The 53880-nt window shown below is 70.1% G+C and carries 39 protein-coding genes and 5 pseudogenes; 25 read left to right on the top strand and 19 right to left on the bottom strand.

Annotation, left to right across the window (positions count from 1 at the left end):
- Nucleotides 1-404: 404 nt before the first annotated feature.
- Nucleotides 405-769: pseudogene (locus tag ACWCPM_RS29240) on the bottom strand (FUSC family protein); the annotation flags it as partial.
- Nucleotides 770-1030: 261 nt separating this feature from the next.
- On the opposite strand from ACWCPM_RS29240, the gene ACWCPM_RS29235 reads away from it, so the two are divergent.
- Together ACWCPM_RS29235 and ACWCPM_RS29230 are read left to right on the top strand one after the other, a co-directional pair.
- Nucleotides 1031-1522, top strand: coding sequence for an Lrp/AsnC family transcriptional regulator (locus ACWCPM_RS29235; protein ID WP_450979256.1), 492 nt, complete (start codon nt 1031-1033; stop codon nt 1520-1522).
- 4 nt (nt 1523-1526) lie between these two features.
- Nucleotides 1527-2218: pseudogene (locus ACWCPM_RS29230) on the top strand (HAD family hydrolase).
- A 16-nt stretch (nt 2219-2234) separates the two neighbouring features.
- Here the strand turns inward: ACWCPM_RS29230 and ACWCPM_RS29225 are convergent.
- A complete protein-coding gene (locus ACWCPM_RS29225) occupies nt 2235-3026 on the bottom strand; it encodes a LysR family substrate-binding domain-containing protein (protein WP_450979255.1) in 792 nt (263 codons plus the stop codon).
- Nucleotides 3027-3084: 58 nt separating this feature from the next.
- On the opposite strand from ACWCPM_RS29225, the gene ACWCPM_RS29220 reads away from it, so the two are divergent.
- Complete coding sequence (locus tag ACWCPM_RS29220; protein ID WP_450979254.1) at nt 3085-3471, top strand: DUF5997 family protein; 387 nt, start codon at nt 3085-3087, stop codon at nt 3469-3471.
- Between the two features lie 68 nt (nt 3472-3539).
- Here ACWCPM_RS29220 and ACWCPM_RS29215 read toward each other — a convergent pair whose 3' ends face one another.
- Genes ACWCPM_RS29215 through ACWCPM_RS29200 form a run of 4 tightly spaced genes read right to left on the bottom strand, consistent with a single transcriptional unit; the run spans nt 3540 to nt 8335 of the window.
- Nucleotides 3540-4664, bottom strand: a complete 1125-nt coding sequence (locus ACWCPM_RS29215) for an XdhC family protein (protein WP_450979253.1) — start codon at nt 4662-4664, stop codon at nt 3540-3542.
- Entirely contained in the window at nt 4657-6774 is a 2118-nt protein-coding gene (locus tag ACWCPM_RS29210) for a xanthine dehydrogenase family protein molybdopterin-binding subunit (RefSeq protein WP_450979252.1), read from the bottom strand. The genes ACWCPM_RS29215 and ACWCPM_RS29210 overlap by 8 nt, the downstream gene beginning before the upstream one ends.
- The gene (locus ACWCPM_RS29205; RefSeq protein WP_450979251.1) at nt 6771-7766 is read right to left on the bottom strand and encodes an FAD binding domain-containing protein; all 996 of its coding nucleotides are present in this window, start codon (nt 7764-7766) and stop codon (nt 6771-6773) included. The genes ACWCPM_RS29210 and ACWCPM_RS29205 overlap by 4 nt, the downstream gene beginning before the upstream one ends.
- Nucleotides 7763-8335: a (2Fe-2S)-binding protein gene (locus ACWCPM_RS29200; RefSeq protein ID WP_450979250.1), complete on the bottom strand. Its 573-nt coding sequence runs from the start codon at nt 8333-8335 to the stop codon at nt 7763-7765. The genes ACWCPM_RS29205 and ACWCPM_RS29200 overlap by 4 nt, the downstream gene beginning before the upstream one ends.
- Nucleotides 8336-8587: 252 nt before the next feature.
- On the opposite strand from ACWCPM_RS29200, the gene ACWCPM_RS29195 reads away from it, so the two are divergent.
- Entirely contained in the window at nt 8588-9220 is a 633-nt protein-coding gene (locus ACWCPM_RS29195; RefSeq protein ID WP_450979249.1) for a TetR/AcrR family transcriptional regulator, read from the top strand.
- A 232-nt stretch (nt 9221-9452) separates the two neighbouring features.
- The gene (locus ACWCPM_RS29190) at nt 9453-10337 is read left to right on the top strand and encodes a hypothetical protein (RefSeq protein WP_450979248.1); all 885 of its coding nucleotides are present in this window, start codon (nt 9453-9455) and stop codon (nt 10335-10337) included.
- Between the two features lie 52 nt (nt 10338-10389).
- Here the strand turns inward: ACWCPM_RS29190 and ACWCPM_RS29185 are convergent, their stop codons facing one another.
- Together ACWCPM_RS29185 and ACWCPM_RS29180 are read right to left on the bottom strand one after the other, a co-directional pair.
- Nucleotides 10390-11928 (bottom strand): serine/threonine-protein kinase, encoded by a 1539-nt coding sequence (locus ACWCPM_RS29185; protein WP_450979247.1) that lies wholly within the window; start codon nt 11926-11928, stop codon nt 10390-10392.
- Between the two features lie 254 nt (nt 11929-12182).
- Nucleotides 12183-13172: a pirin family protein gene (locus ACWCPM_RS29180; RefSeq protein WP_450979246.1), complete on the bottom strand. Its 990-nt coding sequence runs from the start codon at nt 13170-13172 to the stop codon at nt 12183-12185.
- A 738-nt stretch (nt 13173-13910) separates the two neighbouring features.
- On the opposite strand from ACWCPM_RS29180, the gene ACWCPM_RS29175 reads away from it, so the two are divergent.
- From ACWCPM_RS29175 to ACWCPM_RS29150, 6 genes are all read left to right on the top strand, one after another.
- Entirely contained in the window at nt 13911-14522 is a 612-nt protein-coding gene (locus ACWCPM_RS29175; protein ID WP_450979245.1) for an ATP-binding protein, read from the top strand.
- A gap of 378 nt (nt 14523-14900) precedes the next feature.
- On the top strand, nt 14901-15959 hold the full coding sequence (locus tag ACWCPM_RS29170) for a helix-turn-helix domain-containing protein (protein WP_450979244.1): 1059 nt from the start codon (nt 14901-14903) through the stop codon (nt 15957-15959).
- Nucleotides 15946-16131: a DUF397 domain-containing protein gene (locus tag ACWCPM_RS29165; protein WP_450979243.1), complete on the top strand. Its 186-nt coding sequence runs from the start codon at nt 15946-15948 to the stop codon at nt 16129-16131. The genes ACWCPM_RS29170 and ACWCPM_RS29165 overlap by 14 nt, the downstream gene beginning before the upstream one ends.
- 277 nt (nt 16132-16408) lie before the next feature.
- Nucleotides 16409-19246, top strand: a complete 2838-nt coding sequence (locus tag ACWCPM_RS29160) for a BTAD domain-containing putative transcriptional regulator (protein WP_450979242.1) — start codon at nt 16409-16411, stop codon at nt 19244-19246.
- Nucleotides 19247-19470: 224 nt separating this feature from the next.
- A complete protein-coding gene (locus ACWCPM_RS29155) occupies nt 19471-19818 on the top strand; it encodes an STAS domain-containing protein (RefSeq protein WP_450979241.1) in 348 nt (115 codons plus the stop codon).
- Nucleotides 19815-20780: an anti-sigma factor RsbA family regulatory protein gene (locus ACWCPM_RS29150; protein WP_450979240.1), complete on the top strand. Its 966-nt coding sequence runs from the start codon at nt 19815-19817 to the stop codon at nt 20778-20780. The genes ACWCPM_RS29155 and ACWCPM_RS29150 overlap by 4 nt, the downstream gene beginning before the upstream one ends.
- A 212-nt stretch (nt 20781-20992) precedes the next feature.
- Here ACWCPM_RS29150 and ACWCPM_RS29145 read toward each other — a convergent pair whose 3' ends face one another.
- The 4 genes from ACWCPM_RS29145 to ACWCPM_RS29130 form a co-directional block, all read right to left on the bottom strand.
- A complete protein-coding gene (locus ACWCPM_RS29145; RefSeq protein ID WP_450979239.1) occupies nt 20993-21187 on the bottom strand; it encodes a hypothetical protein in 195 nt (64 codons plus the stop codon).
- 221 nt (nt 21188-21408) lie between these two features.
- Nucleotides 21409-21996 (bottom strand): potassium-transporting ATPase subunit KdpC, encoded by a 588-nt coding sequence (gene kdpC / locus ACWCPM_RS29140; RefSeq protein ID WP_450979258.1) that lies wholly within the window; start codon nt 21994-21996, stop codon nt 21409-21411.
- A 259-nt stretch (nt 21997-22255) separates the two neighbouring features.
- Nucleotides 22256-23743: a DEAD/DEAH box helicase gene (locus tag ACWCPM_RS29135; RefSeq protein WP_450979238.1), complete on the bottom strand. Its 1488-nt coding sequence runs from the start codon at nt 23741-23743 to the stop codon at nt 22256-22258.
- A gap of 175 nt (nt 23744-23918) precedes the next feature.
- A complete protein-coding gene (locus ACWCPM_RS29130; RefSeq protein ID WP_126388790.1) occupies nt 23919-24122 on the bottom strand; it encodes a cold-shock protein in 204 nt (67 codons plus the stop codon).
- An 858-nt stretch (nt 24123-24980) separates the two neighbouring features.
- On the opposite strand from ACWCPM_RS29130, the gene ACWCPM_RS29125 reads away from it, so the two are divergent.
- Nucleotides 24981-25541 (top strand): dihydrofolate reductase family protein, encoded by a 561-nt coding sequence (locus ACWCPM_RS29125; RefSeq protein ID WP_450979237.1) that lies wholly within the window; start codon nt 24981-24983, stop codon nt 25539-25541.
- 46 nt (nt 25542-25587) lie between these two features.
- Here ACWCPM_RS29125 and ACWCPM_RS29120 read toward each other — a convergent pair whose 3' ends face one another.
- Nucleotides 25588-25737, bottom strand: a complete 150-nt coding sequence (locus tag ACWCPM_RS29120; protein ID WP_450979236.1) for a hypothetical protein — start codon at nt 25735-25737, stop codon at nt 25588-25590.
- 213 nt (nt 25738-25950) lie between these two features.
- On the opposite strand from ACWCPM_RS29120, the gene ACWCPM_RS29115 reads away from it, so the two are divergent.
- Nucleotides 25951-30039: an nSTAND1 domain-containing NTPase gene (locus ACWCPM_RS29115; RefSeq protein ID WP_450979235.1), complete on the top strand. Its 4089-nt coding sequence runs from the start codon at nt 25951-25953 to the stop codon at nt 30037-30039.
- Nucleotides 30040-30373: 334 nt separating this feature from the next.
- The gene (locus ACWCPM_RS29110) at nt 30374-31438 is read left to right on the top strand and encodes a peptidoglycan-binding protein (protein WP_450979234.1); all 1065 of its coding nucleotides are present in this window, start codon (nt 30374-30376) and stop codon (nt 31436-31438) included.
- Nucleotides 31439-31850: 412 nt separating this feature from the next.
- On the opposite strand, the gene ACWCPM_RS29105 is transcribed toward ACWCPM_RS29110, so the two are convergent.
- The 3 genes from ACWCPM_RS29105 to ACWCPM_RS29095 form a co-directional block, all read right to left on the bottom strand.
- Nucleotides 31851-32084, bottom strand: a complete 234-nt coding sequence (locus ACWCPM_RS29105; RefSeq protein WP_450979233.1) for a hypothetical protein — start codon at nt 32082-32084, stop codon at nt 31851-31853.
- A 147-nt stretch (nt 32085-32231) separates the two neighbouring features.
- A complete protein-coding gene (locus tag ACWCPM_RS29100) occupies nt 32232-32492 on the bottom strand; it encodes a hypothetical protein (protein WP_450979232.1) in 261 nt (86 codons plus the stop codon).
- A gap of 63 nt (nt 32493-32555) precedes the next feature.
- Entirely contained in the window at nt 32556-32753 is a 198-nt protein-coding gene (locus tag ACWCPM_RS29095; protein WP_450979231.1) for a hypothetical protein, read from the bottom strand.
- Between the two features lie 306 nt (nt 32754-33059).
- Between ACWCPM_RS29095 and ACWCPM_RS29090 the strand changes: the two genes are divergently transcribed.
- Together ACWCPM_RS29090 and ACWCPM_RS29085 are read left to right on the top strand one after the other, a co-directional pair.
- Nucleotides 33060-33836 carry a GNAT family N-acetyltransferase gene (locus ACWCPM_RS29090; RefSeq protein ID WP_450979230.1) on the top strand — a complete coding sequence of 259 codons (777 nt, stop codon included), beginning with the start codon at nt 33060-33062 and terminating at the stop codon, nt 33834-33836.
- 497 nt (nt 33837-34333) lie between these two features.
- Nucleotides 34334-34660, top strand: a complete 327-nt coding sequence (locus ACWCPM_RS29085) for a Fic family protein (RefSeq protein WP_450979257.1) — start codon at nt 34334-34336, stop codon at nt 34658-34660.
- 385 nt (nt 34661-35045) lie between these two features.
- Here ACWCPM_RS29085 and ACWCPM_RS29080 read toward each other — a convergent pair whose 3' ends face one another.
- Both ACWCPM_RS29080 and ACWCPM_RS29075 read right to left on the bottom strand, forming a co-directional pair.
- Nucleotides 35046-35990, bottom strand: coding sequence for an ISAs1 family transposase (locus ACWCPM_RS29080; RefSeq protein WP_450979229.1), 945 nt, complete (start codon nt 35988-35990; stop codon nt 35046-35048).
- A gap of 41 nt (nt 35991-36031) precedes the next feature.
- A pseudogene (locus tag ACWCPM_RS29075) lies at nt 36032-36190 on the bottom strand (hypothetical protein); the annotation flags it as partial.
- Nucleotides 36191-37528: 1338 nt separating this feature from the next.
- Between ACWCPM_RS29075 and ACWCPM_RS29070 the strand changes: the two are divergent.
- The 4 genes and pseudogenes from ACWCPM_RS29070 to ACWCPM_RS29055 all read left to right on the top strand — a co-directional run.
- Nucleotides 37529-38398: a HalD/BesD family halogenase gene (locus ACWCPM_RS29070; protein ID WP_450979228.1), complete on the top strand. Its 870-nt coding sequence runs from the start codon at nt 37529-37531 to the stop codon at nt 38396-38398.
- Nucleotides 38399-38467: 69 nt separating this feature from the next.
- A complete protein-coding gene (locus ACWCPM_RS29065) occupies nt 38468-39313 on the top strand; it encodes a class I SAM-dependent methyltransferase (RefSeq protein WP_450979227.1) in 846 nt (281 codons plus the stop codon).
- 26 nt (nt 39314-39339) lie between these two features.
- On the top strand, nt 39340-41133 hold the full coding sequence (locus ACWCPM_RS29060) for a choline/carnitine O-acyltransferase (RefSeq protein ID WP_450979226.1): 1794 nt from the start codon (nt 39340-39342) through the stop codon (nt 41131-41133).
- A 351-nt stretch (nt 41134-41484) separates the two neighbouring features.
- Nucleotides 41485-41660: pseudogene (locus tag ACWCPM_RS29055) on the top strand (phosphorothioated DNA-binding restriction endonuclease); the annotation flags it as partial.
- A gap of 601 nt (nt 41661-42261) precedes the next feature.
- Here the strand turns inward: ACWCPM_RS29055 and ACWCPM_RS29050 are convergent.
- Complete coding sequence (locus ACWCPM_RS29050) at nt 42262-45276, bottom strand: DEAD/DEAH box helicase (RefSeq protein WP_450979225.1); 3015 nt, start codon at nt 45274-45276, stop codon at nt 42262-42264.
- Between the two features lie 100 nt (nt 45277-45376).
- Between ACWCPM_RS29050 and ACWCPM_RS29045 the strand changes: the two genes are divergently transcribed.
- The 5 genes and pseudogenes from ACWCPM_RS29045 to ACWCPM_RS29025 all read left to right on the top strand — a co-directional run.
- Nucleotides 45377-47995, top strand: a complete 2619-nt coding sequence (locus tag ACWCPM_RS29045; protein ID WP_450979224.1) for a DEAD/DEAH box helicase — start codon at nt 45377-45379, stop codon at nt 47993-47995.
- 1443 nt (nt 47996-49438) lie between these two features.
- A complete protein-coding gene (locus ACWCPM_RS29040; RefSeq protein ID WP_148837671.1) occupies nt 49439-49738 on the top strand; it encodes a transposase in 300 nt (99 codons plus the stop codon).
- Nucleotides 49735-50622, top strand: a complete 888-nt coding sequence (locus ACWCPM_RS29035) for an IS3 family transposase (RefSeq protein WP_450979223.1) — start codon at nt 49735-49737, stop codon at nt 50620-50622. The genes ACWCPM_RS29040 and ACWCPM_RS29035 overlap by 4 nt, the downstream gene beginning before the upstream one ends.
- Before the next feature lie 27 nt (nt 50623-50649).
- Nucleotides 50650-52626: pseudogene (locus ACWCPM_RS29030) on the top strand (Tn3 family transposase); the annotation flags it as partial.
- Nucleotides 52627-52709: 83 nt separating this feature from the next.
- The coding region (locus ACWCPM_RS29025; RefSeq protein WP_450979222.1) for a tyrosine-type recombinase/integrase at nt 52710-53880 on the top strand (1171 nt) is incomplete at its 3' end.

Genomic DNA, 53880 nt, shown 5'->3' with positions numbered 1-53880 from the left:
AAGGCGAAGACGAAGGCGAGGACGAGGAGCGGGACGAGGAGCGGGACGAGGAGCGGGACGAGGACGAAGAGGAGGAATACGAAGAAGACGAAGAGAACGGAGAGGAGACGGACAGAAGGAAGAGCCGGTGATCGCCGCCCCGCGTCACGACGGTGTCGGCAGCACGTCGTGGTGGCGACCGCGGCAAGGCGAGGCGCTCCGGTGTGGGCCGGCGCACGTCAGGCACCCGGCCGAGGCGTTCAAGGAGGCGGCTCACGGCGGCCGACCAACAGCGTCGACGCACCTGAATCCCAAGGACCTGACCTGCGAAACGCCTCTGATCTAGACCACTTGGGCGACACGGGACTCTTCGGGCAAACTGGGTTAAATGGGACCATGACTGGCCGTGGCGGATGCGCCACGCGGGTCATGAACGCGAACACGCCGAGGCTGTACCCGCGCGCTCCCACTGGCGGGCGTGGCCGCCCAGGTCACATCGGCGAGGAAGATGAGATCACAGGCGAGCGGATGGTCGTGCAGAACGGCCGCGGCGGTCAGGACCGGCAGCCCGACGGCCGGAAGCAGCGCGGTGTTGACCGCCTGCCCGCGCACGGTGGCGCCCGTGACGGTGAACAGGGCGAGCAACGCGGCCAGGCCCCCGTGACGGCCCCGACGAGGGAGTGACCGGCGAGCCTGCGGACGACGACCGCGAGCCGATCCCGAGTACGGCCCGCGCGGCGAAGCGCAGCCGCGTCTGTCCCGGGTCCGGCCACGAACACCCCTTCAGCACTGCTGCCGCCCGCCCCCCATGCTTCGCAACGGCATTGAAAAGGGCGCCGCGGGAATCCGCAGCACCATCGACTCCCCCATGGCCGCATCACTGCCACCACTGGCCCAATTTGCTTCCCCTTCACTGGTCCATCGGCCCAGTCGCGAGCACAGGTGGCGAGCCACCGGGGGCCAACGAGCCACGTCCGGGCGAAACGGCCGCACGGCCCATGTTGGGGCCATTGGTACAGTCGGCCGTGATCGACGGGAGGAGGCCGGCGCCATGGCCGTGGACGAGCTGGACACCCGCATCCTGCGCCTGCTGCTGCAGCAGCCGCGCACGAGCGTGCGCGAGTACGCCCGCGTCCTCGGAATCGCCCGGGGCACCCTCCAGGCCCGGCTGGACCGGCTGGAGCGGGCCGGCGTGATCACCGGCACCGGACCGGCGCTCTCCGCCGCCGCCCTCGGCCACCCGGTGCTGGCCTTCGTGCACATCGAGGTCACGCAGGGCCATCTGGACGAGGTGGGCGACGCGCTGGCCGCCGTACCGGAGATCGTCGAGGCGTTCTCGATCACGGGCGGCGGCGATCTGCTCACGCGGGTCGTGGCCCGCGACAACGAGCACCTCGAAGACGTGATCCAGAAGCTGATCAGCATGCCCGGTGTGGTCCGGACCCGCACCGAGGTGGTGCTGCGCGAGCGGGTCCCGCACCGGCTGCTGCCGCTGGTGGAGTCGATCGGGCGGACGGCGCGCCACCAGTCGTCGACTTCATGACCCCATGAGCGATCCGGCCGACCTCGCGGTCATCTTCGATCTCGACGGAACACTCGTGGACAGCGAGCCGAACTACTACGAGGCAGGCCGGCTGACCCTCGCCAAGTGCGGCGTGCCGGAGTGCACCTGGGCCGAGCACGAGCGGCACATCGGCATCAGCACGCTGGACACGATCGTCGACTGGCACGAGCGCTACGGTCTGCGCGCCCCGGCGGCCGAGCTGCTCGCGGCCAAGAACCGGCACCATCTCGAACTCGCCCGGACCTCCACGCGCGCCTACCCGGAGATGCGAGGGTTCGTGGACTTGCTGGCCGCCGAGGGCGTCCCGATGGCCGTGGCGTCGGGGTCGTCACCCGAGGCCATCGCGGCGGTCCTCGCCGGTACGGGCCTGGACGCCCGGCTGCGCGCCCTCGTCTCGGCCGACGAGGTCGCCCACAGCAAGTCCGCTCCCGGTTCCTGGAGGCCGCCCGCCGCCTCGGGGCGAACCCGGCGGACTGCGTGGTGGTCGAGGACGCCGCGCCGGGCGCTGCCGCCGCCCACGCGGCCGGGATGCGCTGCATCGCCCTCCCCTACGTCGCCGCCCAGGCGGACGACCCCGCGTTCGCGAGCGCCGATCTGCTGGTGCGGGGCGGTCAGTCGGAGTTCACAGCGCGGGCGGCGTGCGCCTGGCTGACGCACTCGGCCCGTACCTCCTGACGCGGCTCCGGCTCAGCTAGGAGCGGCGGCGGGGCTTACCGCGGCGGGCGCCCTTGGGCGTGCCTCTGCCGGCGCCTTGGGAGGTGCCCCTGGACGTGCCTTTGGCGGCGCCGGAGCGTGAGGACTGCTGCGCCGCGGGTTTACGGCGCGCGGTGGCCTCGGTGCCGCGCTGTTCCTTCGGCTGCGCGTCCTGCTGGGCCCGGCCGCGGGTGCTGTTCACGGTCCGGCCGCGCACGATGCCGATGAAGTCCTCGACCAGGTCGGTGTGCGCGTCCTCGGGCCAGGACAGGGCCACACCCGACTGGGGCGCGTCCACCAGGGGCCGGTAGGTGAGGTCCTTGCGGTGGTGCAGGCGGGCCAGGGACTGGGGGACGGCCAGGACGCCGATGCCCGCGGCGACCAGGTCGATCGCGTCGGCGGTGGTGGCGGGGCGCTCGAAGGCGGCCTCCCCCGGCGGCCGCTCCCAGCCGAGGACGTCGTCGAGGGGGTGCAGGACGACCTCGTCGGCGAGGTCGTCGACGGTCACCTCGTCCGCTGCCGTGATGACGTGGTCCTTGGGGACCACGACGACCGTCGTCTCGGTGTAGAGCGGGATCGCGCTGAAGACCGTACGGTCCACGGGCAGCCGAACGATCCCCGCGTCGGCGCCACCGTCGCGCAACAGATCGGATGCCTCGGCGGCCGTCACGGGGAGGAGCGAGAGGGAGACGTCCGGCCGGCGCTCGTTCCAGATCCGCACCCACTTGCCGGGTGTCGCCCCAGGGACGTACGCGAGCCGGAACGTGGAGGGTGCTTCCGAGCCTGTCACGCCGCCAGGTTACCGGCTGTGGTCGGATGTCTCGTATCCGGCGGATAGTCTGGACTGCATGAAGTCGCACCAGACCACCCAGACGATGAAGCCCGCGACCGCGGCGAAGAAGCTGGGTGTCTACCTCCCCGCCACCCCCGCCGAGTTCCAGGAGGGCATGGTCTCGCGCGCCGAGCTGAACGAGCTGCAGGCCGACCCGCCCGAGTGGCTGCGGGACCTGCGGCGCGACGGCCCGCACCCGCGGCCGGTGGTCGCGGCGAGGCTGGGCGTCTCCATCGCGGGCCTCGCGCGCGGCGGAGTGACCGAGCCGCTCACCACGGAGCAGATCGAGACGCTGAGGCAGGAACGGCCCGAGTGGCTGGACAAGGAGCGGGCCACCCAGGCCGAGGTGCGCAAGGAAGCGGCTCGGCTGCAGGAGAAGCAGGCGGAGGCCGAGGGCGCCTGAGCGCGCTCCCGGCCCTCCCGGCGTGGCAAGGCCGTGGGGACGACGGCCCGAACCCGTCACTCGTCCCGTCACGCCGCCACCGCTGCCTCCCTCCGGTGGATCGGTGTGCCCGTCCCGGTGAGCGGGAGGCCCGTGCCGCCCCGCCGGGCCGCGATGATCTCGGCGGCGATCGAGACGGCGGTCTCCTCGGGCGTACGGGCGCCGAGGTCCAGGCCGATCGGTGAGCGCAGCCTGGCCAGCTCCCGCTCCCCGAGCCCGGCCTCCCGCAGCCGCCGTTCGCGCTCCTCGTGGGTGCGGCGGGACCCCATCGCGCCGACGTACGCGACTGGCAGCCGAAGGGCCTCCGTGAGCAGGGGTACGTCGAACTTGGCGTCGTGCGTGAGGACGCACAGGACCGTGCGCGCGTCGGTCCGGGTCCGCCGGAGGTAGCGGTGCGGCCAGTCGACGACGATCTCGTCGGCCTCGGGCAGCCGGGCGCGGGTGGCGAAGACCGGGCGGGCGTCGCAGACCGTGACGTGGTGGCCGAGGAGCTTGCCGACGCGGACCAGGGCCGCGGCGAAGTCGATCGCACCGAAGACGATCATGCGGGGTGCGGGCACCGCCGACTCCACGAAGAGGGTGAGCCCCGGAAGTTCGAGCGAGCCGGTGCGGCCCTCGGTGAGCATGGTGTGCGCCGCGGCCGCGAGGCGGGCGCGTGGGCGCGGTGACGGGTCGTGCGATGCGCCGTGCCCGTCCCCGGGCGCTTGCGTCTCGTACGTCCCGTCCTCGTGGACGAGCAACGGGGCGCCCAGCAGCTCCTCCGGGCCGCTCGTCACCCGTGCCAGAGCCACCGGCCCGCCCGTGGCCGCGGCCCTCAGCGCGTCCCGGACGAGTGCGGTCGCGCGGGTGACCGGCGTGATCAGGACCTCGATCGCACCGCCGCACGTCAGGCCCACGGCGAAGGCGTCCTCGTCGCTGTAGCCGAAGCGTTCGACGACCGTCACGCCGTCCTGGAGGGACTGGACGCACAGGTCGTACACCGCTCCTTCGACGCAGCCGCCGGAGACCGAGCCGATGACCGTGCCCTCGGTGTCGACGGCCAGGGCAGCGCCGGGCGCGCGGGGAGCGCTGCCGCTCACCGAGATGACGGTGGCCACGGCGAAGTCGCGGCCCTCCGCCGCCCAGCGGTCGAGTTCCTCCGCGATGTCAAGCATCCGTCGCCGCCGGCAGGACGCGGTCGGGCCGGATCGGCAGGTCACGGTGGCGCACGCCCGTCGCGTGCCACACGGCGTTGGCGACGGCGGCCGCCGCGCCCACGATGCCGATCTCGCCGATGCCCTTGATGCCGACAGGGTCGTCCGGGTCGGGGTCGTCCACCCAGTCCGCCTCGACGTGGGGCACGTCCGCGTGGGCGGCGACGTGGTAGCCCGCGAGGTCGGCGCCGACGTTGCTGCCGGAAGCCCGGTCGCGGAAGGCTTCCTCGTGCAGTGCCATGGAGATGCCCCAGATCATGCCGCCGACGAGCTGGTTGCGTGCGGTCAGCGGGTTGACGATCCGGCCCGCGGCGAAGATGCCGAGCATGCGCCGGACACGCACCTCGCCGGTGGCGGGGTCCACGGCGACCTCGGCGAACTGCGCCCCGAAGGAATGCCGTTCCCGCTGGGGCAGGGCGCCCAGGGCCGCGGCGGTGTCCGACCGTACGGTGACGCCCTCCGGCGGGATGTCCGCGCCCGGGGCCAGCCGCTCGCGCAGCTCGGCCGCGGCCAGCTTGATCGACCAGGCCCAGGAGCGGGTGCCCATGGAACCTCCGGCGATCATCGCCGGCCCGAAGTCGCTGTCCCCGATCCGTACCCGGACCCGGTCCGGCGGCACGTCGAGCGCGTCGGCCGCGATCAGGGTGAGCGCGGTACGGGCTCCGGTGCCAATGTCCGCGGCGGCGGTGCGCACGGTGAAGGTGCCGTCCGCCTCCGCCGTGATCGCCGCCGACGAGGGCGCGGCCCCGGCGAAGAAGGAGGCCGCCGCCGTGCCGGTGCCGATCAGCCACCGTCCGTCCCGGCGCACTCCCGGGCGTGGGTCACGGTCCGCCCAGCCGAAGCGGCGGGCGCCCTCCTCGAAGCAGACGAGCAGGTTGCGGCTGCTGAAGGGCAGTCCGGAGACCGGGCCCGCCGCGGGTTCGTTGCGGGCGCGCAGGGCGATGGGGTCGAGGCCGCACTTCTCGGCGAGTTCGTCCAGCGCCGACTCCAGAGCGAAGGACCCCGGCGCCTCGCCCGGGGCGCGCATCCAGGTCGGGGTCGGCACATCGAGGCGGACGACCTCGTTCGCGGTGCGGTGTGCGTCGGCGTCGTACATCACCCGGGCGACCCCGGCACTGGGCTCGACGTAGTCGAACACCGTCGAGGTGTGGTTGAGGGAGCGGTGCTCCAGGGCCCGCAGCCGTCCGTCGGCGTCCGCGCCGAGCCGGACCCGCTGGGTGGTGGGGCTGCGGTGGCCGGCCAGGGTGAACATCTGGCGGCGGGTCAGCACCACCCTGACCGGGCGCTGGAGGGCGGTGGCGGCCATCACCGCGGCCACCTGGTGGGCGCGCACGCCCTTGCTGCCGAATCCGCCGCCCACGTGATCGGAACGGACGCGGACGGCGCCCGGGTCGAGGGAGAAGATCTTCGCGAGGCTGTCCTGGACCCAGGTGGCGCCCTGGTTGGAGTCGAAGACGTCGAGCCGTCCGCCGTCCCAGCGGGCGGTCGCCGCGTGCGGCTCCATCGGGCTGTGGTGCTCCTCCGGCGTGGTGTACTCGGCGTCCACGACGACGGCGGACGCGGCGAGTTCCGGCTCCAGTTCGCCCTTGGTGGTCACGGCCGGCATGTGGCCCTCCAACGGGTGGGCGCCGGGGTGGTCCGCGGAGAAGGCGACCTCGTGCGGCTCCTGCTCGTAGTGCACGACCAGTGCCTCGGCGGCCTCCCGGGCCTGCTCCGACGTCTCGGCGACGACCAAGGCCACCGGCCAGCCGACGTGCGGCACCCGGTCGTTCTGGAAGAGCGCGGCCGACGGGTCGGGCGGGACGCCCAGCAGGCCGATGTGGTCGGTGTCGAGGCGTGGCGCGTTGCCGTGGTGCAGGACGGTGACGACGCCGGGCATGGCGAGGACGGGGTCGGCCTCCAGCGCACGGATGCGCCCGCGCGCGACGGTGGACAACGCCAGCCAGCCGTGGGCGAGTTCGGGGAAAGGAATCTCCCCGGCGTAGCGGGCGGCACCGGTGACCTTGTCCCGGCCCTCGACACGGGTGTGGGGTGTGCCGACGGAGGACGTCCGGCGGGTGACGGTGGTCATCGGGCGTCGGCCTCCTCGGCGAGTCCGGTCAGCACGGCCACCACGAGGTTGCGCATCAGGGTGACCTTGTATCGGTTGTGCGGAAGGGGCCGGGCCGCGGCCAGTTCGGCGTCCGCCGCGGCGGCGAAGGTCTCGGCGTCGGCCGGGGCTCCGGTCAGCAGCCGCTCGGCCTTCCGCGCCCGCCACGGCCGGGAGGCGACCGCGCCGAACGCCAGGCGCGCCTCGCGCACGGTCCCGTCCTCGACGTCCAGCGCCGCGGCGACCGAGCCGATCGCGAAGGCGTACGAGGCGCGCTCGCGCACCTTGCGGTAGCGGGAGCGTGCGGCGACCGGGGCGGGCGGCAGGGTCACGGCCGTGATCAGCGCGCCCGGCGGCAGAGCGGTCTCCAGATGCGGGGTGTCACCCACGGGCCGGTACAGCTCGGCGAGCGGCAACTCCCCCTGTCCCGCGGTCGTCTCGTACGAGACGACGGCGTCCAGGGCGACCAGCGCGACCGCCATGTCCGAGGGGTGGGTGGCCACGCACGCCTCGGAGGCGCCGAGGACGGCGTGGTTGTGGTGCTCGCCGTCGATGGCGGGGCAGCCGCTTCCGGGGACACGCTTGTTGCAGGGCTGGGTCACGTCGGCGAAGTAGCCGCAGCGCGTGCGCTGGAGCAGGTTGCCGCCGACGGTCGCCATGTTGCGCAGCTGGCCCGAGGCGCCGGCCAGCACCGCCTGTGTCAGCACCGGGTAGCGGCGGCGGACCTCGGGGTGGGCGGCGAGGTCGCTGTTGGTGACGGTCGCGCCGATGCGCAGCCCGCCGTCCTCGGCCGGCTCGACGCGGTCGAGGGGCAGCTCACGGATGTCGACGAGCCGGGCGGGCCGCTCGATGCCGGTCTTCATCAGGTCGACGAGGTTGGTGCCGCCGCCGAGGAAGCGGGCATCCGGGTCGTCGCCGAGCAGCGCGACCGCCCCGGAGACGTCGTAGGCGCGCTCGTAGCCGAACTCCCTCATACCGCCGCCTCCTCGGTCCGGTGGGTCCCGCGCGACTCGCGGGTCTCGTCGGCCGCGCGGCCGACGGCCTGGACGATCGACACATAGGCGGCGCAGCGGCAGAGGTTGCCGCTCATCCGCTCCCGGATCTCCTCCGGCGTCAGGGGTGGCGGTCCCGCCTCGGGCCGTACGTCGTCGGTGACGGCGCTCGGCCAGCCGGCCGCGTGCTCCTCGATGACGGCGATCGCCGAGCAGATCTGTCCCGGTGTGCAGTAGCCGCACTGGAAGCCGTCGAGGTCGAGGAACGCCTGCTGCACCGGGTGCAGCAGGTCACCGTCGGCCACGCCCTCGATGGTGGTGACCTCCCGCCCGTCGGCCGCGACCGCGAGTTGCAGACAGGAGACCGCCCGGCGGCCGTCGACGAGGACGGTGCAGGCACCGCATTGCCCCTGGTCACAGCCCTTCTTGGTACCGGTCAGATCGAGGCGTTCACGCAGGGCGTCGAGCAGGGTGGTGCGATGGTCGATGGACAGCGGATATTTCTCGCCGTTGATGTGCAAGGTGATGGCGCTGGACGTCGAAGGTGTCATGATCAGCCTTCTTTCGCGTATCCGATCCACACGGACGAGGAAGAACAACAAAGGCGAGTGCGGGGAAATCGGTCGAGAACCGGAGTCGGGGACCCGCGGGGAGGGCGCCGGGATGGCGCTGTACATGGCGAAAACCGCTCGCTCGCCGCTATGGTGGAGCTAACCGGACAACTGTCCACTAGCACCCAACGTACCGGACAGCTGTCCGCTTAGCAAGGAACGGGTTCGGGACGCCGCCCGCGGGGAGGACGAGTGCAGGAGAAGAAGGCAGGGCCCCAGCGCTCGGACGCCCAGCGGAACCGCGAACGGATCCTGGAGGTCGCGGTGGCCGAGCTGACGCGTTGCGCGGACGCTCCACTGAGCACGATCGCGAAGAAGGCGGGCGTGGGGCAAGGCACGTTCTACCGGAACTTCCCCCATCGCGAGGCGCTGGTGCTGGAGGTCTACCGGCACGAGATGCAGCAGGTCGCCGACAGCGCGACCGAGCTGCTGGAGAGCCGGGAGCCGGACGAGGCGCTGCGGGCGTGGATGGACCGCCTCGCGCGGTTCGCCATGACCAAGGCGGGACTGGCGGAGGCGATCCGGCAGGCCACCAGCGCGCCGGGAGCGCAGAAGCCCGGGCCCACCCCGGTCGTCGCCGCCGCCGAACTGCTGCTGCGGGCGAGCGAGGAGGCCGGCACCATCCGCCCCGGCGTGACCGGGGACGACTTCACCCTCGCGATCTCCGGTCTCTGGCAGCTCGACCCCCACACCGACTGGCAACCGCGCGCGACCCGACTGCTGGATCTCGTGATGGACGGGCTGCGCGCGGGGGCTCGGGGGCGCCGGGACTCCACCGAGCGGGCCACACCGCCTTCCGCGGAAGTCAACGGTCGTTTCGCATAGGCGCCTTCACCTTCCTTTCGCCGACGCCTTTCTGTGCTCCCGTGCGCCCCTGGGAAAAGGACATTCGAGGGGCTGTACCCGGGTCGCACCGGGCAGAACAAGGAGACAAAGGCGGGGCCGGTGAGCAGTCGCCGGCAGTGACTCTGGGCCCGAGGGCCCTGACGATGCTCTGCGAGCCACGCCGTCACAGCCGCGACAACGGAACGGCTCGCCGAGGCGGAGGACCTCGTCCGTGACGGACTGCGCGTCGCCGGGAAGGCCGAAGGCGCCGTACCGGCCCGGAGGTTCGCCGTCGGTATCCTCATCCAGATCCTGCTGGCCCGGGGGCGCGCGTGCGCTCGCCGACGAACACCGCTACGGGGACGCGGCACCGAACGCCGTCATCTACCCGGACCCTCGCGCGGTCCACTCCGAGCTGCTCCTCGCCGAGGGCCGGCACACCGACGCCGAGCGTGAGCCGACCGCTCTCGGGCAGCGGTTGGAGGCCCGGGCCTGGCGCAATCCCGCCTGGTGCCCCTGGCAGCTGGATCTCGCCTACGCCGCCGCGCCGACGGCACCCGACCGGGCGGTCCGGCTCGCCCGGGACGCCGTCAAGCGTGCCCGCGACTTCGGCGCGGCCTCCGCGATCGGCCAGGCACTGCACACCGAGGCCGAGGTGACCGGCGGGACGGCCGCCCTGGACCTGCACGCCGAGGCCGTGGACCAGCTGCAGCAATCGCCCGCGGCGTACCAACTGGCCCGTGCGCTGGTCGGTCACGGCGCGGCGCTGTCGCGCGGCGACCGGGTGCAGGAAGCCGCGGACCGGCTCTACCAGGGCCTGGAATGCGCGGTGCACTGTGGTGCGGAGGCCCTGGCGACGCGAGCGCGGGACGAGCTCTCGGCGGCGGGGCTGCGGCCGTTGCCGCTCCGCTACGCCCAGACGGACACCCTCACGGCCCCCGAGCGCCGGGCCGCCGAGATGACCGCGCTCGGCAACCCGGTGGCGGTCGTGGCCAAGGAGCTGCGGCTCACCGAGCAGGGGGTGAGGCAGCTGCTGTCCCTGGTGTACCGCAAAGTCGGCACGGAGGCGGCGGGGCCGGCGCGTGCGCTGGAGACGTTTCCCCGGCAGCGGTCCTGACGTCGGCGGCCGCCCGGGTTCGGTGTCCTGACCTCGGCAGGAGTGCGCACGGCTACGTCTCGCGCGTGCAGCTCCCCGTCGGGCTCGTGGCCGGTGGCCGGCACTGGAGGGCGTAGTCGGCCGCGCTGGTGCTCAGGTAGCGGCCCAGGCAGTCGTTGGGCGTCGTACGCCCCCGCTCGGCACAGAAGGTCAGCGCCGCGCGGCCGTCCGCGAACGGGCCCGGAGCATAGATCAGCCAGTAGCCCGGTCGCAAGGACGCGTAGTCGTCGCTGCGGACGAAGACGGCCTCGGGCACGGTCTCGCGTACCCGTGCGAGGCGCTGGTCACGGACCGCGGTACCCGTGGAGACCGGCTCGGAGTGCAGCTGCGCGATCCAGCGGCCCGCCCCGTCGGGGGCGGAGGGCGAGGGTGCGGGCGGCTCGGGCGCGGTCGGGGTCGGGGTCGGGGTGGGTGTCGGGGTGGGTGTCGCGCTGGGCGTCGGGGTCGGGGTGGCGTCGGCCGGCGCCGAGGAGGAGACGGTGGCCGAGGAGCCTCCCTGCGACCCGACGGTCCGCTTGTCGTCCCCGCCGCCCTCCTTGTCGTCGCCGGGCATGAGCAGGGTCAGGGCGAGTGCGGTGACCGCGCCCACCGCCACGACGGCCGACACCGCGGCGAGCAGGAGCGGCCTGCGGCCACGGGACGGGCTGCTCGGACGAGGCGTGTCCAGACGCGTGGGCGTGGGCGTGGGCAGCGGTGGAGGCGGCGGAGCGTGAGTCACCGTCTGCGTCGGCTCGGCCCAGTGCGGTGTGGCGCCGGACTCGACCTGCTCCAGCAGCGCGTCCAGTTGCTCGGCGCCGGGCCGTGCCGCCGGGTCGCGGACGAGGAGGGACTGCAGGACGGGAGCGAGGGGGCCGGAGCGGACGGGCGGGGGCACCGGGTCGTCGAGGACCGCGGCGAGTGTGGCGAGGGTCGTCTCGCGGCGCAGCGGGCTGACACCCTCCACACAGACGTAGAGGACCAGCCCCAGGGACCACAGGTCGGCCGCCGGCTCGTCGCCGCGGCCGCGGACGCGCTCGGGCGCCATGTACTCGGGGGAGCCGACGAGTTCACCGGTGACCGTCAGGGCGCTCGTGCCCTGGAGCGCGGCGATGCCGAAGTCGGTGAGGACGGCGGTGCCGTCGGGGCGGAGCAGTACGTTGGCGGGCTTCACGTCCCGGTGCTGGATGCCGGCGGCGTGGGCGGCACGCAGCCCGGAGAGCAGCTGACGGCCGATGCGTGCCGCCTCCACCGGCCCCAACGGGCCCTGAGTGAGACGCTGCTGGAGCGAGACACCCGGCACCAGCTCCATCACGATCCACGGATGGGGGTCCGCCTCGACGATCTGATGGATCGTCACCACATAGGGGTTGCTGAGCCGGGCCAGCGCCCTGGCCTCGCGCATGACCCGCTCGCGTACCGCCTCGGACGCCTCGGCGTCCGCGCGTACGGCTTTCAGAGCGACGTAGCGATCGAGCACGGTGTCCCGCGCCCGCCAGACCGTGCCCATACCCCCGCTGCCCAGCCGCTCGATCAGCTCGAAGCGTCCGTCGACGATGTCCCCCGGTGCGTTCACCCGCCATAGGTTAGGGCAGCGGGCGGCACGTTCGCGGGGCAGCGTCGCGATCGACTCCCGGGCGCGGGGTGAAGGCCGGCCGGGCCACGCCCGATCGGGGGCCGCCGGCCTTGGAGCTCACCGCCGAGGGCCCCGCGGCCGGCACGGCCGGACCCGCCTCCGGTACGGACGGCAGCCGTACGCCGGTACGGCCGGACCCGCCTCGGGTACGGACGGCAGCCGTGCGCCGGTACGGCCGGACCGGCGCACGGCGCTCAGTCGCGCGGAGGATTCCTGCGGGGGGCGATGACGGCGTTGGGCAGGCTCGGGGCGGGAAGGCGGTCGCCCGGGTAGCCCTCGACCACACCGAAGCGGTCGGAGGACGCCTCCCAGTCCTCGCGTGCGCGCACGATGTCCTCGTGGCTGCGGCCGACGAAGTTCCACCACATGACGATCTCCTCGTCGAACGGCGTACCGCCCAGCAGCACCGCCCGCGCGTGCCCGTCGGACTCGTTCACCAGCGTCAGGCAGTCCACGCCGGGGTGCACGTAGCCCAGCTCCGCCGGCGCCAGCACGGTGCCGGCCAAGCGGATGTCCCCGCTGTCGACGAGGAGACCGTGCTCGAAGGCGGGGTCCACGGCGAGCGCGATCTCCGTGTGCGGCGCGAGGACGATCTCGGCACCGAGCAGCGGCGAGAAGGTCCGCACCGGCGAGGTGTCACCGGCGAGAGACCCCAGGAAGACCCTGATCCCGGCGCCGTCGCGTTCTACCGTCCCGGGCACGTAGTGCTGGAAGTCGCGTGCGGCGTTCCGGTGCTCCTCGGGCAGCGCCACCCACAGCTGGACGCCGTGCAGCACGGTCGTGCCGGGGGTGGAGACCTCGGTGTGCGCGATGCCGGAGCCGCCGGTCATCAGGTTCATCTCGCCGGGCCGGACGAAGGCGTGGCTGCCGAGGGTGTCGCGGTGCTCGATCTCCCCGCTGAAGAGCCAGCTCACCGTCTGCAGCCCGATGTGGGGATGGGGGGCGACATCCATGCCGCCGGTCAGGGACACGTCGTCCGGACCGTAGTGGTCCGCGAAGCACCAGGCCCCGATCAGCGTGCGGGCCCGCTGCGGGAGCGTGCGCCTCACGGGCATCGCACGCGGCCCGCCCAGGGGAACCTCCCGCGCGGAGAGCACCTCGACGCGCGGCACCACCGCACGCTGCCGGTCGTCGACCAGCGCCCCGCACCGCACCTCCGAGGGTTCCGCTTCCAGGTTGCTCATCGGGACCACCTTCTCCACACTCCCGCGGCCGGTGACCGCACCTCGCTCACAAGCACGAAGTGTAATCGGTTGATGATTCAACGACTCCGACGGCTCGCCGCGGCGGGCGGGAAGGGCAGGCAACGGCAGGGCAGGGCAGGGAGATCCTGGGCGAGCCGGTATCCACGGGGAGTCGGTCGGCCCAGGAAACCCCAGCGCGCCCGCGCGGTCACCAGCACCCCCACCCGCGTCATCGGCGGTCCAGGTGACGGGCGTGAGGCAGCCGGTGTTCGTGAAGCGACCCGCGGGGCACGGGCGGGCAACCGCGCCCTGGGCCAGTGGGCCTCACGCGGGTCCGTCGCCCCGGAAACGGGCGGAAGCGGCGTCGAGCCGTTGGCCGCCTACTGCCGATATACCACCGCTCTCCCCTCGTCCTGCAAGGTGCGCGGATACAACTGTCGGTGAGCGGCACCTCGATGGGGAGGGCCATCCATGCCCGGAAACGCACGAAGTGACCCGCACCGCTCCTGCCGGCGACGCCGGAAGTCTCCCTGGCGCCCTCCGGACCACACGCGCCGGGCGGCCGACGCTCTCCTGCGCCGATCGCTTACCCGCACGGAACGCCTGGGCGGCCGGCGGCCACCCCGCTCGCATGAGGCCGTCGCTCCGTCGTCGCCTCCGGCCCACCGAGGGCAGACGGCCGACCACTTCGGACGCCCCATCGGCCGCACCCCATCCACTCCGGCACATGGACTCGACATGACAGATATCGACCCGCGCCCCCGGGCGGCCCGCCACCCCTGCCCCTCCCCCTTCGGCCGACAGCGCCTTGAGCACGGTGCGACCGCACCCCTCGTCAACGGTGATCACGACGGCGCGCGGCCACGGAGAACCACCGGCGCCGATGCAGGCGCGGCGACCGGTCGGAGCCTCGCCTGCTCGGACTGCAACCTCGCCTTCGGCCGGCATCTGCACCTCCACGTGGACCCGGTGGCGGCGAAGGTGGGCGGAGTCCGCGGGTCCGTGCGTGCGGCCCTCTCCTCGTGGGGCTGTCCGCCCCAGGTCATCGACGACAGCGTGCTGCTCACCAGTGAACTGGTCGGCAACGCCGTCATGCACGGGCCGCGCACGTCGATAACGGTGAACCTCCTGCAAGTCGGCGACAGGCTGCTCCTGGAGGTCACCGACGCCTCCTCGGCACGCCCAGCGGTCCGGCAGTCGGGGCCCGAGGACGAGCAGGGGCGCGGGATGTACCTGGTTCAGGCCATCGCTTCGGCCTGGGGTTCGCGACGGGAGTCTCACGGCGGGAAGACGACGTGGTGCACCGTCGCTCTCGACGGTGGCGGGGACCCGCCACGACCGCCTCGATGATCTTTGTGGCAGGGCGCGCGCGGGAAGCGGGAGCGCAGGCGGGCGGGCGCGTCCCGCACCGGGCGCGCCGGACAGGGGCCGGAGCCCGGTCGAGCTGTGACTCCGGAGCGCGGTGTCGCCTCCGGTACACCGCCGCTCCCGGCGGGCCCTGGCTCCGGAGCGCCGGTGTTACCGCCGGTATACCGCTGCTCTCCCCCTCGCAGGCATGGTGAACGCGCAATCACCGTCTTCGCAGGCGATCTCCAGGGAGGGCCAGTGACCGGCGCGACGAATGACAGGGACCAGGGTGCGTTCGACCCTCGGCACGGAAATCTCTACCGGTGGGACATCCACCACGTGTCCAGCAGCCGGCACCAGCACGGACCGTGCGGTACGTGCGTGAGCGAGGACAGCGCACGCGCCTGCATCGAGGCGGCGCTGTCCGCCGCCGCCGGCCCCGATGTGTACGCCTGGGGTCTGCTGAGCCTCATGCCCGCCGGAACGACGGCGACGTCGCCGCCGTGGCGCCGTACGCCCCTGGCGTGGGCCGCACCTGGGCCGGACGGAACCGTCGCCTGGCTGCCGCACGGTGGTCGGCCGCTCATCACGGAGGCAGGGAGCGGGACGCCGGCGACGCCCACGGAGAGCCTCTCGTCACTGCTGTCCCGGTTCGGCCGTGAAGTCCACCGGTACCGGATCACCGCGGGAATCACTCAGACGGAATTCGCCGAGCGGGCGGACTGCGCGGAGACGAGGGTCGGGCGCATCGAGAACGCTCAGGAGATGCCCTCGTACGACTTCGCTCAACGAGCGGACCGGGTCCTCGGCACCGACGGTGCGATGGTGAAGCTCTGGCCGTCGCTCATCCGGTCGGCATATCCGGACTGGTTCTGGCATGTCATCGAGCTGGAGCAGCGAGCCGGCTTCATCCAGGAGTTCGAGTCCGTCGCCATCCCCGGCCTGTTGCAGACAGAGGCGTATGCGCGCGCCATCTTCACCGCCGCCCACCCGGTCTCCCCGGAAATGCAGATCGAACAGTTCGTGGCCGCCCGCATCGACCGGCAGCGCATCCTCACCAGGCGCGATCCGCCCCAGTTCATGGTGACGCTCGACGAAGGCGTCCTTCGCCGCGGTATCGGCGGGAATCGCGTCATGAGCGAGCAGCTCGGGCATCTGCTGGATCGCTCCGACCTGCCCAAGGTCCACCTCCAGGTGATCCCGTTCAACGTCCGGGAACACCCCGGCGGCATGACGCCGTTCCGGCTCATGGGATTCCGGGAGGGCCCGGACGTGCTCTACGGGGAGACGTTCATAGGCGGACAGACGACCGTCGACCCCGCACAGCTCCAGCAGCACAAGCTGGCCTTCAATCTGATCCAGTCCAAAGCACTCTCCCGAGACGACTCACGCGTTCTCATACGCGACCTGAAAGAGGAACTGGACCGTGGATCCGACTGAACCGCCCTGGCGCAAGAGCAGCTACAGCATGGGAAACGGCGGCAATTGTGTCGAGGTGGCGGACGGCGCGCACACCGTCCATGTGCGCGACAGCAAGAATCCCGACGGTCCGGAGCTCAGGTGCGGTCGGGAACAGTGGCAGGTCTTCGTCACCGCCCTCGCGAACCCCTGACAGCGCCGTTCCGCAAGCCGCCCGGCCGGATGCGCCCGCCGGCGGCACCGCCGGCCCCTCTGCCACCGTCGCGCACACACGGATACGCAGGCACCTTGCCAACAACAGGAGTTCGAACCGAGAATTCGTGATCCACGATATTCTGCGCCCCCGTTGCCCCGGGGAGGGACACAGGATGGTCGGCCATGTCCGGTCAGCCGGCCGACGCACAAGTCCCCACCGGGCGAGGAGCGTGCGCCGGCCCTGCCGGTCCGGGTGACGGCTCATGGAGCGTGACATGCGGTATCGGATACTCGGGCCGCTCGGGCTCCGGCGCGACGGCGAAGAGATTCCGCTCGCGCCCGCCAAGTGGCGGATGCTGCTGGCAGTGCTCCTGTGCGACGCCAACCAGGTCGTCTCCACCGACCGGCTGGTCGCGGAACTCTGGGGCGCCCGGCCTCCGCAGAGCGTGAACAAGCTTCTGCAGGGCTATGTCTCGCGCGTGCGGCGGGCGCTGGGCGATGAGTCGGGTGAACTGCTGGTGACCCATGTGCACGGTTACCGGGCCCACGGTTACAGGCTGGTCGTGGAAGCGGACGAGGTCGATTCCCACCGGTTCCTCGAACTCATCAAGCGGGGCACTCAGGAGCTGGACCGGGGTTCGGCCGAGGCCGCCGCCGCCCGGCTCGGCGAAGCGCTGGACCTGTGGCGCGACGCCCCGTTCGCCGACGTGCCGCCGACACCCGCCGTGGAGGCCGAGGCCGCGCGTCTGACAGCGAGTCACACGCAGGCGCGGGAACTCCGTATCGAAGCGCGCCTGCGGCTCGGCCGCCACGAGGCGGTGCTGGACGAGCTCGAGGCACTGGTGGCCGAGCATCCGCTCCGGGAAACCCTGCGCAGCCAGCTCATGCTGGCGCTCTACCGGTCGGGCCGGCAGGCCGACGCCCTGGCCGCATACCGGGAATTGCGTCACCGGCTGGCCGAGGAACTGGGCATCGAGCCGGGCCCACCGCTCCAGCAGCTCCACCAGCGGATCCTCACCGCCGACACGTCGTTGCTCCTCGAACCCGGGCCCGTCGCCGACCGTGGACCGGCTGACCGCGGCCCCGCCGAACGCGCTCGCGCCGACCGTACGACGACCACGGCGGGCGTACCCGCGCTGGTCCCGAGGGAACTTCCCCACAGCGGCACCGCCTTCCTCGGCCGCACCGGCGAGAGCTCCGTGCTGCAGAAGGTGCTGGGTCCCGCCGGCGAGGGACATGTGGCGATCGCCGCGATCGACGGGACCGGCGGCGTGGGCAAGTCGGCACTGGCGATCCACACGGCCCACCAGCTCGCCGACCGCTTCCCGGACGGCCAGTTCTACGTCGATCTGCACGGAGCCACCGCCGGACTGACGCCCCTGGAACCGGGCGAGGTGCTCGGCCGGTTCCTGAGCACGCTCGGTCTGCCCCAAGTGGCCATACCCACCAATACCGACGAGGCGGCCGCGACGTTCCGGTCCATGGTCGCCGACCGCCGCGTCCTCCTGGTGCTCGACAACGCCGCCGGTGTGGATCAGATCCGCCCGCTGCTCCCCGCCGGGCCGGGGTGTGCGGTACTGATCACCAGCCGGGAGATGCTCACCGCCCTCGAGGGTGCCACGCACCTCCACCTCGGCGTCCTGTTCCACGACCAGGCCACGGCCCTGCTGGAGCGCCTCCTCGGCCCGGAGCGGGTGGCCGCCGAGCCCGACGCGGCAGACACGATCATCAGAATGTGCGGGGGTCTTCCCCTGGCGCTGAGAATCGTCGGCGCCAGGCTGGCGGCCCGGCCCGGTTGGCCGTTGAGCGCCTTCGTCGACCGGCTGACCGACGCCCAGGGCCGCCTCGACGAGATCCGCGTCGGGGACGTTTCGGTACGTGCCAGCTTCCAGGCGAGCTATCACGCCATCTGTGACGGTGACAATCCCACCGACCAGGCCGCGGCGCGCGCCTTTCGGCTCCTCGGAGTGGTGCCGGGATCGAGCATGAGTCTGCCGGCGGCGGCCGCGCTGTTCGGCGTGTCCACCGGTCGGGCCGAGGACGCGCTCGAACGGCTGGTGGACGCGCACCTGCTGCACAGTCCTGCCCCGGCCCGCTACCAGATGCACGACCTGCTCCGCCTGTTCGCACGCGAGCAGGTGTGGGCGGAGGAACCCGAGGCCGAGCGGGAACAGGCCCTGGAACGCGTACTGCGCTTCTATCTCGCCACCGCACAACAGGCTGTGGCGTTCCTGGAGGTGCCGCCGTACGTCGCCCGCCGCGCCCACGATCTCTCGTCCGCGGGCACGGCCACCACGCCGGGTCTCCCGGCGGCGCGCATCAAGGACCTGGGGGAGGCCGAGACGTGGCTGGTCACCGAGCGCGCGAACCTGATGGCCATCGTCACGCACGCCCATACGCAGTCCGACTCCACGGCGCGTCTCGCGGTGCGGCTGACGGAGGTGCTGCAGTGGTACCTCTACCCGTACGGCCGGGCAAGGGAGTTGTGGACCCTGGGAGAGCTGGCCGTCCATACCGCCCGGCGTCTCGGCGACCGTGAGAGCGAGGCCTGGGGGCTGCACAACCTGTCAGCCGTGTACTGGCTGCACCGCCGGTTCGACGGGATGCGGCAGTGCCTGGAGTCGGCCCTGGCCATCTGGCGTGAGATCGGCGACCTCGAAGGCGAACGGCGCTCGCTGTACAACCTCGCGGACGCGCTGGCGGAAATGGAGCTGTACGAGGAGTCCGTGGCCCTGCAGTCCCGGCACCTCGACCTCGCGCGTGCGGCCGACGACCGCCTGGCCCTGGTCACCGGCCTGGGCAACCTCGGGCGTGCGTACCAGGGTCTGGGCCGCGCGGAGGACGCCCTGACATGCCTCGAGGAGAGTTGCCGGCACGCGCGGGAGCTCGGTGACAGGAGCCTGCAGAGCTTCGCCCTCCATGAGGTCGGCGCCGTCTGTTTCGATCAGGGCAGGAACCAGGAGGCACAGAAGCACCTGGAACATGCCGCGGCCCTGGGAGGGGGAAGCCTCACGGCGTACGTGAGCTGGCGGGGGCACGCGTGGAGTGCGTTCTTCCCCGCCTGCCTGAGTCTGCGGATCGGCCCGGAGACCCTCGGTCCGCCTCCGCTGTGAGGCGATGCCGGACGCCGGAACCGGCTCGGGGCACACACCGTGCGACCGGTCTACCGCCGCTATACCGGTCGCGTACAGGGTGGGGGAGGATCACGTCGGCCGCGAACCGCACAAGGAGCCTCGACGCACACTTCGGCTCTGGGACTTCTCGGAATCCCTCAGCCTCCTCTACGGTCAGGCGGGACTCTCTCCAGGATCAATCATCCCAGGACTCGGCAGGTCTCATGGAAGTCATTGCACCAAGCGAAGAGCGCATTCTGCGGATCGCCCGGACCGACGATCCCCCCGGCCTTCGCCTCGAGGGTGAACTCGACGTGACGCGGCACGGAGATGTCTTCGAGGCGCTGTCCTCGCTCGCGGCCGACGGCGGTGAAGTCCGGCTCGACCTGGCCGGGTTGACCTTCATCGACCTCGGTGCGCTCAGCATGCTGACGAGCTTCGTGGAGAGTCGGGGCGGCGGCCTGCGGCTCATCCTCGACGACATGTCGTCCGAGGTGGGGCACCTCATAGAGACAGTGGGTTGGGAACGCCTGCCCGGGCTCGTCCAGGGGCGGAAGGGGACGACGTCATGACGACCGGGACACATGCCGACCAGCAGCCCGTGGCGGACAGCGGGAAGAGCGACCACGCGGTCCGGCACCACGCGCTTCTCTACAGCGACGAGCGGGAGTTCCTCGCGGGTACCCTTCCCCACCTGCGTGAGGGCATCGAGGCCGGCGCCCCGAGCTTTGTGGTGACCCCGCAAAGCGAGGCCGAGGCACTGCGCGACTCGCTCGGGCAGGACGCTCACGCCGTGCAGTTCATCGACCCGGCGGACGTCTACACCAATCCCGTTCGGGCCATGGCCGCCATGACCGCCGTCGCCAAGACACTGGGCCCCCGTCCGGCGTGGGTCGTGGCGTCGGACGACTGGACGAGATATCGGGACGCGATCGAGTGGGTGCGTTATGACTCGATCTTCAACCTGAGCTTTGCCGACGTGCCGTTCCGGAGCTATTGCTGCTACAACACGGCGGTCCTGTCCTCCGACGCCATCGCACTCGTGCGCCAGACCCACCCGAAGATCCTCGAGGGCGACGTACTGCGGGACAACCCGCGGTACCGGGAACCCGAGGCCTTCGTCGGCGACATCGACCGGCAGCCCCTTCCCTCCTCCCCGCAGTCCGCAGCGTCGATGCAGATCCTTCCCACGGAACTGCACGCCGTCCGGACGTTCGTCGCCGATCAGGCGAAGCGCTGTGGGGTGACAGCCGACGCGCTGCACAACCTGCTCGTCGCCGTGACCGAGGTGGCCACCAACGCCATCCGCCACGGAGACGCACCGGTGACGCTGCGCACCTGGCCCGACGACGGACTGATCTGCGAGATCACCGACTCCGGCAACTGGCAGCCCGAGGAGTTCATCAGCTGGAGGCCGCCGGAGTCCGCGGTGGACTCCGGATTCGGACTCTGGGGAGTCGGGATGCTCTGCGACACCGTGCAAGTGCGGACGGGAGCGAACGGCACCACCGTACGCCTGCGGACATGTGCCTGAACCGAGCCTGACGCGCTCAGCCGGGACACGGCCCGGGGTGCGGCCCGCTCCGGATCCCGCCGGGTGAAGCGACTGCTCGAGCGGGTCGTCGGTAACCCGGCGTGCGGTCCACCGGTTCACCGCGTCCCGGCTCACACACCCCTCCGCCACAGCAGCGAACGGTGCCTGATGCGGCACCGGTCATCCCGCCGCCGGTCGCCGCCGGTCGCTGTTCACTGCCCCCGGTCGCCCAGTGCGCGGCGGCCGGGGACCGGTCCGCCGGCGCTTCGTGCGTGGGGGTCGGCATGCTCCTGTTCGTCGTCGACGGCGGCCCGCTCGATCGGCAGCAGCCGGGGGCTCGAGTCGGCCGCCGGCGTGGTGCCGGTGGTGCTCGGGCCAGTGCCCAACGGGCGTCGTGGGGCGCTCATTCCGGCAGTCTCGCGCCATGCCGCCTGAACGTTGTCCACGGGCGACCCTCCAAGGTGGCTCTGGTCATGAGTTTCGTTTCGACAGAGGTTGTCCCTCGACCCGGAAGGCACTCGGACCGGGGCGAGGTCGATGTCATGGTGGAGCCTAGCGGTGCGATCCCCCACGGGCACTTCCGTGCTGCCGGCCGACGTGATCCGCTCGCAGCGATCGGGTCATGGTGTCACTTGAGTTCGGAGAGCGCGAGGTTGAGTTCCACGATGTTGACCCGCTCGTGGCCGAGGAAGCCGAGGGTCCGGCCCTGCGTCCGGTCGTCCACCAGCTGGCGCACGGTGGCGGCGTCCACGCCGCGGGCTTGGGCGACCCGGTTGACCTGCTGGTAGGCGTAGTCGGGCGAGACGTGCGGGTCGATACCCGAGCCGGAGGCCGTGAGGGCGTCGACCGGGACGTCCTCGGGCGCGACGCCGTCGAACTCGGCGACCGCGGCGCGGCGCTCCTTGATGGTCTCCAGCAGCCCCGCGTCGTTCGGTCCGAGGTTGGAGGCGCCGGTGACCAGGGGGTCGTAGCCGCCGGGACGCGGCTGGAACCACTTGGGGTCGGGTTCGGCCACCTCCTCGGAGTCGTCCGGGTTCTTCTTGGGCAGATTGAAGCTCTGGCCGATCAGGCTGGAGCCGACGGTCTTGTCGTGGTGGGTGACTGTGGAGCCGTTGGCCTGGTCGGAGAAGACCGCCTGGGCGACGCCGGTCACGGCCAGCGGGTAGACGATGCCGGTGATCACGGTGAACACCAGCAGCATCCGCAGCGAGGCCAGATGGTTCCGGACGAGCCCTGTCGGGCGTGGGAAACACGCAGGCCAGGAGCGGTGCCGGTGGACCGGCTGGGACAGTGAAACGCCGAACCAGCGCTCACGGACAGGGCGTAAGCGCCTTCCTGGCACGCCGGCCGATCGACCTGATGCCGTCTTGACGGTCCGTAACCGCAGCGACATTCACCGCTACTCGGTGCTAGCGCACGCGGTGGAGGGGCAGGCAGGCCCGGGATGCAGTGGGATGTTGTCAGCCCGGCACGGCCTACGCGCCACGACGGACCCGGGCCGCCTTGCGGGCCTCGGCGATCTGGCGGGCCTCAGCAGACCGGCGCGACTCGCCACCGCCGCGGCCGGACGGCCCCGGGCGGGTGCCCAGACCGCGGAAGGGGACACCGCCGCGCTTCGGGCGCTCCGTGACCGGCCCGCTACCGTTGACGGGGACGCCGGAGGGAGCCTGGGCGCCGGTGATGCGGCTCAACTCGGCTTCGCCGGAGCTGACCTGCGTGATCTGCGGCCTGATGCCCGCGTCGGACAGGAGACGGGCCATGTCCCGGCGCTGGTTGGGCAGGACCAGCGTGACGACACTGCCGGACTCGCCGGCGCGGGCGGTACGGCCGCCACGGTGCAGGTAGTCCTTGTGGTCGCTGGGCGGGTCGAAATTGACCACGAGGTCGAGGTCGTCGATGTGGATGCCGCGGGCCGCGACGTTGGTGGCCACCAGGACCGTGACGTGACCGTCCCTGAACTGAGCCAGGGTGCGGGTGCGCAGGGGCTGCGACTTGCCGCCGTGCAGCGCTGCGGCCTTCACGCCGCTGCTGCGCAGGTGCTTGGTGAACTGGTCGACGGCGTGCTTGGTGTCCAGGAACATGATCACACGCCCGTCGCGGGCGGCGATCTCGGTGGCGGTGGCGTACTTGTCGGCGCCGTGCACGTGCAGAACGTGATGCTCCATCGTGGTGACCGCGCCCGCCGAGGGGTCGACCGAGTGGACTACCGGGTCATGGAGGTAACGACGGACCAGGAGGTCGATATTGCGGTCCAGCGTGGCCGAGAACAGCATGCGCTGGCCGTCGGGGCGTACCTGGTCCAGCAGTTCGCTGACCTGGGGCATGAAGCCCATGTCGGTCATCTGGTCGGCCTCGTCGAGGACGGTGATGTTGACCCGGTCCAGGCGGCAGTCCTTACGCTCGACGAGATCCGCGAGGCGGCCCGGAGTCGCGACGACCACCTCGGCCCCGGCACGCAGTGCGCGGGCCTGCCCGCCGATCGACATCCCGCCGACCACAGTGGCCAGCCGCAGCTTCAGCAACCGGGCGTACGGGGCGAGCGCATCGGTGACCTGCTGAGCCAGCTCGCGTGTGGGGACGAGGATCAGGGCCAGCGGCTTCCGCGAATCGGCGCGCTGCCCGGCCGTGCGCACCAGGAGCGCCAGGCCGAAGGCGAGCGTCTTGCCCGATCCGGTACGCCCGCGGCCCAGGACGTCGCGCCCTGTGAGGGAGTTCGGCAGTGTGGCGGCCTGGATCGGAAACGGCTCGTTCAGGCCAAGATCGGTGAGCATCTGCAACACCTCGGCGGGCATGTCGAGTTCACCGAAGGTCGCGACCGCGGGGAGGGCAGGGGTGACGGTGACCGGCACCGCGAACTCCCCCTGTGGTGCGGAGGGGCGACGCCCGTCGCCGCCCGAACTGACGCCGGGACGCCCCTGACCCTCTGGCCGGAAACGGTCATTCGTGCGAGCTGAACGGCTCATGGAGAACCTTCCTCGATGGGGCGCGCATCGAGGAATTCCCGACAGAAATGAGCCGGATGAATTGCAAGAACGAGCCGAAAGTAAGACTGAAAGAATTCCACCGGAATGTAAATACAAGTAAGCTGGGGCCCCACCACAAGGTGTGGGCCCCAGCTACCTCATTTACGCTTCGACGTCAGGCAGGAGTGATGTTCTCCGCCTGCGGGCCCTTCTGTCCCTGCGTGATGTCGAAGTTCACCTTCTGGCCTTCCTGGAGCTCACGGAAGCCCTGAGCGGCAATGTTCGAGTAGTGGGCGAAGACGTCGGGGCCGCCGCCGTCCTGCTCGATGAAGCCGAAGCCCTTTTCCGCGTTGAACCACTTGACGGTGCCGGTAGCCATGTCACATCTCCTTCGGGGCAGTGCCCAGGGGTCCACACCGTGTGAACCCTTGCGTTGCCACAATGAACCCCGTCCGGATGAGCACCGGAGACGTAAAAGCGCCCGGCGATCCACAACCGCCGCGACACTTGAAGTTTCGGGAACCACAACTGCAACTACCGTCAATCTTATCACGACACACGCGTCCGCATTATCTTTCGCGCACCGCTCCGGATCAGCCGCAGCCTGCGCGCACTCGAATGCACACGAAAGATTGATTTTCAGGTTACACAAGGGGCGATCACGGAGAACTCCTCCTATTACCTTCCTGATGGCCCCGCAAGGGGGCGCACGGCCTCCGGAGCCGACATGTGATCCCCGCCTTCGGAGGCGTCGGCGTCTCCCTCGAACTCCGGACCGAGCACGGGAGCACGCCTGTGATGGCAGAGGCCGGTTTCGATGACGCCGCCGCCGGCAGCGCGTGGCAGGGGACGTGACCTCAGGCCGCTGTCGGTGTCGAGTTGTTCCCCACCTTCGCGCTGCTCCACGATGACGTCATCGTTCTCTCCGAAGCCCGGCACGATCGTCGCACCGCACACAGGCAGTTCACCGAACGAGGCCCGCGCGGCCACCCGAGCCGCGCTTCGGAAAGAGCGCCGCGATCTCAGGCCGGCCCGTACGGTAGTCGATGCAATGCGCCGCGACCGGGAATCCACCGCCCACGGTGTCCCTCCTCGGGCGGTCCGGCACGTTCGGGCAGTGGTCGGCGCTCATACGACTCGCCCAGATCGCCGCCGGCTCCCGCTCGTTGATCCCGGCGAGGGTCGCCAGGGCGTGTTTCGGGACACACACGTAGCCTCGACCTGGGAGGAGGCTCGCATGGCCAAGTTGATCTACATGTTCAATGTGTCCGTGGACGGCTACATCGCCGACGCGGACGGCGATTTCGACTGGGCGGTACCGGACGAGGAGTACTACTCCTTCATCAACGACGTGCTGCGGCCGGTCGGGACCTACCTGTACGGGCGCCGACTGTACGACATGATGGCTGTCTGGGAGACCGACCCGTCCATCGCGGGCCGGTCGCCCGGGGCGCGGGAGTTCGCGGAGATCTGGCAGGCGGCCGACAAGGTCGTGTACTCCAGGACGCTGGAGTCGGCCTCCACCACCCGGACCCGGATCGAACGGGACTTCGACCCCGAGGCGGTTCGGCGGCTGAAGGCGTCTTCCGAACGTGACCTCACCGTCGGCGGGGCCGCCCTCGCCTCCCACGCCATCGCCGCAGGGCTGGTGGACGAGTACCACCTGTTCGTCGGCCCCGCCGTGCTGGGTGGCGGCAAGCCCTTCCTCCCCGACGGGGCCCGGCTCCGCTTCGAGCTCCTGGACGAACGCCGGCTCACCAGCGGCGTGGTCTACCTCCGCTACCACACCCAGCCGTGAGCACCCGGTGCCGCCGGGCCGGGGCAGATCGGGTGCGCCGGGGTGCTCAGCCGGTCTGCCCCTGGAGAACCTGGCGGGCGATTCTCAGCTGCCTGTCCCGCAGCGCGGTGCGGTCCTCGAGCACGTCGGGGTGATCGTCGAGCCGGCGCTGCTGCATCACGGCGAGTCTGGCGTAGGCGGCGCGCAGGTCGGGCATGCGGCCAGGGGGTGCCGGCCCGGGAGGGCGCACCAGGCGGCAGTCCGCTGATCCACGTCAGTGCGGCGTCATGCGTGGGTCGGGCGGGCCGGCGCGGGTCTGCAAGCGGAGGGCTGGTGTACCTTCGGGCCGCCGGTGTTGATCCGTGCAGCCTTGGGGGGCGGCCGAGTGGAGTTGGGGATTCTGGGGGATCTGGCGGTCCGTCGCGGGGGCTTGCCGGTCGACATCGGATCGCCCAAGGTGCGTCTGCTGCTCGCGGTCCTGCTGAGCAGGCCCGACCGGCCCGTGCCTTCGGAGCTCCTGATGACCGCGCTGTGGGGCGAGCGACCGCCGCGCTCGGCGCGTAAGAACCTGCAGTTGTACGTCCATCTCCTGCGCAAGGCCCTGGGCCCGGAGCGCATCGAACGGCAGGGCGACGGCTATCGCGTGGTGGCGGGTGACGCGCTGGACGCCACGCGGTTCGAACGGCTGGCCCTCCAGGCGGAGGAGGCCCTGCGACAGGGTGAGACAGCGGGCGCGCAGGAGTTGCACGGTGAGGCGCTGCGGTGCTGGAACGGACCTGCGTTCGCGGAGTTCCTGGATACCGAAGCCGTCGCGACCCAGGCGGCCCGGCTGGAGGAGCTGCGTCTTGCCGTGCATGAGCGGTGGGGCGATTGCGGTCTGGCCCTCGGCAGGCATGCCGAGGTGGTCGTGGAGCTGACGGAGCTGCTGCCCCGGCATCCCTTTCGGGAGTCGCTCCGCGGCCAGCTCATGACGGCCCTGTATCGCTCGGGCAGGCAGGCCGAGGCGTTCGAGCTCTACCGGCGGACCCATGCGCTGTACGGGACCGAACTGGGCGTCGAGCCCGGCCCGGGTCTGCAGCGCCTGCACCAGGCGATGCTCCGCGGCGACGAGGGCCTCATACCCTCTCCAGTCCCCGTCGCGGCACTGGTGCCGGTCGGGGCCAACCCCTATCGGGGCCTGCCGGCGTTCACCTCCTCGGATCACCACCGGTTCTTCGGCCGCGACCGGCTGTGCGGGCTGCTGTGGGAGCGCCTGGAACGCTTCCCCGTGGTCGTCGTGTTCGGCGCGTCGGGATCGGGGAAGACCTCGCTGCTGGCGGCGGGCCTACTGGGCCGGATCCGGCGGGATACGACCGCTCGGTGGCAGCCGGTCATGATGACGCCGACCGACCAGCCGGTGAAACAGCTGGCGGCCGCGCTCGCCGAGCACGACCGGCCCGCCGGTCAGGTGCTGCTGGTGGTCGATCAGTTCGAGGAATTGTTCACCGTGTGCTCCGATCCCGCGGTACGGGAGGAATTCGTCGCCGGGCTGTCAGCGGCGTCCCATGCCGGAACGAAGGTCGTGCTCAGTGTCCGTGCCGACTTTTTCGCCCAGATGACCGGGCTGAGCGAGCTGGCGCCGGCGCTGATGAGCGAGGCCCAACTGCTGGTCGGTCCGCCGTCGGCCGCGGAACTGCGAGAGCTGATCGTCCGGCCGGCGGATCTCGAGGGCTGCTCGGTCGACGCCGATCTGCTGGCCACCGTGGTGGCGGAGGCCTCCGGCGCTGCCGCCGCACTCCCGTTGGTGTCCCACGCGCTGCGGGAGACCTGGCGCAACCGGGCCGGCCGCACCCTGACCCTCGCGGCGTACCAGGCGGGGGGCGGGATGCACAGTGCGATCGCCCAGACCGCCGAGCACGTCTACGCCGAGCTCGAACCCGCCGAGCAGGACCTGGTGCGCCGGCTCATGCAGCGGTTGATCAGCCTGGACGAGGACGGGGTGCGGGACAGTCGGCGGCGGGTCCCGCAAACCGAACTCGACGGGATGGGCCCGGCCGCGGCGGTCGCGGATGTGGTCGACGAGCTGGTGGCGGCGCGCCTCGTGGTCGTGGACGAGGACCGGGTGGAGATCGCCCATGAGGCGCTCATCGTGGCGTGGCCCAGGCTGCGGGCCTGGCTGAGCGAGGACCGCCGGCGCCTGGTCGTACGGCAGCGGCTCACCGCCGCGGCCCGGGTCTGGCAGCGGTCGGGACGGGACGCCGGAGGGCTCTATCGGGGCTCCGGGCTGGCCGAGGCACGCCCGCACCGCTCGGAGCTGAACCTTCTGGAGCGTGAGTTCCTCGACGCCAGCGAGGAGCTGGCCGAGTCCGAACTCGCTGCGGCGCGGCGCCGGGTCCGCCGGCTGAGGGTCCTGGCGATGGTGCTGGCGGCACTGCTGGCGGCGACCGTGACCGGAGGCGGTGCCGCCTGGCAGCAGCGGCAGGTGGCACAGCGCGAGCACCTGACCGTCCTGGCCCATCAGGCCGCGCTCACGTCGCGCTCGCTGGTCGCCACCGACCCGGACGTCGCCCGGTCCCTCGCCCTGGCCGCCTATCGACTGCATCCCGACGCCGACACCCTGGGCGCGGTGATCAGTACGTCGGCGTCCGCGCAGCCCAGCGTCGCACTCAACACGCACGGGCCCGCGTCGTTCGGCCTGGCCCTGTCCCCTCACGGCTCGTCGGTGGCCGCGGCCACCAGCGACGGCACCGTGGAGCTCTGGGATCCGGAACGACGCAGGAAGCTGGCCTCCTTCACCGAGCATGTCGTCAAGCCGCTCCCCCAGGGGTTCTTCGCGCTCAGGGTGGCCTTCAGCGCCGACGGTACCCGGCTGGCGTCCCTGGCCCGGTTGAACGATCCGAAGCAGCCGACCGGAGGCTCGGTCGTCGTGCGGGACGTCCGGTCGAGGAAGGTGCTGTTCAAGCAGGTCGTGTCCGGCGACCTCAGCAACGGTCTGGCCTTCAGCGCCGACGGCACGGTCGTGGCCTACGGCACGGGCGAGGGCACACGGGTAGCCACGCTGGGCGGTGGCAAGGCCGTGTTCCTGCCCACCGGTATGCCCGCGGCACTCAGCCTGGCCGGCGATCAGCGCTCGCTCGCCGTCACCCGTACCGATGGGACAGTGGCCGTCTGGGACATCGAAACCGGTCGCCGTCGCGTCGAGCTGAACACCGAAGGCGCCCAGGTGGCCCGGTTCGGCTCCACATCCGATGTCCTGGCCACGGCCTCCGAAGAACACGGCATCAGGTTCTGGCGGCTGACCGGCCGCTCGGCCCGCCAGTTCGCCGACCTCCCGGTGCAGACGGCCTTCCCCTGGATGATCTCCGCGCCGGTCGGTGATCGGATCGCGATCGCCGACGAGGAGGGCCTGATCTCGATCTGGGACTACCGGCGCCGCGAGCAGATCGCCCGCCACGCCGACCGCTACCGCTCGGAGACCATGGCTCTGGACCTGGCACCGGACGCGAGCACGGTGGTCTCGGGCGGCCTGGGACGCACCATCGTGGTGCGCCGGACGGCCCTTCCCTTCAGCGGTCACGGCGGCGCCGTGAACGACGTGGACGTCAGCCCCGACGGCCGGCTCGTCGCCTCCGCCGGCGACGACAGGTCCGTACGGATCTGGAATGCCTCCGGTGCTGCCGAACGGCTGCTGGGCGGACACTCCGACCACGTCAAGGCAGTCGCGTTCAACCCGGACGCCACGGTGCTGGCGGCCGTGACGCGCGACCACACCCTGACTCTGTGGAACCCGTCGACCGGGCGGCGCCACACCACCATCGCCTTCACCGGTATAGGCACCGGCACGGACGTCGCCTTCAGCCCGGACGGCAGCACGGTCACCGTGATGTCCCTGGGAGGAACGTTCCGCTGGAGGGTCAGCGACCCGGCACACCCCCGTCCACTGCCGGCGCCGCCCGGCCCGCGCACCTCGACCGCCCTGGCCTACCCCGCTCGGGGCGGCCTCCTCGTCGCGAGCACACCGGCCGGCGGCATCGCCGTGTGGAGCACCGCCGACGATCGGCTGGTGAAGGCCTTCCCGGCCACGCAGGGGTCCACGCAGGACATCGCGGCCACTCCGGCGGGCGATCTGATCGCCACCGCCGGCTCGGACCACACGGTGCGCCTGTGGTCGACCCGGACAGGGAAAAGCCGGGGCACCCTGACCGGCCACACCGCAGCGGTAGGCACGCTCGCCTTCAGCAGGGACGGACGCCTCCTCGCCTCGGCAGGTGAGGATCACACCATCGTCGTCCGGGATGTACGGACCCACCGGCGCATCGCCACCCTCACCGGCCACTCGGCGGACGTGCAGGGCTTGGCGTTCACCCCGGACGGAACCCTGCTGTCCGCGGGAGCCGACCAGCGCATCATCCACTGGCCGCTGACCGCGACCGAAGCCATCCGGCGCATCTGCCGAGCCACCGCCCCACCGCCCACCGCGGCGCAACTCGACCGCCACCTCCCCGGCCAGGACACCGGCGCGCTCTGCCCGCAGCCCTGACCCGGGCACGCGGGCGCGGCGTGCTCCCCTGCAAGCGGTCCGTGCCTGGCACCACCGCCCAGGGCGGCCGGGTGACCTTCGGAAATACCCGGGCTATACCGACGCGGGGCACGCTCAGCACCGGTCGCTCCCCCGCCGGCGAGCTCACGACGAGGGCCGTACATGGCTGCCCCCACCTCGGCCCTCATCGTGACCGCCGTGCGGGCGACACACCGCGACCGAACGCGGCCGTCCCGCAGCGCCCAGCCACAGCGGAAGGGCACCTGCCGTCCGGTCGCCGGCCGCACACCCCGCCCCAGACACGCATGAACTCGGCACCGGAGATGGAGACACGTTGATATCCCTCGTCCGCACGCTCAGCCCAGGGCTGCTCGGCAGACTGCTCGTGGCTGTCGCCGCCCTCGTCGTCCTGCCCTGGCAGGCCGCGGCGCCGGCCGCCGCGGCGGCCCCGCCCATCGCCTTCCAACTGCCCTTCACCTGCGGGCAGCAGTGGCGACTCGACAGCTGGGCACACGCACCCGCGCTCGACATGGTCCGCGAGCCCAACCAGGCCGGCACCGAAGGGGCACCGTTGCTGGCTCCGGCCTCCGGCACGGTCCGGCAGTCCTTCTACCACTCCAACGCCGGCAACGTGATCCAGATCAACCACGGGCAGCGCTACTTCACCACGTACCTGCACCTGCAGAGCCGCGATGTCAGCGTCGGCCAGACGGTGCAGCGCGGCCAGCTGATCGGCCGGGTCGGCAGGACGGGGCCCACCTCGAACAACCACCCGCACCTGCACTTCGAGCTCGCCTACGACGCCGACAACAACGGATCCGCCACCTGGGGCAACTCCACCTCCGAACGGATCCGCCCCTGGTTCAACGGCGTCGAGTACGGCCAGGCCAACAACCGGACCTGGCGGAACGTCACCAGCAACAACTGCGGCGGCACACCGGCGCCCACCTGCAGCGGCGTCGACCTCGACTTCACCGCGTACCCCCTCATCCAGCAGGGATCCAACGGCAGTCTGGTCAAGGCGGCGCAATGCCGGCTGATCGCCGCCGGACACAATCCGGGAGAACCGGACGGCGACTTCGGGCCCAACACCGATACGGCGACGAAGGCCTTCCAGTCCGCCCGGGGCCTCACGGCCGACGGTGACATCGGCGCCAGGACCTGGACGGCCCTGCTGTCGTACGGCTCGACACCGGCGCTGCAGAACGGGTCGACCGGCGCGGACGTCAGCCGGCTGCAGCGCGCACTGACCGCGGCACTCGGCCGCACCGTGGGCATCGACGGCGACTTCGGCGCCAACACCGAACAAGCCGTGCGCGACTACCAGACCACCCGTGGCCTCGGCGTCGACGGCGACGTCGGCCCGCAGACCTGGACAGCCTTGCAGGCCGGACGATAGCCACCCTCGTGGGCGGGGAAGCACGGCAACCCCGCCCACGACCGGCGTCGGATCGGCCGCGAGGACATCCGGTGCTTCAGAGAATCGAGGCCGGCGTCGCAATGGTCCTGGAGGAGATCCTGCACGAGGCGATGCCGCAGAACCGAAGCCGAGGCGATCGTGCGGGCGCCGCGTCGCGCGGGGGACGGTGGTCGGGACCTGCCGCCTCACGCGAGACCAGCGCCAGAGTCAGCAGGAGCGAGATCGCGAGTCCGATGCCGGACCACTCCATGTGCCGGACATCCGCGAGGAAGACGTACGGGTCATCTCGCCAGGTCCACAGGGTCTGAGCCGCGAGAAGGGCCGGTACCGCCTCTGCGGCCACGAACCACACGCCGGGTCCGCACCGGGTCCGCACCGGGTCCGCACCGCATCAGTACCGCTCCGGCTTGGGCCGGCAGATCCAGATTTTCATCTCCGGCCCGGCGCTCCTGTGCGCGGCAAGGCTCCGATACTCATAGTTCTTGTGGTGTGGGGACACGTGGATCTTCCCATTGCTGATCTTGGTGATGATCGAGGCCTGGCCGGCTTTCCCGTCGCCCTTCCAGTCGTAGAAGATGACGTCACCGGCAAACGCGGTGCTCGTGTTCTGCTTGAAGTGGGGCACCGAGGTCAGGACTTTGATCGACCTCCGTACGAGTTGGGTGTTCGACCACCACAGCACGGTCAGCCTCCGGTCCTCGACCGATAGCCGCAGCGCAGTAGTAGGCCCCGGTGTCCCGGCCCAGACACCAGCCGCAAAGCAGCCGGGTGATCACGTGCTCACCGCCGTGGCGGCCTGCTCGTCGTGTTCGCGGAGCATGCGCATGACGGTGGCGGGCGAGGGGTGCTGGCCCTTCCTCGCGCCTGCCGTGATGACGAACCGCTTGGCGATGTCACGCAGGCTCATCTCCTGGTCGCGCAGGTGGAGGGCCATGGACAGCACGGACTCGTCGGTGACGTCCACGCCGCCGACGGTCTTGCCGCGCTTGCGGACTGACGTGGCCTTCGAGGGTGCGTTCGCGGATGTACTCACGCTCCATGCCCGACATGGCCGCGAGCACGGTGAACACGATCCCGGACGGATCGTGCGAGCCCTTCAGCCCCCCGGCCAGGACTCCAGGCCGACATCACTCGCCTTCAACTCTTGGGCGGGCACGGCGAGTTCGATGCCCCGGCCGAGCCGCTTGTGCTCGTGGACGACCAGGGTCACCGCGACGCCGGAGGAGCGGATCTCCCCGGCGAGCTTCACGGCCGCCTCCGGCTCGGGCCGCGTGGTGGCGCGGGTGGAGATCATCTCCGACGCGATCGCCGCAGGTGGACCACCGGGCGGCCGGGTGTTTCACGAGCGACCACCTATGAAACGCCGTACGAGTGGTCAGCGGTGGTCACTGTTGAGACCGTCGGGGGCCGCACCGACCGGACGGGCAGCGCGGTGAGGTTCGCGTTCGGTGGCGAGGTCGGACAGCAAGGCAGCGCAGCGTCCGGACTCGACCGTGGTGGCGATGTCCATCGCGGTGGCAGCGGTTCGGACGGCAGCTCCCCCTCCAGGTGGGGCTGAAATCCGCTTGGTGAGCCCTCTCGCCCGTGCTGAAATGCGCGGATGGATACCTCTGAAGTACTCGCACTCTTCGACCGTCAGATGCGACGGGATACCCTCGCCGACGCGCCCGGCGCCCGGGTCGAGCGGGTCGGCGAGGTGGTGCGGCAGGTCGGCGCCAAGGACGGCTGGAACGCGGTCGTCTGGTCCGGCCTGGACGAGGCCACGGCGCGGTCGGCGATCGCCGAGCAGGTGCAGTACTTCAGCGAGCTGGGCCGCGAGTTCGAGTGGAAGCACTACTCGCACGACCAGCCGGAGGATCTCGGCGAGCTGCTGCTGGCGGCCGGGTTCGCCGCTGAGCCCGACGAGACCCTGATGATCGCCCGGATCGCCGACCTGCCCGAGGGCGCCGGGCTGCCCGAGGGTGTCCGGCTGCACCCGGTGACCACCCCGGCCGACGTGGAACTCATGCTGTCCGCGCATCAGGGGGCGTTCGAGACGACCGCGGACTGGCTGCGACCGCGCCTGCTCGACATGCTGGCCGAGAGTCCGGGGGCGGTCAGCATGGTCGTCGCGATGGCCGATCACATGCCTGTCTGCGGGGCGCGGATGGAACTACACCCGGGCACCGAGTTCGCCAGCCTCTGGGGCGGCGGCACCGTACCCGCCTGGCGCGGCCGAGGGATCTACCGGGCGCTGGTTGCGCACCGCGCCAAGATCGCCGCCGAGCGCGGCTACCGCTATCTACAGGTGGACGCCTCCGACGAGAGCCGCCCGATCCTTCAGGGGCTCGGCTTCACCGCTCTGAGCACCACAACCCCGTACGTGTACAAGCCGTAGCCGGCACCCCCCTGCTGAACGCTTCTCGCTCGCGGGCTGGAGCACCTCAGCCGGGCCGGGGTGAGGAACCTCCCGGGCCCGGAGCGCGGCGAAGTCGGCGCGAGCCGCTCGACGACCTCGGGGACGCCTGGGCCGTGGAACGCCGCCCGCGCTCGCTGACGCCTTGGCTGCCTGGTGCCAGGTCAGGAACCAGATCGACTGGGCTTCCGCGGTCGGTGAGACGCCGGCCCCCGTCGAGGCGGCCGTGGACGGCCTCGGCATCTGGTGCGAGGTGGGGGCCATGACTCGAATCCGGCTCGAGGCGACCGATTGCTCGCGGCGTTGGCTCAGTCGCGCTCAGACGCTTCTCGTAAGCGCCCCCTCACCTGCGTGCTTCTCGCTGAATGGCAGCGGCTTGTCCTTGGCATGCCTGAGGTTCCGTTCCGACAAGGCGATGCTTTCGCCAAGGGTGGCCGGGAACGCTACGCGCGCACACTCAGCGGGACTTTGAGCACTGTCTGCGCGAGAGCGCTGACCGGAGAGTCCCCCTGGTCTCCCGTGCGGCCAGGGCCTACCTGGACGTGGCCTTCTTTCACCCCTTCCCGGATGGCAACGCCCGCCTTGCCATGCTCACCTCGCCTATGTCCTGGAGCTGGAGGGAGTTCGGCTGGATCAGGCCGGCCCCTTGCAGACCACGCGTTACGCGGACGACGCCGCCGGCGCGGCAGACCTGGCTGCCCTGGTCTCCGGCCTCATCCGCTCGACCCATCACCGGGCGACCAGAGCCCGTCACTGAGAGCGCAACCTCCCATCAGGTTCCCTTGATCGGTCTGGCCAGGAGTTGAGCACGTACATCCGTACGCGGCTGAGCACGTTGATGGCCCTGGCAAGATTTCCGTTCGCGCCGTGAGGCGCTGTTGGTTCGAGTGGAGGTGGAAGACCTGCACCAACCCGCTGTCGCAGCAGCCGGGTTGAAGCTGAGGGCAGCCTGATCCGGGTGATGCCGGGGAGGGCGAGAGCGGCCCTGACAAAGCCGGGACGTGTCCAGTACTGCCAGATGGGGCGGGTCCGGCGAGCGTGATGGAGAGGAGTACGCGAGGAACCGGCGTTTACGTCTCTTAAAGTGCCACCGGCTCGAACCTGGCGGATCTGGGCCGGAAGCGGTGCGTATGCGGGTCATCCTTTTGGCAGGGCCATTTCAAAGTCTGGTTGTTCGCGCGTCTGTGCTGGTCAGCGGAGGCCGAGGAGGGCCAGGGGACGGGTGAACGGCTCGTAGGACATCTCGCGGAGTCCGGCGGCGATGTTGTGGTGGCCGGCGGCACGGAGGCAGTTGATCGCGAAGCTGCGCAAGGTGGCCATGTTCTCCGGGCCGTGCACGGTGCGGATCTTGGAGGCGTCCTCGCGGAAGGCGGTGTCGCGGACGAAGTGGAGCCGGTTTTCGATGACCCACTGCGAACGAATGATCTTCGCGAGCCGCTGCGGGGAGGCTTCCTGGCTGGTCAGGTCAGTGATCACGTAAACCGTCTCGCGGCTGCGCCTGCCGGTCTTGAGGCAGGTGCGGTGACGTACGACCCGGGCGACTTGTGCGGCGTGCGGGAAGTCGAGGTCATCGACGGTCAGGACCTGCACCACACGGGTCTCCTTGCGGCCGTGCCCCTCGGTGCGGTCGTAGAACTTCGCGGTCACTTCCTTCCAGGGCAGTGTGTGCAGCCGCTCGTAGAGACCGGCCTGGTTCTTCTTCACGCACAGCGCGTAGTGCGCCTTCTTGTCCTCGACGAGGAAGCGGGCGTGGCCGCGCTGTGCGGGCAGGGCATCGGCGGTCACGGTCACCCCGGTCAGGTCGAACGGAGCCAACAGGTCGGCGAAACAGGTGATTTCATTCGTCTTGTCCGGCACCCGCAGCTGCGTGACGGTCAGCCCGTCACCGGTCATGGCGGCGAGCAGGTGTGCGGCCGGGGTATCGTCGCGGCGGGAGCCGCGGGCGCTTTTGCCGTCCACCGCGAGGGTGCCGGACCCGGCCGGGTCGGTGCCGAGCAGGTCGGCAAGCCCACCGGGACAGGCGCGGTTGATGATCCGGCGGATGGTCGCCGTGCTGGGCGCGACGCGGACGGCGAACACGCTGGTGGTGCGGGCGCCGAGCCGGGCGAGGGCCTCGTGCGGGCGTTCTTGGCCCACTGGCCGATCGCGGCGAACGAACGCGCACCGCTCAGCACGGCCGAGCACGCGATCAGCAGCACGCACACGAACGGGTGACGCTTCCCGCGGCGGTGCCGTGGATCGCCCAGCGTGGCCAGCCGCTGAGGCAAGCCCGGCAGTGCACGGTGCCGACGCAAGGGCGACTTGATCAGGCAGACGCCGGCAGACTGACGGCACATCGAAGCTCCGGTTCGGCAGGGCGACTTGAGAGGTCACCCGCTCCAACCGGAGCTTCGTTGTGTGAGAGACGGGTCGACCAGCAGTCGGCACTCCGCCGTGACCTGCGACTTCGCAGCATCACTCGGACTTTGAAACAGCCCTGAGGCGCAGGCCGCTCGGGACCGGTCCAAGGCGTCCCACGATGCCGGAGCGCTCAAAGCGCATAGTCGAGGCTCGTGAAGCCGCCACGCCCCTGGCCTGGGCCCGGCGGACCGCCGGGCCCAGGCCGCTGGCGCCCGCTCCTGGGAGGCACCGCACGCACCGGGCCACGCATCCGAACCGTCCACTCCTTCGGCCGTCGTCGGGGCACCGGAGCCCGTCACGGGGCCGCGTCGCTGAACGGTCAGCGCGGGCCCTTGTCTCGGTGGGCGTCCTCGGTGCTCGATGCGCCGGCCTTCCGCACGCCGGCGCTCCACCGTCTCCTCGTCAGGCCATCGGTCGGGCTGCACCCCGACGCTCCACTGACCGTCGGCGACCATCACGATGTTGCCCATGGTCCACGGCTGCCCTGCAACGCAGATCTTGCGCTCCAGCCCGGAAGGTGCTGATCAAGTTCCTGCGGCGGCTCGATCCGATGACCCTACTGAGAGGGCTCAGTGTCTACTCGCCTCACCCATCCCTGCTTCCCCTTCGTTCCTGTGCGGTCTGTCGACGCGCAACCCACGCACGACAAGCGCGATCGCCACTCCATTCCCCGACCTCCGGCCACCTGTCGGCGACCTCGAATTCGCCTACGGCAGACGTCACCCCCGGGGAAGCGACTACGCACTCCGGCTTGAGCCATGCCAACGTACGGGTATCGGGAAAACCGCCACCCGGTTCGGTGCCCGCCCCTCCCCGGCCGCCCCGCTGTGCCGCCCGCACCCCCGGAGACATAGGGGGGCGTCAACACACCGCCCTTGATGTGGTACTCGACCGAGTCGTCGCCTGCGCCAAGGCCAACGGCACCACGCCGCTGCCGGGCGGGGTCTCCTACGTCCTTGGCTTCCCCGAACGGCTCGATGCCGCGCTCGGCGAGCTGTCCGGCCGCCTCGGGCATGCCGGGTCGGCCCGTGCCGAACCCGCGAAGGCCTGCTGTGACGCAGAGTTGGGCAGTGTGACGCGTTACACACAGACAACACTGCGCCACTGTGGGAACTTCAAGTGCCCTACTTGCCAACCGAGTTACTGAAAAGCCAAGCGTGAGGTCCGGTCGACCGCACGGATCGCGTCGCTCGTCCCATGTGTGCGTAAGAGGCGGAACCGCGGGCCGGCGGGGGGAACCGGCGAGAGGGCGGCCCGCATGTGGAGAGGATCGAATGCGCTCTATCGAAACCCTGACGCTTGATCAGGTGGTCGACACGGCTCGCTATCCCCTGTCGGAACTCGCGAGCGCCCGGGGACAGGCCGTGGTTTCCCGTGCCCGGCGCGACCTGTTGGCTCTCGGCTGCACCGTGCTGCCGGACTTCATCCGCCCGTCGCTGCGCGATGTGCTGCGGCAGGAGTGCTCGGCCATCGCCCCCCGGGCGCACCACGACGTCGAGACGGTGAACGTCTACAACATCGCAGTGGACTCGGCGCTGCCGGAGGACCATCCGGGCCGGAAGACCTTCGAGCGGGGTAACGCATTCGTCGCGCGGGACCGCATCCCCGCGGACTCCCTCATCAGCCGGCTCTACTCCAACATGGTGTTCCGGCACTTCATCGCCCGCTGCTTCGAACTGCCAGAGCTGCACGAGCTGGCGGACCCGCTCTCCGGGCTGGTTCTCAACGTCATCGCGCCGGGAATGGAGCACCCCTGGCACTTCGACACCAACGAGTTCACCGTGAGCATGCTCACCCAGCAGGCGCAGGCCGATGGCGTCTTCGAGTACTGCCCGAACATTCGGACCGCGCAGGACGAGAATTTCGACGACGTCCGGGACGTGGTGGAGGGCCGGGGCGAGCGGTTGACCCGGCGCCTCCCCCTGCAACCGGGTGACCTGCAGTTGTTCAAAGGGCGCTACTCGCTGCACCGAGTGAGCCCTGTGCGCGGCGAGGTCGCGCGCCACTCCGTGATATTCGCCTACAGCGAGCGCCCCGGCGTCATCGGGAGCGTGGAACGGACCCGGCAGCTCTTCGGCCGGGTGCTGCCCGAGCACCTGGCGGCCGAGGGCCGGGCGGTCCGCGGCGACCGGCTCCTGGACTAGCGGGCGGCGAGCACGCGTAGTCACCGTAGGCCGTTTCCCCCTGCGCGATCCCACGGAGGAGCAAGTCCTGTGCGTTTCGACGTGACCGGAAAAGTTTCACTCGACCACATCTACGACCAGCCCGATCCGCGCACCTATTTCAGGGTGCTGCGCCCGCTCGACTACAGCGTTCCGCAGCAGGCCAAGTCCTACTTCACCAAGATCATCGCGGAGTATCGGGAGTCCCGGCACGTCGCGGTACCGACGGTGCTGGACATCGGCTGCTCGTACGGAATCAACGCCGCCCTGCTGAAGTACGACGCGACCATGGATGAGCTGTACGCGCGCTACGGCGACGAGCAGCGTGCGGGTGAGAGCCGCGAGGCTTTGCTGGCCCGTGACCGGGAGCTGGCTCGGTCACGCCAACCCCCGCAAGCGATCCGCTTCACCGGCCTCGACACCTCGGGCAGTGCGCTGTCCTACGCTCTTGAGGCCGGGTTCCTCGACGACGTGGTGCACGCCGACCTGGAGCAGCACGAGCCCACACCGCGACAGCGCGCCCAGCTCTCGGGTACGGACCTGGTGATCTCGACGGGCTGCGTCGGCTACGTCACCGAGCGGACGCTCACGCGAGTCGTCCGGGCGCAGGGCTTGCGCCGGCCCTGGATGGCGCACTTCGTGCTGCGGATGTTCCCCTTCGACTCCGTCGAGCGCGCGTTGGCGAGTCTGGGCTATCGGACCGTCCGCGTCGACGAGGTGTTCAGACAGCGGCGCTTCGCCTCCCCGCAGGAACAGGCGCTCGTGCTCGACAGCTTGTCGGCCGCAGGGGTGGATACACACGGCCTGGAGGCGGAAGGCTGGCTGTACGCACAGCTCTACCTTTCCCGGCCGTACGACAGTACAGGTACCGACGATCCGAATCGAGAGCAGAGTTGAAGACCAGTCAGGATGGGTCAGGCAACGTGACCTTCGCACAGGAGGACAGCCTCCCGCGCGTGCCGCTGCCTACGCTGGACGCGAGCTGCGAGAGGTTTCTCGCCTGGTGTGCGCCGCTGCTGACCGCCGAGGAGCGGTCGGTGACCGAGGCGGAGGTTGCCGCCTTTCTCCGGCCCGGTGGCCCTGGCCGGGTGCTGCATGCCGCGCTGGAGGAATACGACGCCACGGAGGGCGTGCACAGCTGGCTCGACACCTTCTGGCCGTACCGATACCTGGGCCGCCGGGACCGGATCGCACTCAACGCCAACTTCTTCTTCCTGTTCCAGGACTCCGACCAGACGCAGGTGGAGCGGGCGGCCGGGCTCGTGGCCGGGGCCCTCAACTACAAGCGGCAGCTTGATCAGGGGCTGATTCCACCGGTGGTGCAGCGCGGGGCACCTCAGTCGATGGTGCAGAACAAATTCCTGTTCTCCACCACGCGTGTACCCGGCGTGCGGCAGGACACCGTCCGCGCCCCCTACAGCGAGGAGTGGCCGGGCCCGTCCGAGGCCCGGCACGTCGTGGTGTTCTTCGGGGGCGGCATGTTCCGGCTGGACGTACTGGGTCCGGACGGTGTCCCGCACAGCCTGGATGACATCGAGGCGGGGCTGCGCGCCGTGATGAAGGCCGACCCGGCCGGCGCGGACCCCTCGGTGGGCCACCTCACCACCATGGCCCGCGCCGAGTGGGCGGCCGCCCGGGAGTCCCTTCTCGCCTGCCACCCCCGAAACGCCGACGCCCTTGACGATGTCGAGACCGCGCTGTTCTGCGTCGCTCTGGAGGACTTCGCTCCCGCGGACGTCCAGGACGCCTGCGACCAGCTGCTGTACGGCGACCGCGGCAACCGCTGGTTCGACAAGGCCGTGTCCTTCGTCGTCTTCGCCGACGGACGGGCGGGCATCAACGTCGAGCACTGCGAGTTGGACGGGACCACGATCCTCACCTTCACCGACGCCCTGCTCAACACCCCGGCCGAGGAGCAGTCCCGGCAGTCCGGAGCCCGCTCCCAGGGGCTGCCGGCGCTGGAGCCGATCGTGTTCGAACTGGACGACTCGCTGCGAGCCCAGGTGCGCTCCGCCGCCGACGCGTTCGCGGCGTACGGGGAGAACACCGCGACCAGCACGTTGTCGTTCGCGGACTTCGGAAGCAACGCGGCCAAGGCGTTGGGGGTCTCGCCGGACGCGTTTGTCCAGGCCGCTTACCAGCTCGCCCACCAGCGTGCCAAGGGGCACCTGGGCGCCACGTACGAGTCGATCGCCACCCGGCAGTACCGGCACGGGCGGACCGAGGCGATGCGCGTCGTCACCACCGAGCTGGTGGCTTTCGTGGCGGCGATGGAGGACCCGGCAGCGGACGCGGACGCCCGGCGCGCCGCGTTTCGGGCAGCCACCGAAGCCCATGTGGCGCGCGCGAAGGCGTGCCAGGCCGGGCAGGTACCGGAGCAGCACCTGTGGGAGCTGGAGCTGATCCAGCGCAGGCGCGGGGCCGAGCTCGGGGTGACCGAGCAGCCCGCGCTGTATCGGACGCCGGGCTGGTTGACCATGCGGAACGACTACCTGAGCACGAGTTCCGCGCCGTCCGTCAATATCCAGTACTTCGGCTTCGGGTCGACCAGCAGCCAGTGCATCGGTGTCGCCTATGTACTGCTTCCTGAGCGGTTCAACCTCTACCTGAGCACGCCGTTGGCGGTCGCCGCGCAGATGCGGACGTTCGCCGACCGGCTCCGGGAGGCGATGGACGAACTCCGGGAGCTGCTGGCGCCTGAGCGGCCCGAGGACTGAACGGACCCCGCCGCCGGACCGGAACTCCCGGTCGGGGACCACGGTCCGGCGGCCCGGACGGCTTCATGGGCTGAACTCCTGAGCTGAGCTGATAAAGCCCAGGTCAGCGTCACCGCCGGCGCGCACCGCGCGGACTTTCCCGCACCTTCCTCTACGGCAATCGCGACGTTGGAGCCGCAGTCGCCCTGCCATGGCCGAGGCCGGAGAACGCCGCTCCCAGTGGCTCGTCCACCAGGACGACGCCGCCCGGTAGGCATCGAAGGAGTTCGCGAACGTGTGCCGTGAACTCGACGTGACCAGATCGCGCGGGGCGGTCGGAACCTCGGCGGACAACACCGCCGCCGAATCCTACTGGTCCCCCAGCGCTTCGTCGGCCACAGCCAAACTGCCCGCGAGCACGTCATCGCGCTCACGGGGCGGCCGCTCTCGGAGCACAGCCGGGCTCATGCCCTGCCGCGGCCAACCACCTCGCCTGGCACATCAGCCAGGTCTTCCACGGCACTCCACGCCCTGCCACCGCGGCCTGACACACTTACTGCCTGCTGGAGGAACGCGGACTCCGCCTCTGGATCTCCGAAGCGTGCGTGCCCACATTCTCCGGCAAGCCTGCCTGCCGGAGCAGCCTCCGCAGCTCGCGGTCGGCGCCCCCGCCAACAGGCCAGAGCACTCGGAATAGGATGCAGCTCACGGGCTGATCCCGCACGGGCCGAGGGGCATTCGGTGCGGCCGGAATTCGACGCTACAGTTCCGGCACCTGCATCAACTGAGGAAGCTCAACCGAACCTGACGGTTGGGATTGTCCCTGTTGGTATCCACCAAACTCCGCAAAGACAACCGTCAGCATAGCCAGGGGTCGCCAGACTCCGTCCGGGTGGGCGGCTCTCTGCAGCACCACGTAGGAACCGGTGGTGAGGTTGTCATACGGGGCTGCTGTACCGCGAACGAACGAGCTGCTGGCGCAGCAGGGGCGCGGCCAAGTGCGCCCTCCCCAGGCTCCACGCCCCGGCCGAACGGCCTTCGCCGAACTCGGGTACTGGGGTGGGCACTCGAACTGTTACGGATCAGCATGAACTGCATCACCGCCACGCTTCACGGCATCCTTGTGATCACACAAGACCCATCTCACCCTCAAGAGGGCAGATCCGAATCGCTCAGTACAAGCGCCGCAGTGAGGATCTGCGGTGGCTTCGTCGACATCAGCTGCTGCTGGTCGAGTAGCGCGAGACGCTTTCGAAGTCGTACATCGAGCTCAAAAGCCTTTCGCTGAAGGCTCTCGGAGGACTCCTTGGGCTTCTCACCCCTGCGTTCCTTCTCGGAGGCCCCCGCAGCGTCGAGGAGCAGCCGCTCGCGCTCCGAGGTCAGGCGCTTGGTCACCAGTTCCCGCGTCTTGGTCAACTCTGCCAGGCGACGGGGCTGGACCTCGGCCAGATAGTCGGGAAGCCGGTTGGCAATGATCCAGCTGGTTGCCTTGTCTTCGGCGTCTACGAGCCAGGGAAGTCCGCATGCGACGCCGGTCGCCGCGCCGTTAGGTGCCGCAGCGCAGTCGAGGTAGGGCGCGGGGCCGGCCGGGTGCACGGTGCCGTGGCTGTCGACGTAGGCGTAGGCGAACCGTCGAGCCACCGACTCACCGGTGGCGTCCGCGACCTCTTCGACCACCCCGACGAGGAGGCGCGCTTCTTCAAGGGTGGCCGAGACGAGCACGGTGCCCTGGTTGAGGACGCCTCCGAAGCTCCGGATGATTTCGTCCATGACGGCGTCGTGCAGCGGGTGGCCGGGGGCGAGCAGGTCTGCGCGGGCGCGGTCGTCAGGATGGACGTGGCTGAGGTCGAAGGTGACGCGGTCGTACTTGGTGGCAATCGGTCCGTTGCCTGCTGAGCGGACGTGCTGGGGCACATTGGCTATCTCGTACCGCCCCTGTTCACGCTTGACGATCCGGCCACCGAGTCGGGTGAAGGCGTCCCTGAAGGTCGATTCGATGTAGTGCGGCTGAAGACGTCGGGCGCGGGCTTCGTCCATCGCCGCGCGCAGGGCGCGAAGATCGGCATCCGACAGGTGCTCCGAAGCAAGCGCTCGCTCGCCCAAAAGGCCTTTGAGGCCGTCTCCGACGGTGCTGTCGATGACGTCGTACATCCTGTCCCTGACATCTGGCTGCTCTCCGTACTGGATGGCATCGAGCAGCAGATCTCGCAGCGGGGTCTCTGCGAACGCCTCCCCCAGAACATCGAAGACCTTCCCTCCGTACGTCTCGCGCATCTGGTCGAGCTTCTCTAGCAGACGCGTGAAGACCTCGCCTTCACGGGTGTTGGAGGCGACGAGGTTCCAGAGCCGGCAAACCTCCTCCTGGCCGATGCGGTGGATGCGGCCGAAGCGCTGCTCGATGCGGTTGGGATTCCAGGGAAGGTCGTAGTTGACCATCAGGTGTGCGGCCTGCAGGTTGAGCCCTTCGCCGGCGGCGTCGGTGGCCAGCAGGATCTGAACGTCGCGGTTCTTGGTGAACTCCTCGGTGATCCGCCGCCGTTCGGCCCGGCGTACGCCGCCGTGAATGGCCTTGACAGCATGAGGCTTACCCAGGAGCGACCCGATCTTGCCCTGCAGATAGTGGAGGGTGTCGCGGTGCTCGGTGAAAATGATGAGTTTCCGAGGTCGGCCATTGGCGTCTGTCACCAGTGCGTGATCCCGGAGGAGGGCGGACAGCTCGGTCCACTTGCGGTCTGTACCTGCCTCTCGGACCCGCTGCGCCGTCTTCACCAACACCCTCAGCTCGGTGAGTTCGGCGTTGAGCTCCTCGAGCGTCTGCGCCGCCGTCGCGGCATCGAGCAGTTCCTCCTCGGCCTCCTCGATCTCTTCGGCATTGAAGTCGTCATTGTCGAAGTCGGCGAGGTCGATGGTGGGCATGCTCTCGCGCCAGGAACCGTTCAGGATCTCCTGCTTCTTGCGCTCCAGGCGCTCGGTACGCCGCACGAGGCTCTTGTAGATCGCCTCGGGACTGGAGGCCAGGCGGCGCTGCAGAACGGTGAGCGCGAAGCCGACCGTGTTCTTGCGTTTGCCACCGATGCGGTCGGCGCGGTTCATCCCCTCGCGGACATAGTGGGTGACGTCCTCGTAGAGGTCGTACTCGAGTGCCGTGAGTGTGTAGGGAACGGTCTCCGCGATGCGCTCGGGGAAGAGCTTCCTGCCCTCGAAGGTGAGCAGGTCTTCCTTGATCATGCGCCGCATGATCCCGCTGACGTCGGCGCTTCTCTTCTGCCTGCCCTCGAACCGGTCACGGTCCAGCAGGGTGAGGAAGAGCTGGAAGTCCTCCTCCTTTCCCGAGTGCGGGGTCGCTGTCATCAGGAGCAGGTGGCGAGTGATCTCGCGGAGCATCTCGCCGAGCTGGAACCGTTTGGTCTTCTCCACCTTGCCACCGAAGTAGTGGGCACCCATCCGGTGCGCCTCGTCGACGACGATCAGGTCCCACTCCGTCTCCTGGAGCTGCGCCTTCAGGTGCTCGTTACGAGAGAGTTGGTCCATGCGGGCGATCAGAAGCGGGTTGGTCTCGAAGACGTTGAGATTGAGCTGGGAGTCGATGAGCTGGTTCGTGAGCAGGTCGAAGCGGAGACCGAACTTGAAGAAGAGCTCGTCCTGCCACTGATCGACCAGGCCTCCCGGAGCCACGATGAGGCACCGCTTGACGTCATCGCGCAGCAGGAGCTCCTTGATGTAGAGCCCAGCCATGATTGTCTTTCCTGCGCCCGGATCGTCGGCGAGCAGGAAACGCAGCGGTGTACGGGGGATGAGCTCGCCGTACACGGCGCGGATCTGGTGTGGGAGCGGCTGAACGTCACTGGTCGCCACGGCGAGCATCGGGTCGAACAGACCGGCCAGTGAAATCCGCTGAGCCTCGGCGACCAGCTTGAAGTCACCTGCGCTCGCATCGAAGGCGCGACTGCCGCTGTGGGCGACGCTCAGCTTGTCCTCGTCCTTTCGGAAGACGACCCGCTGGTCGAGGCCGCCCGCCGCGGTCTTGTAAGTCAGCTCGACCGCGTTCGCACCATGCCACTGCGCGGCGATGAGAGTGACGACCTCCGCTGGCATGAGTCCATCTATCCGCAGACCCGGATTGAGCTCCTCGAGCAGCACGTACAGAACCTCCTGGTCGGCCACCTGCGAACGCCGCTCGGACGTTCCGGCAGCTTCCGGTCCCGTCGACTTTGTCAACCGGGGTCGCTAATCTTCGCAGAAGTCACACAAGTCGGCGGGGGCAATGGAGCGAGAAGAACGTCAGCACCTGCGTGGTGTGGTGGAGGAAGTCACCAGGTGGCGCAGGCTCGCGGCGGGGATCGCCGAGAGACGTGAGCTCGTCGAGGCAGCGGCGGAGGACGCCACCAGGCAGTTCCTAGGCCGAGTGGATTCTCTCGGGACCGGGACCACCGCCTGGCGCGTGCTTCAGGTCTCGCCCCCCGATGTCGGCCTGGTGACCGCCCTGGCCTGCCGTCAGGCTCTTCCGGCACTGACGAGGAATGCCCAGCAGGGCCTCCATCAGTTGACCAACGACGTCGGTCCGGCGCTGACGGCCGTCCAGGCGCTGTTCGGTGCCCGCCGGATCTTCTCGGGCAAGAGCCGCAAGGATGAAGCAGGGCAGGCTGCGGCCTACCTCATAGCCCTGCACGAGCGGGCTGCGAGCACCCGGCTCGTCACCGAGCTGGAAAGCCTGGCAGCCTGGGACAGAAAGAGCGCCTCCGCTATCGGGCTCCCGGCCATCCTCGATGACACGGTCGGCTTTGCCCACCGCCTCGGCGCCCGAGCCGAGCTCGTCGCGCGGCAGGAGCTGAACGCCGCCAAGACCGCGATCAGCGCGATCGATCGGGCCCTGCAGCGCGAGAACGAATTCAGAACAGCAGTCCATGCCGCCGGCAACGCCGTCCGACAGGCCGAGGCACGCAAGCTGGTCGCCGAAATGCCCGTCGAGCGGCTGAAGGACGCAACCAGCGGTCAACTGCGCATCACGGCACTGACCGCTGCTGGAATCGGGAATGTGCAACAGGTCCTCGACCAGAAGTCACGGATCCGATCGCTCCCTGGAGTCGGTGAGACTACGGGCAACCGGATGGTCGGCGCCGCGCGGACCATCTGGCAGACCACGCTGGACGAGATGCCGGTCCGAATCGACATCAAGAACCGATCCCACGCCACCACGAAGCTCCTCACCACAATGCGGGCCTGGGACGCGGCACGCTCGATCCGCAGCGCGACGGCGGACCTCACCGCCGCGGACGCAGTACGACCGCTCCTGCAGAGTCTTGATCCCAAGACCTCCCACGTGGTTCTCGTCCCCCAGGCCCGGACCGTCGCCGAACTGCGTGATGCGCTGGCGGCCGTCGAGCGCCGCGGAGCGGTGCTCGACGGTGGGAACAACGTCGCAGGCGGTGACCCTTGGGAGGATTTCAGCGCCCGCCCGGCCGACTACTACGCGATGCTCGCGGAGCTCGGATTCCTGGCCGACGACGCCGAGAAGAGCCAAGGCGACCTGCCAGCCGAGATCGTCGAGGCGGTCAGGGAAATCAAGCTCGACACCAGCCATCTGAAGGCGTCCCTGCGCGGGTACCAGTCATTCGGTGCCCGCTTCGCGATCGTGCAGCGGAAGGTCATCATCGGCGACGAGATGGGTCTGGGAAAGACGGTCGAATCACTCGCCGTGCTCGCCCACTTGCGCGCCAAGGGCTCCTCCCACTTCCTGGTCGTATGCCCGGCCGCCGTCGTGACCAACTGGGTGCGCGAAATCCAGGCCAAGTCCGATCTGCGCGCGTACCGCCTGCACGGGCCCAGTCGCGATGACGCGCTGAAGTCCTGGATCCGCCACGGTGGAGTCGCGGTCACCACTTACGACATCCTCGGCTGGCTGGAAGGGCGGTTTCCCGAACGCGCCGAACCTGCATGCCTGGTGTTCGACGAAGCGCACTACATCAAGAATCCGGACGCCAAGCGAGCCCGCCGCTCCACGGCCCTGATCCAACGTTCGGATCGAGCGGTCCTCCTTACCGGCACACCGCTGGAGAATCGGATCGAGGAATTCCGCAATCTCGTCGGCTACCTCCGGCCAGACCTGTCGATCAGTGCCTCGGAGATCGCTCCTCGCCAGTTCCGCAAGCAGGTGGCGCCGGCCTACCTGCGGCGCAATCAGGAAGACGTCCTCACCGAGCTCCCGGAACGGTTCGACGTCGACGAGTGGATGCCGATGTCCAGCGCCGACGAGCAGCACTACCGAGCGGCTGTCGTCGAGGGCAACTTCATGGCCATGCGCCAGGCCGCGCTACGCGCAGGCGCCAAGTCCGAGAAGATGCAGCGCCTCATCGACATCGTCCAGGAGGCAGAGGACAACGAGCGTAAGGTGCTGGTCTTCTCGTACTTCCGTGACGTCCTCGATGAAGTGGCGTCGGTCCTTCCGGGGAAGGTGTTCGGGCCCCTTACCGGCGCCGTTCCCGCCGCGAAGCGACAGAGCATGGTCGACGAGTTCTCCCAGGCCCGCCACGGGGCAGTCCTCGTCGCACAGATCGTGGCAGGGGGCGTCGGTCTGAATATTCAGTCGGCATCCGTCGTCGTGATCTGCGAGCCCCAGCTCAAGCCGACGACCGAATGGCAAGCCATCGGCCGGGCCCACAGGATGGGGCAGCTGGAGTCGGTACAAGTACACCGCCTGCTCTCCGAGGAAGGCGTCGACCAACGCATCATCGAGATCCTGGCACGCAAGAACCAACTCTTCGCGGAGTTCGCCCGCGTCTCCGAAACCGCCGACAGCGCCCCGGAAGCATTCGACATCACGGACGCCGAGCTGGCACGGGAGATCGTGGCAGCCGAGCGCGAGCGTCTACTTTCGGGCGGCTGACGGTCACAAAACACGGAGCGACACCGCCCGCACGAGGAGTAGTGGGCGAAGGTACGCGCCTTCCGTCGGCCGTCGCGCAGGCGGCCGACGGCAACGCTCAGACGGCTGCGACGAGCCCCACGAACCGCGACCACTCCTCCGGTTCGACGGCGTACGTCGTCACGGCCGGGGGCCCGACCCGGGCCTCCTTCTCGTGCGAGCTCGTCGCCACCCGGCTGAAGCGCTACCGCACCACCCGGCCCCAGCACCTGCCCTGTAATGGGCGTCCGGGGTGATTATCCGCTGGCACAAAGCGCGTTGGCACTGCGCCTACACGGCGTCTCAAAAACAGCGAAGTCCATGACCGTACCCGCCCGCAGCAAGACCGACTGAGCCGAAGTCTCCCCCGGCCCACATGAAGCAGCGCGTGGTGATCTTTCCACTCACCCGCCCGGGTAGCGATCCCACCAGTACGGATCCCAGCCGGCGACGTACTCGCTGCCGCTCGGCGAGTCGACGATCTCACTCAGCATGCCGCGGGCCAAGGTGTCGAGCACCCACGCCAGTTCATGGCGACTCACCAGGTCTACGGGCAGTGCCTCAAAGCCGTGCACAGCACCGAGCAGCGCCCCAGTCACGCAAGCGCCGGAGGCGCCGTCCGACGCGCTCGTGGCGAACTGCAGGGCACCCCTGAGCGCAAGGACGAGAGCGCGTGGCTTTCTCAGTGCAGTTGGCCCCACCTCTTCCGGCCCGACTCGGACCCACTCAGATGTTCGACTTCGGTCTGAACTGGTTCCACCTGAGGACGCTTCCGTAGGTGGTGGGCGGGGCCGTTCCGGTCCGGAACTGGGGGTGTCCGGGTTGGGCGGGTCCAAGTCAGGCCGGAGTAGTGGGGCCAAGTCGCAGCGAGAAAGCCAAGCGCGGCGATCTTCGCCTCTATCGCTTCCCGCACCGCACAGTCAGAGCGGTCAGTGGCGTCATGCTTCTGCGGCGGGTTGGTGAGGCAGTGGTGGACCAGAACGGCTGCCTGGGCGGCAGCGGACTGCGCGGTCGACTGACCGAGGGTGAGTGCGGCGAACTCGCCCGCTTGCCTGGCCCACGCGATTCGGCGACGGCGACCGGAAGGGTCCGCGTCACTGTCTGGCAGCCCCGACTGGTGGTGGCTATCCGGTCGTAGGGATCCTCGATCCGCGACAGGGGCGCCACCGTCGCCGGAGCGCTGCCACGCCGTTCGCCCAGCACGGGTACGTCGGCGAGCCAGCCGTCAGGCCACGCCTCTCCCACCCATCTCCGAGACCCCGGATGGGCGGCGTTTGGTGGTGCAGCGCAAGCAGACCGGCAGGGCAGCCAGGCAGACCGTGACGAGTACAAACGTCCAGACATTCAATGGGACCGCTGAGCCTTCCCCTTGATCGTGGACACCTGGAGACTGGGATCTTGAGGTTCCAGAGGAAGTAGCACCAGGTGGGAAGCAAGTACACGAAGCGGTACACCGAGGAGTTCAAGCGGGACGCGATCGCGCTCGTCGACTCTTCGGGTAAGACGGTCACCGCGGTTGCCCGGGAGCTCGGGATCAGCTCGGAGTCCCTGCGCGGTTGGTACCGGCGGGCAAAGGCGGATCGGGGCGAGGGTGCCCCGGGCGAGCTCACGACGGCCGAACGCGAAGAGCTCAAGCGGTTGCGTCGGCAGAACGCCGAGCAGGCCAAGACGATCGAGGTACTGCGAAAAGCCGCGGTCTTCTTCGCGAAGGAGAGCGACCGGTGAACGAGACGTACGCGTTCATCGAGGCGGAGAAGACCACCCACGGCGTCGCTTTCCTGTGCCGGCTGCTCAAGGTAGCCCGCTCCTCCTTCCACGCCTGGCTTGCCGCGGCCAAGACCCGCTCGGCCCGCAAAGTCGCCGACGAGGCCCTGGCCCACGAAATCACCGTCCTCCACGTCGCCTCCCGCCACACCTACGGGGTCCCGCGCATCCATGCCGAGCTGCGGCGCCTGGAGCGAGGCGTGAACCGCAAGCGGGTCGCCCGCCTGATGCGCGAGCACGGCATCCAAGGAGCCCACCGCCGCAGGCGACGGTCGCTGACCCGGCCGGACAAGAAGGCGAAGTCGGCCCCCGACCTGATTGGCCGCGATTTCCACGCCGAGACGCCCGGCACGAAGCTGGTCGGCGACATCACCGCTCTGCCCACCAGGGAGGGCTGGCTCTACCTCGCCTGCTGGCTGGACTTGGCCACCCGCGAGGTCGTCGGCTACTCGATGGCCGGCCACCACCGCGCCGAGCTCGTCGTCGACGCGCTGAAGATGGCCGCCGGACGTGGTCGTCTCCAGTCCGGCTGCATAGCGCATTCGGACCGCGGCAGCGAATACACCAGCAGCCACTTCCGCCGCCACATACGCGAGTTGGGTCTCCGGCAAAGCTGCGGACGGACCGGATCTTGCTTCGACAACGCCGCCGCGGAGAGTTTCTGGGCCTTGCTCAAAGAAGAGATCGGCACCCGGCTCTGGCCCGACCGGGCCACCGCCCGCGCCGAGGTCTTCGACTTCATCGAGACGTTCTACAACCGCCGTCGACTGCGCAAGCACAAGGTCTTCGGCTACCTCACCCCGGCCGAGACCCGACAGCGGCACCAACACGACCTCGCAGCATAAAGATCGAGTGTCCAGGATCACGGGGAAGCTTCAGGACCGGTGGCCCTGTTCAACCACGCTGTGACATGGCTGCGGAAGAACCGGGTGCTGCTGCCGGGCGTCTCGGTGCTGGCCCGGCAGGTCTCCGAAGCCCGTACGGCGGCCGAGCGGCGCGTGTACGAGGCGGTGGCCAGGGCGACGTTCCGCGCCGATCCGGTGCTCGCGCCGGCCTTGGCGGAGCTGCTGGTGGTGCCGGAGGGCAGGCGGGTCTCGGAGCTGGAGCGGCTGCGGACACCGCCCGTGAAGTCGACGGGCACGGCGATGGTGCGGGCGATGGAGCGGGTGGAGGAGATCTCCTCGTTCGCGCTGGGGCGGGTGAACCTGTCGCGGGTGCCGGTAAACCGGCTATCCGCGCTGGCCCGGTACGGGCAGCTGAGCAAGGCGCAGACGATCGAGCGGGCGCCGGAGCCGCGGCGGACCGCGCTGCTGACGGCGGTGGTGCGCCAGCTGGAGGCGCAGGCGGTCGACGACGCGCTGGACCTGTTCGCGGTGCTGATGGCGAACCGGCTAATCAGCCCCGCGCGGCGGGCCTCGGACCGCGAGCGGCTGGCGATGCTGCCGCAGCTGGAGAAGGCGGCCCGGATCCTGGCGAAGGCGTCGAAGATCCTCACCGAGGAGCTCGACCTGGTCGCCGAGCATGAGGCGGACCTGGACGTCGCCGCGCTGTGGGCGGCGGTCGAAGAGGCCGTGCCGCGTACGGCGGTGGCCGGGGCGGTCGCGACGGTGGAGGCGTTGGTACCCGAGGACGACGGCTCGGCCGAAGCCGCGATGCGGGAAAGGCTGGCTCTGCGCTACAACACCGTGCGCCCGTTTCTGTCCCTGCTGGGCGAGTCGGACGCGCTGGACGCCGCCCCGGCCGGACGGCGCATCCTCAAGGCCGTGCGCCGCCTGCCCGCGCTCTCGCGGCGCCGGGTCAAGGACCGGCCGCTGCTGCCCCGCGAGGTCGACGCCGAGCTGGTCCCGGCGATGTGGAAGCGCGCGGTGTTCTCCAACGCCAAGCTGCCGCAGGGCGCGGTCGACCGCGACGCGTACGTGGTGTGCGTCCTGGAGCAGCTGCACCGCGCCCTGAACCGGCGCGACGTGTTCGCTGCCCCGTCGAACCGGTGGGCGGACCCGCGCGCCCGGTTGCTGGACGGGCCGCGGTGGGAGGCAATGCGCGCGGACGTGCTCGCGGGCCTGTCCCTGACCGAGGACGCCGAAGAGCACCTGGCCCAGCTCACCCAGGGGCTGGACGCGGCGTGGCGGCAGACGGCCGACCGCCTTCAGGAGGCCGGCGCCGACGCGAAGGTGGAGATCGTCGTCCCCGAAGGCGGCGGACGCGCCCGCCTGTCGGTGGACAAGCTCGGCGCCGTGGGTGAACCAGAGTCGCTGACCTGGCTCAAGGCCACCACCGAGGCAATGCTCCCAAGAATCGACCTGCCGAACCTGCTGTTCGAGGTCCACTCCTGGACCGGCTTCCTCGACGCCTTCGGCCACGTCTCCGAGCGGCGCACCCGCATGGAGGGCCTGCTCGTCTCCCTGGTCGCGCTGCTGGTGGCGGAGAGCTGCAACATCGGCCTGACCCCGGTCATCGACCCGGAGAACAAGGCGCTGACCCGCTCGCGCCTGTCCCACGTCGACCAGAACTACCTGCGCGCCGACACCATCGCCGCGGCGAACGCCGCGCTCATCACCGCCCAGTCTCGCATCGAGCTGGCCCAGATGTGGGGCGGCGGGCTGCTCGCCTCCGTCGACGGCCTGCGGTTCGTCGTCCCCGTCAAGAGCATCAACACCGGCCCCTCGCCCAAGTACTACGGCTACAAACGAGGTGTGACCTGGCTCAATGCAGTAAACGACCAGGTCGCGGGGATCGGCGCGATGGTCGTACGCGGCACCCCGCGCGACAGCCTCTACACCCTGGACACGCTGCTGAACCTCGACGGCGGGGTGAAGCCGGAGATGGTCGCGACCGACAACGCCTCGTATTTAGTTACATGGACACCTTGCCCCTCGTTGAGGGTCGGGGGCGGCCGTCCGGGCTGTCGGGTGCGACGGCTCAGGGAGTATTTGTGCGGGTACAACAGCAACGGCAGGAGGACGGCTCGACCCTGGTCGAACTGCTCGACGAGGACGGGACGCCGGTCGAGGTCGTCGCCGGATTCCTGCGGTTTCTCGGCGCGCGGGACTGCTCGCCGAACACGCTGATCGCGTACGCCTACGACCTTCGGCACCTGTGGCGCTTCTTCGCGAGCAGGGATCTGACCTGGGAGCGGTTCGGGCCACCGGACGCGGTGGCGTTGCTGGAGTACTTGCGCTCGGTGCCGTCCCGCCGCCCGCGTCGGCGGATGACGCTGTCGGTGGTGACGATGGCCGCTGACGGTCCGGCGACCAAGCTCGCGGGCAGCACGGTGAACCGGATTCTGGCTGCGGTGTCCTCGTTCTACGAGTACGCGATCTTGTCCGGGCTGCTGGAGCGGGCCAACCCCATCGAGAAGCGTCCGGACCCTGCACTTCTGCACGTCTCCGAGCGGCATCGCCCGTTCATGGGACGGGCCAGCCGCCAACGGCCGGTCCGCCGGGCCGTGCGCGTCAAGACCGTCCAGCAGGTGCCGCGGCCGCTGGAGGACGGCCAGGTCGAGTTGCTGCTCGGTCAGCTTCGCGGGCTGCGGGACCGGGCGATCGTGTTGCTGATGCTCCACGGCGGGCTGCGGCCCGGCGAAGTGCTTGGCCTGCACCTGGACGACCTGGCTTACGGGCGGCGGCGCGTCGTGGTTCGGCATCGCGACGACCACCCCAAGGGTGTCCGGTCGAAGTCCCGGGTCGAGCGGGTCGTCGACCTGCACGAGTCCGCGACCCTGGCGGCGGTCAGCGCCTACGTGATGAACGAACGCCCCGACGACGCCGACACCCGGCTGGTGTTCCTAATCGGTGGCCGCGGAACCAGACGCCTGGAGGCGCTGGGCTACGACGGCTTGGTGCGGATGTTCTCCCGGGCCTGCACCCGGGCCGGCATCCGCGAGCCCTGGGTAACGCCCCACGCGCTGCGTCACACGCACGCGACCGCGATGTGGGAGGGCGGCATGCGCGAACTGACCTTGCAAAAGCGCCTCGGTCACGCCTCGCCCGAGTCCACGCGTCTTTACACCAACCCTCGGGAATTGCATCAGACGGGCGAGAAGCCGCAGGTCGCCAGGTCACGGCGAGGGCTTGAAGGACTCCGAGGCTACTACGAGCTAGCTG

The sequence above is a fragment of the Streptomyces sp. NPDC002309 genome (genome assembly GCF_053593375.1).
This window is presented reverse-complemented; position numbering and strand designations above follow the sequence as displayed.

Excerpts from the sequence above, each read along its gene's own strand:
- ACWCPM_RS29150 (WP_450979240.1), top strand. The coding sequence starts at position 19,815 with ATGACGACCGGGACACATGCCGACCAGCAGCCCGTGGCGGACAGCGGG.
- ACWCPM_RS29090 (WP_450979230.1), top strand. The coding sequence starts at position 33,060 with ATGGATACCTCTGAAGTACTCGCACTCTTCGACCGTCAGATGCGACGG.
- ACWCPM_RS29200 (WP_450979250.1), bottom strand. The coding sequence starts at position 8,335 with ATGACACCTTCGACGTCCAGCGCCATCACCTTGCACATCAACGGCGAG.
- ACWCPM_RS29220 (WP_450979254.1), top strand. The coding sequence starts at position 3,085 with ATGAAGTCGCACCAGACCACCCAGACGATGAAGCCCGCGACCGCGGCG.
- ACWCPM_RS29095 (WP_450979231.1), bottom strand. The coding sequence starts at position 32,753 with ATGATCTCCACCCGCGCCACCACGCGGCCCGAGCCGGAGGCGGCCGTG.
- ACWCPM_RS29125 (WP_450979237.1), top strand. The coding sequence starts at position 24,981 with ATGGCCAAGTTGATCTACATGTTCAATGTGTCCGTGGACGGCTACATC.
- ACWCPM_RS29070 (WP_450979228.1), top strand. The coding sequence starts at position 37,529 with ATGCGCTCTATCGAAACCCTGACGCTTGATCAGGTGGTCGACACGGCT.
- ACWCPM_RS29235 (WP_450979256.1), top strand. The coding sequence starts at position 1,031 with ATGGCCGTGGACGAGCTGGACACCCGCATCCTGCGCCTGCTGCTGCAG.
- ACWCPM_RS29045 (WP_450979224.1), top strand. The coding sequence starts at position 45,377 with ATGGAGCGAGAAGAACGTCAGCACCTGCGTGGTGTGGTGGAGGAAGTC.
- ACWCPM_RS29130 (WP_126388790.1), bottom strand. The coding sequence starts at position 24,122 with ATGGCTACCGGCACCGTCAAGTGGTTCAACGCGGAAAAGGGCTTCGGC.
- ACWCPM_RS29145 (WP_450979239.1), bottom strand. The coding sequence starts at position 21,187 with ATGAGCGCCCCACGACGCCCGTTGGGCACTGGCCCGAGCACCACCGGC.
- ACWCPM_RS29210 (WP_450979252.1), bottom strand. The coding sequence starts at position 6,774 with ATGACCACCGTCACCCGCCGGACGTCCTCCGTCGGCACACCCCACACC.
- ACWCPM_RS29175 (WP_450979245.1), top strand. The coding sequence starts at position 13,911 with ATGACAGATATCGACCCGCGCCCCCGGGCGGCCCGCCACCCCTGCCCC.
- ACWCPM_RS29215 (WP_450979253.1), bottom strand. The coding sequence starts at position 4,664 with ATGCTTGACATCGCGGAGGAACTCGACCGCTGGGCGGCGGAGGGCCGC.
- ACWCPM_RS29135 (WP_450979238.1), bottom strand. The coding sequence starts at position 23,743 with ATGAGCCGTTCAGCTCGCACGAATGACCGTTTCCGGCCAGAGGGTCAG.
- ACWCPM_RS29155 (WP_450979241.1), top strand. The coding sequence starts at position 19,471 with ATGGAAGTCATTGCACCAAGCGAAGAGCGCATTCTGCGGATCGCCCGG.
- ACWCPM_RS29205 (WP_450979251.1), bottom strand. The coding sequence starts at position 7,766 with ATGAGGGAGTTCGGCTACGAGCGCGCCTACGACGTCTCCGGGGCGGTC.
- ACWCPM_RS29180 (WP_450979246.1), bottom strand. The coding sequence starts at position 13,172 with ATGAGCAACCTGGAAGCGGAACCCTCGGAGGTGCGGTGCGGGGCGCTG.
- ACWCPM_RS29120 (WP_450979236.1), bottom strand. The coding sequence starts at position 25,737 with ATGCCCGACCTGCGCGCCGCCTACGCCAGACTCGCCGTGATGCAGCAG.
- ACWCPM_RS29160 (WP_450979242.1), top strand. The coding sequence starts at position 16,409 with ATGCGGTATCGGATACTCGGGCCGCTCGGGCTCCGGCGCGACGGCGAA.